The sequence below is a fragment of the Streptomyces sp. NPDC028368 genome, from assembly GCF_055565615.1.
Genome location: NZ_JBVHTY010000028.1, coordinates 1 through 57,671 on the forward strand (window position 1 = coordinate 1; position 57,671 = coordinate 57,671).

The window sequence follows — 57,671 nt, forward strand, 5'->3', positions numbered from 1 at the left end:
GCGGGGTTGGCGGAGTCGCTTCCGGAGTACATGATTCCTGCGGCGTTCGTGATGCTCGCTGTGTTGCCGTTGACGCCGAACGGCAAGGTTGATGCCGGTGCGTTGCCTGCGCCGGAGTTCAGTGCGGGTGTGGGTGGTCGGGGGCCGCGCACGGCGCGTGAGGAGATCTTGTGTGGGGTCTTCGCCGGGGTTTTGGGTGTTGACCGTGCTGGGGTCGACGACAATTTCTTCGATCTGGGTGGGCATTCGCTGCTGGCGATGCGTCTGATCAGCCGGGTTAGGGCCACGTTCGACGTGGAGCTGTCCGTGCGGGACCTGTTCGAGGCGCCGACGGTGGCGCAGCTCGCCGCGCGTCTGGACGCGGTGGCGGGAGCGCGGCCCGCGCTGACCCGGGCGGTCGAGCGGCCCGAGCGGGTGCCGCTGTCGTTCGCCCAGCGCCGCCTGTGGTTCCTGCACAAGCTCGAGGGGCCCAGCGCGACCTACAACGTGCCGATGGCGCTGCGGCTCTCCGGCGCGCTCGACATCGCGGCGCTGCGTACCGCAGTCGCTGACCTCACGGAGCGCCATGAGAGTCTGCGGACGATCTTCCCGGAGGCCGACGGCACGCCGTACCAGCAGGTGCTGGAGGGCGCCGCGGCCCACCCGGTGGTCGAGGTCGTCGATGCCGACGAGGACGGTCTGGACGCGGCGGTGCGGGAGGCGATGGGCCGGCCCTTCGACCTGACGGACGAAGTGCCCCTGCGGGCTCATGTGTTCACGCTGGCCGAGGACGACCACCTCCTGCTGCTGCTGGCCCATCACATCGCGAGCGACGGCGCGTCCATCGGCCCGCTCCTGCACGACCTTTCGGCGGCCTACCGGGCGCGCCGCGTCGGCCAGGCGCCTGTGTGGGCTCCGCTGCCGGTGCAGTACGCCGACTACACCCTGTGGCAGCGCGATGTCCTGGGTGACGAGAGCGCCCCGGAGTCGGTGATCGCCGGCCAGGTCGCCTACTGGAAGGACGCCCTGGCCGGCCTGCCCGACCAGCTCGAGCTGCCCACCGACCGGCCCCGGCCCGCCATCGCCGGCCACCAGGGCGACAGCGTCGCCTTCCAGTGGGACGCGGACCTCCACGAGGGGCTGGTGCGGCTGTCCCGGCAGCATCAGGCGAGCCTGTTCATGGTCGTGCAGGCGGGTATCGCCGCACTGCTGACCCGGCTGGGCGCGGGCACCGACATCCCCATCGGCTCGCCGATTGCCGGGCGCACCGACGACGCCATGGAGAACCTGGTCGGCTTCTTCGTCAACACGCTCGTGCTGCGCACCGACACCTCCGGCGACCCCACCTTCGCCGAACTCCTCGGCCGGGTACGGGAGACGGACCTGGCGGCCTACGCCCATCAGGACGTGCCCTTCGAACGGCTCGTGGAGATCGTCAACCCGGCCCGTTCGCTCTCCCACCATCCGCTGTTCCAGGTCATCCTGACCTTCCAGAACAGCGAGGACATCGAGGCCGGCCTTCCGGGCATCGAGGCCCGGGACCACAGCCTGGCCGCCGTGGCGGCGAAGTTCGACCTGTCCTTCGCGGTCGAGGAGCAACTGACCGACGAGGGGCTGCCCGCCGGGCTGTGCGGATCGGTGGAGTTCGCGACGGACCTCTTCGAACGGGACACCGCGCGGGCTGTCGCCGGGCGGCTGGAGCGGCTGCTGCGCGCGGTCGTGGCGGATGCGGCCCGGCCGATCGGGGAGCTGGACGTGCTCGGGGCCGAGGAGCGCGAGCGGCTGCTCACCGGCTGGAACGACACCGCGCACGACGTCCCGGTGGCGACGCTGCCGGAGCTGTTCCAGGCGCAGGTGGCACGGACACCGGACGCGGTGGCGGTCGCACACGACCGGGCACAGCTGTCGTACGCGGAGCTGAATGCGCGGGCGAACCGGCTGGCGCACCACCTGATCGGGCGCGGTGTCGGCCCGGAGCGGATCGTGGCGCTCGCCCTGCCCCGCTCCGTCGACCTGGTCGTCGCGATTCTCGCGGTCCTCAAGACGGGCGCCGCCTACCTGCCCGTCGACCCGGACTACCCCGCCGACCGCATCACGTACATGCTCGGCGACGCCCGGCCCGTGCTCGTCCTGAGCGACGCGGAGATCGCGCGGACGCTGCCGCGGACCGAGGTACCCGTGATGGACGTGCCGGGGACGGCCGGGGCTCTGGCCGCGCTGCCGGAGCGCGACCCGGTGGACGCGGACCGCCTGGCGCCGGCGGCCATGACGAACCCGGCGTTCGTGATCTACACCTCGGGCTCGACGGGCCGCCCCAAGGGCGTGGTCGTCGAACACCGGTCGCTGAACGTCTATCTGGCGTGGGCGCGCAGCGCCTACGGGGCGGTGGGTGGCCGGGCGCTGGTGCACTCGCCGGTGTCTTTCGACCTGACCGTGACCGGCCTGTTCGGGCCGCTGACGGCGGGCGGCTGCGTACAGCTCATCGAGCTGACCGAGGAGTCGGCCGATGAACTGCCCGAGCGCCCCACGTTCGTCAAGGCGACGCCCTCCCACCTGGGGCTGCTGATGGCCCTGCCCGAGCGGTTCTCACCCACCGGCCAGCTCGTCCTGGGAGGTGAGTCGCTCCTCGGCGAGATCCTGGACGAATGGCGGCAGCGGCACCCCGGTGTCACGGTCATCAACGAGTACGGGCCGACCGAAACCACCGTCGGCTGCACGGAGTTCCGGATCGCACCGGGTGCGAGCGCGCCGGCCGGCGTCGTCACCATCGGCCGGCCGATCTGGAACACCCAGATGTACGTCCTGGACGCCCGGCTGCGGCCGGTGCCCGCCGGGGTGACCGGTGAGCTCTACATCGCCGGTGAACTCCTCGCCCGCGGCTACCTGAACCGTCCCGGCCAGACCGCCGGCCGATTCGTCGCCAACCCGTTCGCGGCCTCCGGCACGCGGATGTACCGCACCGGCGACCTCGCCAAGTGGCGCACCGACGGCCGGCTGGAGTTCGTCAGCCGCGTCGACAACCAGGTCAAGGTCCGCGGCTACCGCATCGAGCTGGGGGAGATCGAAGCCGTGGTCGCCGCGCACCCCTCGGTCGGCCGGAGCGCGGTCATCGTCCGCGAGGACCGGCCGGGCGACAAGCGGATCACCGCCTACCTCACGGCCGCGGACGGCCGCCCGGCGCCGGACACCGCGCAGCTGCGGGTGCACGCCGAGGAGGCGCTGCCCGGCTACATGCTGCCTTCCGCGTTCGTAGTGCTGGACACGCTGCCGCTCACCCCGAACGGCAAGCTCGACCACGCCGCGCTCCCGGCCCCCGAGACCGCCGCGGCGCCGGACGGCAGGGGACCGCGCACGCCACAGGAGGAGGTGCTGTGCGGCATCTTCGCGGAGATCCTCGGCGTCGAACACGTCGGGATCGACGACAACTTCTTCGACCTCGGCGGGCACTCCCTGCTCGCCATGCGACTGATCAGCCGCATCCGCACCACCTTCGACATCGAACTGACCGTCCGGGACCTGTTCGAGGCGCCGACGGTCGCGGGGGTGTCCGACCGCCAGGCCGACGCCGCGCTGGGGCGCTCCGGCCCGGCCCCGATGGACCGGCCGGAGCGTATACCGCTGTCGTTCGCCCAGCGCCGCCTGTGGTTCCTGCACCAGCTGGAGGGCCCCAGTCCCACTTACAACGTGCCGCTCCTGCTGCGGCTGACCGGCACGCTCGACGTACCGGCGCTGCGTTCGGCGCTGGCCGACCTGACCGGACGGCACGAGAGCCTGCGCACCGTCTTCCCGCACGACGAAGGCACCCCCTACCAGCTCATCCGGTACGGCGCGGCGGGGCGGCCCACCGTCGAGTGCGCCCGCCTCACCCCGGACGAGCTGACGCCGGCTGTCGCCGAGGCGGCTCGCTACGCTTTCGATCTGACGCGCGAAATCCCGTTGCGGGCATGGCTGTTCGAGACGGCGCCGGACGAGCACACGCTGCTGGTGCTGATCCATCACATCGCCGGTGACGGAGCTTCGGTGAGCCCGCTGGCCCGCGATCTGTCCGTCGCGTACACGGCGCGCCGCGCGGGCCGGGCGCCTGTGTGGGCTCCGCTGCCGGTGCAGTACGCCGACTACACCCTGTGGCAGCGCGATGTCCTGGGTGACGAGAGCGACCCGGAGTCGGTGATCGCCGGCCAGGTCGCCTACTGGAAGGACGCCCTGGCCGGTCTGCCCGACCAGCTCGAGCTGCCCACCGACCGGCCCCGGCCCGCCATCGCCGGCCACCAGGGCGGGACCGTGGAGTTCGCCTGGGACGTCGCGCTGCACCATGACATCGCGCGGCTGGCACGCGAGCACCGGGTGAGCGTCTTCATGGTGCTCCAGGCCGCCCTGGCCACCCTGCTGACCCGCCTCGGCGCCGGCACCGACATCCCCCTGGGCACGGCCACCGCGGGCCGGACCGACGAAGCGCTCGACGACCTGGTCGGGTTCTTCGTCAACACGCTTGTGCTGCGCACCGATACCTCCGGCAATCCGACCTTCGCCGAACTGCTGGAGCGGGTACGGGAGGCGGTCCTGGCCGCCTACGCCCACCAGGACGTGCCCTTCGAACGGCTCGTGGAGCTCGCCAACCCGGTCCGCTCACTGGCCCATCACCCCGTTTTCCAGGTGGCGTTGGGGCTGGACGAGACGGCTGCCGGTGAGGTGGAGATGCCTGGGCTGACGGTCGAGGACCTGACCGTCGGCACGGGCGTGGCCAAGGTTGATCTGGCGTTCAATCTCGCCGAGCGGGTGGGCGATGACGGAAAGCCCGACGGGCTGCACGGCGTCGTGGAGTTCGCCACGGATCTCTTCGAGAGGCGGACGGCGCAGGAACTCGCCGGGCGGCTGGAGCGGCTGCTGCGCGCGGTCGTAGCGGATGCGGCCCGGCCGATCGGGGAGCTGGACGTGCTCGGCGCCGAGGAGCGCGAGCGACTGCTCACCGGCTGGAACGACACCGCGCACGACGTCCCGCCGGCGACGTTCCCGGAGCTGTTCCAGGCCCAGGTGGCGCGGGACCCCGGGGCTCCGGCGCTGGAGTTCGAGGACGACACGCTGTCCTACGGGGAGCTGAATGCGCGGGCGAACCGGCTGGCGCACCACCTGATCGGGCGCGGTGTCGGCCCGGAGCGGATCGTGGCGCTCGCCCTGCCCCGCTCCGTCGACCTGGTCGTCGCGATTCTCGCGGTCCTCAAGACGGGCGCCGCCTACCTGCCCGTCGACCCGGACTACCCCGCCGACCGCATCGCGCACATGCTGGACGACGCCCGGCCCGCCCTGGTACTGACCAGCGACCGGGCGGCGGGCAGGCTGCCCCGGACCGGCGCGCCGGTGCTCATGGTGGCGGACCTCGTACCCGGCCCCGGCCCCGACCACGATCCTTCGGACGGCGACCGCACCACTGGACTGCTGCCGGACCACCCGGCCTATACGATCTACACCTCCGGCTCCACCGGCCGGCCCAAGGGCGTCGTCGTCGCCCACCGGGGACTGGCCAACCTGTCGGCCCACCAGACCGAACGGCTGGGCGCCGGCCCGGGCTGCCGGGTCTCCCAGCTGGTGTCGCCGAGTTTCGATGTCTCCGTGGCGGAGCTGTCCATGGGCCTGCTGTCCGGCGCCTGTCTGGTCATGCCCGCCGAGCAGCCGGCCGGGGAGGAGCTGGCCGGCTTCCTGGCCGACCGGGCCATCACCCACGCCCATGTACCCCCGGCGCTGCTCACGGGCATGCCACGCCGGGACCTTCCGCAGCTCGCCTCGCTGATGGTCGGCGCAGAGGCGTGCCCGCCGGATGTCGTCGCGTACTGGTCGCAGGGGCGGCGGATGGTCAACGCGTACGGCCCGACCGAGGCGACCGTGGACAGCTGCTACGCGGTCTGCGACCCGCACGAGGGCTCGGGCCGGACGCCCATCGGCCGGCCGGTCTTCAACACCCGGTTGTACGTTCTCGACGACCTGCTGCAGCCCGTCCCGGCGGGCGTAACCGGTGAGCTGTACCTCGCCGGCCGGGGGCTGGCCCGCGGTTACCTGGGCCGCCCGACGCTGACCGCCGGCCGGTTCGTCGCCGATCCGTACAGCGCCACCGGCGAGCGGATGTACCGCACCGGTGACCTCGTGCGGCGCCGGCACGACGGCCAGTTGGAGTTCGTCGGCCGCGTCGACAACCAGGTCAAGGTGCGCGGTTTGCGCATCGAGCTGGGCGAGATCGAGAACGTCCTGCTCGCGCACCCGGCCGTCGGCCGGGCCGTGGTCATCGTGCGGGAGGACCGTCCCGGAGACAAGCGGATCACCGCCTACGTCGTGCCGGAGCCGGCGGGTACGGGCCATGCAGGCGGCCCGGATGCCGGTGAGGGCGGCCTGGACGTCGCCGAACTGAGGGAGCGGGCTGCCGAAGCGCTGCCGGAGTACATGCTGCCGTCCGCCTTCGTCGTCCTCGACGCCCTGCCGCTGACGCCCAACGCCAAGCTGGACCGGGCGAGACTGCCCGCACCGCGCGTCAGCGGCACCGAGGACGGCCGCGGTCCGCGTACCGCGCGGGAGGAGACGCTGTGTGCGCTCTTCGCGGAGGCCCTCGGCGTGGAGCGGATCGGGATCGATGACAACTTCTTCGATCTGGGCGGGCATTCGTTGCTGGCCGCGCAGCTCGCCGGCCGGGTGCGCACGGCGTTCGGCGCGGACTTCGGCGTCCGGGACCTGTTCGCCGCGCCCACCGTCGCCGCGCTCGCCGCGGGGATCGGCACCGGGGACGGCGGCAGCGGGCCCGACGGCCGTGGGGCCCGGGGCGACGGACTGGACGTACTGCTGCCGCTGCGGCCCGCCGGTGGCCGTACGCCGCTGTTCTGCGCGCACCCCACCGTTCCGCTGAGCTGGTGCTACACCGGCCTGCTCAAGGAGCTGGACCCCACCTACCCGCTCTACGGTCTGCAGAGCCCGGGGCTGAACGGTACGAGCGAACTGCCGGTCAGCTTCCCGCAGATGATCGAGGAGTACGCCACACGGATCCAGCAGGTACAGCCCGTCGGTCCCTACCGGCTGCTGGGCTACTCGCTGGGCGGCAACATCGCCCAGGCACTCGCCACCCTCCTCCAGGAGCGGGGCGAGGAGGTGGAGCTGGTGGCCGTGCTCGACGCCTACCCCGGTGGAGACGTCGACCCCGAACCGCTCACCGGCGGCCGGATCCTCGCCCGGTTCCACGCGGATCTGAGCGGGGGCAACGGCGGGCCGGCAGACACGGCGCGGATGCGCAGGGACGTGATCGACTCGCTCCGGCCCAGCCTGCCGGACGACATGACCGAGGAGCAGCTCTCCCGGCTGCTGGACGCGATGATCGTCGCGGTCGGGAACACCAGCCGGTACGAGCCGCAGGTGTTCAAGGGCGATCTGCTGCTGGTCACCACGACCGTCGGGCGCCCGGACCACGCCACGATGCCCGAGGCATGGCAGCGCCTCACGGACGGTGAGGTCATCTACCGCCCGGTCGCCGCCACACACGACGACCTGCTGGAGGGCGAGGCCCTGCACACGGTCGGTGCGGTGCTCGCCGAGCGGCTTCGGATGCTGGACGCCGCCCGCGGCAAGTAGCCCCGGTCCACTGTCCTACCGCCCGCCCCTCCGTAGGGCGGTAGGACAACCCGTGGCCCCGGCAGCCGACTTGGCCGCCGTTCGCCCGCCCGAGACGGGCGAACGGCCCGTGGGCGAGCAACCCGATAACGAAAGAAAACCGTGCCCTCATACGGTCCTGGCAACCTGCTGATACCCGATCCGGAGAGCGAGACCATGGACGGGACACCCCTTTCCGACACAGCCGACATGCGCCGCCGCAGGCTTCTCGGGCTTGGCGCAGCCGCGGCCGCCGCCCCCGCTCTGCTGAGTCTGTCCGCGCCCCGTACTCGGGCCGCCGACGCACCTGGTGGGCACCCGCCCGTCCGGCCCGCCGCCGCGACCGGCAAGCGCGGCGGTCTGAACGAGGCGAGCCTCACCGAGCTGCGGGACCGGTTGGCCGACGGGAAGCTCACCTCGGTGGAGCTGACACGGTTCTACCTGGACCGGATCGCCGAACTGAACCACCGGGGCCCGGCCCTGCACGCTGTCCTGGAGACCAACCCGGACGCCCTCGCACTCGCCGCCACCCTGGACGCCGAACGCCGCGCGGGCAAGATCCGCGGACCGCTGCACGGCATCCCGCTGTTGATCAAGGACAACATAGGCACCGCGGACAAGATGCACACCAGCAACGGCATGCGCGCACTGCTGGGCGTCCGGCCCGCGCAGGACGCCACGGTCGTCGCCCGGCTGCGTGCGGCCGGCGCCGTTCCGCTCGGCAAGGGCAACTTGACCTCGCTGGTCAGTTCGTCGAGCGGCTACAGCCCGCGGGGTGGCCAGACCCGCAACCCGTACAAGCTCGACCGCTCGCCGAACGGCTCCAGTTCGGGCCCCGCGGCGGCCACTGCGGCCGGCCTGTGCGCGGGAGCCATCGGGACCGAGACCATCGGCTCGATCCTGGGTCCCGCGGGCGCCAACGGCGTGGTCGGCATCCGGCCCACAACCGGGCTGGTCAGCCGCACCGGCATGTTCCCCGGTGCCCGTAGCTTCGACACGATCGGGCCGCTGTGCCGCACCGTGGCGGACGCGGCGCTGCTGCTGGGCGTACTCACGGGGACCGACCCCACCGATGCGGCCACCACAGCGAGCGAGGGCCACTTCCACCGGGACTACACCCCCTTCCTCAAGCCGGGCGGTCTGCGCGGCGCCCGAATCGGCGTCGTCAGGGAGGTCTTCGCCGGCTACAGCGCCCACGCGGACAAGGTGCTGGCACAGGCCATCGAGGTGCTCAAGGACGCCGGCGCGGTGGTCGTCGACCATGCCGACATCCCCACTGCCCAGCGGATGATGACGGACTTCCAGGAGGCGCTCACCCTCCAGATGACCGAGATGAAGAACGACAGCGAGCACTATCTGGCCCGGACACCGGGCACGCATCCGCGCAGCCTGGCGGAGCTCATCGCCTACAACAAGGCCCATGCGGACACCGAGTTGGAGTACTTCGGCCAGAGCATGCTGGAAACCCTGGCCGCCTTCCCGGGCAAGCCATCGGACGCCGCGTACAAGAAGGCGGTGACGACGGTCCGGCGGGTGGCCAGGGACGAGGGCATCGACGCGGCGCTGAAGAAGCACCGGGTGGATGCGCTGCTGATGCCGACCGGTGCGCCGACCTGGAAGATCGACCTGGTCAACGGCGATCCGCAGATCATGGGCAGCGCCCTTGCCGTGGGCTACGCCGGCTACCCGGCGATCAGTGTGCCCGCCGGTTTCGTCCACGGGCTGCCGGTGGGTATCACCTTCGCCGGCACGGCGTGGAGCGAACCCGATCTGATCCGCTTCGCGCACGCCTTCGAGACCGCCCACCCGGTCCGGCGTGCCCCGGGCTTCACACCGGCGAGCGTCGGACTGTGACGCCCACAGCGGTCGTCAGCGGAGGCACCCGCGGCATCGGACTGGCGCTGAGCCTTCGGCTCGGCGCGCTGGGCCACAGGGTGATCGCCCTCTACCGGAACGACCGGGAAGCGGCACGACAAGCGGAGGAAGCCGGCGCGGGCTCCATCGAAGCGGTGCGCCTCGACGTGGCGGACGCGGCGTCGGTACGCGAAGGCTGCCGCCGCATCCTGGACGAGCACGGAGCCCCCGAGGTGCTGGTGAACAACGCGGGCCGCAACAGGGACCGGCCCTTCGCCGAGCTCACCGACGAGGACTGGGACGAGGTACTGGCCACGAACCTGTCCGGCCCCTTCCGGCTGTGCCGCGCCCTCGCCCCTGCCATGGTGTCCGCCGGTCGCGGCACGATCGTCAACGTCGGCTCGACGACGGCGATCCGCCCCCGCCGCGACGGCGCCAACTACTGCGCCAGCAAGGCGGGCCTGCTGCAGCTGACCAAGTGCCTGGCGCTGGAACTCGCCCCGGCGGTACGGGTCAACGCCCTGATCCCCGGATTCACGGACACCCCGGAAGTGACCGAACGGTACGGCCTGGACGTGCCTGAGAAACGGGACGAGATCGTCCGCAGTATTCCGCGCGACCGGATCGGCACGACCGCAGACATCGCTCAGGCGCTGGAGTTCCTGGTCACCGCCGGCAGTTCCTACATCACCGGACAACAACTGATCGTGGACGGCGGCCACTTCATGGCGTGAACCCCGGTGAACCTGATGGCGTCCGGTCCGCAGAACCAGTAAGTGGAGGAACGACAAGAAATGCAACTGACTCAGACGCAGATCGATGAATACCGCGAAAACGGTTTCTTGTTCTTTGAGTCTCTACTGGACCAGAGGGAAATCACATGCCTGCGCGAGGCATTCCAACGGGACTGCGAAATACCCGGCCCTCAGCTCATACTGGAGGAGGGGCGCAACGAGGCCCGCGCCGTCTACGCCTCACACCACAGGCAGCCGGAGTTCGCCGCGCTCATGCGGGACCCGCGCATCCTGGCCCCGGCCAGGCAACTCCTGACGGACGACGTCTACGTCTACCAGTTCAAGATCAACGCCAAGCCTGCCTTCGGCGGCGAGAAGTGGTCCTGGCACCAGGACTACGCCGCCTGGCGGATCGCCGACCGCCTCCCGGCCCCGCGCCAGATCAATGTCGGCCTGTTCCTCGACGACGTCGACGAGTTCAACGGCCCCGTCATCTATCTCCCCGGCTCGCACCGCACCGGGCTCGTGCGCGACGACCGCGATGCGTCCGCCAAGTCGGCGCAGCACCTCGACCCCGACGACATCTCGCTCACCCCGCAGCAGCTGGCCGAACTCGCCCAGCACAGCGGCATGGTGAGCCCGAAGGGCCCGGCCGGCTCCGTGGTCCTCTTCTCGCCGGAGATCGTGCATGGCTCCGCGCCGAATATGTCGCCGTTCCCGCGCCGGCTCCTCATCGCCACCTACAACGACTGTGCGAACCTGCCCTCCTGGGAGGGCGAGCCGCGCCCTGAGTACGTCGTGTGCCGTGACGCCGATCCGCTGCGCACCCTCGATTCCCCCTTCCTCGACGAACTCGGGGCGGTGGCGGCATGAGCGAGACCCGTGATATCGCACAGAGCTGCGCGGTCGTACTGGAAGAGTTCGGCAAACCGCTGGTTCTGCGTGAGTTCGCGATCCCGTCACCTCCCGAGGGCGGCATGACCGTGAACTGCACCTACGGCGGGATCTGCGGCACCGACCTCCACCTCCGGCAAGGCCACCTGGCCATCCCCACGCCCCTGGTCCTCGGCCATGAGGGGCTGGGCACCGTACGGGAGCTCGCCGACGGGGTCACACATGACGCGAACGGCGCTGCACTGCGGCCCGGAGACACCGTGATGTGGGCCTCGTCCATCGCCTGCGGCCGATGCGTCCCCTGCACGCAGCACCGCGAGCCCACCCTGTGCCAGAACCGCCGCACGTATGGAGTCAACCGCTCACTGGACGACGGTCCAGGCCTGAACGGGGCCTGGGCACAGCACATCGCGCTGCGTCCGGGCACCACCGTCGTGCGTCTTGACGACGCCATCGACCCGCTCGCCGCCATGTCGCTGGCCTGCGCCGGCCCCACCGCCGTCCACGCGCTGTACGAGCGGCGCCCGGTCCGCCTCGGCGAGGTCGTCGTCGTACAGGGCAGCGGCCCGGTCGGGCTCGCGGCGGCGGCCCTGAGCCAGCTCGCGGGCGCGGCAAAGGTGATCATCGTCGGCGGGCCCGCAGGACGGCTGGAGGCAGCGGCGGCGGCGGGCATCGGCGATGTCCACCTGAACATCGCCGAAGCCGACGATCCGCACCAGGTCCTGGAGCAGGTACGCGAGGCTGCCGGCGGAGACGGGGCCGACCTCGTCATCGAGTGCGCCGGCGTGCCCGGCGCCGTCGCGCAGGGCCTGCGGCTCGCACGCAGGGGCGGCTCGTATCTCATCATCGGCCAGTACACCGACGCGGGTGACACCCCGCTCAACCCGCACCAGATCGTGTACCGCCAGCTCGATGTGGTCGGCTCCTGGGCCTTCACCGGAGCACACCTGGCCGAGTACGTGAAGCTGCTCCCGGCACTGACCGCGCGCTTCGGACTGCGTGACCTGGTGACGTCGTATCCGCTGAGCGAGCACGCCACAGCGCTGACGGCCGTCAGCGAAGCAGCGGTGATCAAGGCGGTCCTCGCGAGCTGACAGCTGACCCGCCGCAACACCCCGTACGTGGGCACCTTCCGGCTCCGCGCCGGAAGGCCACGCCCATCGCACCTGCCGGCCGCAGCTGACCTCCTCCGCCCTCCGCCCGAAGTTCCCGGACCCGGTGCAGGTGTTGACGGCTACGGCTGTCACGGCTGACCCGGAAATGCTGTCACCTCAGTTGCCCGCCGTCCCAGCCATGGCAGATGAACCCTCGGCCATCAACGGCCATGCGCCGGCCGCCACTCCGAGGACCTCCCGCAGGATGGCGCACTTCCGTGTCATGCGTGCGTGGGGATTCCCAAGCAAGAAGACCTTCGCTCTGCAGATCGAGCACAACCGCTCGGTGCGCGGGCTGCAGGGCCTGATATTCAGCCGCAACGACCGGGCCGGACGCGGCAAGTCCCCTCGCGCCTGGGCCTGGTCACCGAGGCCGTCGAGGCCGCGGACGGCATGGACTTCTCCACCCACATCGAGGTGTTGCAGGTCGAGGCGCTGTGCCGGGGCCATCACCGCCGTCGGCGGACCTCCGCCGCCCACGCGGCCGCGCTCTCACCGGAGTCCTGCCGGTCGACGCGCCCCGTTGGACTGCCCCCGGTGCGGTCCGTCAGCGCTTCTGGATGATCGTGAACGAAGCGCCTTCGGTGTCGGCGACCGTCGCCAGCCTGCCGTGCGGGGAATCCTGTGCCGGGCGCAGTACCCGCCCGCCCAGTTCGGTGACCCGGCGCACCGCGGCATCGGTGTCCGGGACCGCGAAATACGTCATCCAGTACGGGCCCCGGTCGCGCAGCGGGGCGTTGCCCACGCCGTGAATCCCGGCCACCGGACGCCCCTTGATGTGCAGCGTCAGATAGTCGAAGCCGGACGGGCCCACGGCTTCCGACTCGAAGCCGAAGACCCGTTCGTAAAACGGCTCGACGACGCCGGTCTCCTGGGTGACCAGTTCGTTCCACACCGGGGTGCCCGGCTCGCCGCTGACCGCGGTGCCCATCATCGACCTGCCCTGCCAGATGCCGAAGATCGCGCCTTGGGGGTCGGAGCCGATCGCCATCCGCCCCGCGTCGTCCGCGTCCAGCGGCCCGACGCCCACCGTGCCGCCGCAGCAACGGATCTGCTCGGCGGTGGCATCCGCGTCGTCGCTCGCCAGATAGGTGGTCCAGGCGACGGGTAGATGCCGACCGGGTGCCAGCTCGCCGATCCCGGCCACTTCCCGGCCGTCGAGGTAGGCGCGGGCGTACGGACCGAAGTGCTGCGGCCCCGGGCGGAACTCCCAGCCGAAGAGCGCGCCGTAGAACTCCTGCGTCGCGGAGAGGCTGTGTGCCAGGAGGCTCACCCAGCAGGGCGCGCCGGGCATCCGCCGAGTCGCTGCCTCGGTCGTCATCGTCACTTACTCCTCGGAGCATCGGGGTGCTGGCCATGGGGGTACGGGCGCGGGTCCCGAGCAAGATGCTCGCACCCTGTGACCTGCTGTGCGCCCCGGCCGCGCCGTCCTTGGCGCGTTCGCGAGGGAGAATGCCCGTTTTACTGGTTTGCAGCCGTTTTGACGACGGCGTCAACTCGCGTAACTCCGTCATACGGAGGGTGGGATCCCGCCTTCTCTGCGTAGCCATCGCTACGCAAGGATGAGTCCCATGAATGCCATCATCACCGCTACCGAACTCGCGAGCGAGTTGGCGGGGTCCGCCGCCCCGGTGCTTCTCGATGTCCGTTACCAGCTCGGCGGTCCGCCCGGTCGCCCGGAGTACGAGGCCGGGCATGTGCCCGGTGCGGTCTACGTCGACCTCGACGACGAGCTGGCCTCGGCCCCCGGCCCGGCCGGCCGCCACCCGCTTCCCGATCTCGGCCTCTTCGGCGACGCCATGCGGGCGGCCGGTGTCAGCGCGGACCGCACCGTGGTCGTCTACGACGGCGGGCAGGGCTGGGCCGCCGCACGCGCCTGGTGGCTGCTGCGCTGGTCGGGTCACCCCGATGTCCGCGTACTCGACGGCGGCCTCCCCGCATGGCGGGAGTCCGGCGGAGCCATGAGTGTCGACAAGCCGACTCCGCGAGTCGGTGACTTCGCCCCCGCCCCCGGGGCGCTGCCGCTGCTGACGGCGGACGACGCGGCCTCTCTGGCGCGCCGGGGCGTCCTCCTGGACGCGCGTGCCGCCGAGCGCTACCGGGGTGAGGTGGAGCCCATCGACCGCGTCGCAGGCCATATCCCGGGTGCCGTGTCCGCCCCGACGACCGAGAACGTCGCCGAAGGGGGCACCACCTTCCGCGACGCGTCGGAGCTGACCAAGCGGTTCGCGTCGCTGGGCGCCACGGAGGACGCCGAGGTCGGCGTCTACTGCGGCTCCGGTGTCTCCGCCGCCCACGAAGTGCTCGCCCTCGCGGTGGCGGGTATCCCCGCCGCGCTCTACGTCGGCTCCTGGAGCGAATGGTCCGGCGACCCGTCCCGCCCGGTGGCCACCGGCCCCGAGCCGGGCTGAGCCACCGGCCCGCTCCTCTACGGTGCTCTGACAGCGCGCCGCCCGCCCTCCGAGACTTCAGGGGGCGGGCGGCGCGCTTGTCGCGGGGCTACTCCGGCTTTTTGCGGCGGGTGCCGAAGACGATCTCGTCCCAGCTCGGCACCGCAGCCCGGCGGCCCGGTCGTACGCCGTCCGCCTCGGCCTGCCGGTCCGTCGTCCCGGTCAGCCGGTCGCGGTGCCCGGCCACCGCCCGCGGCATCAGCACATCGGCGTACGCGGAACCCGCGCCCGCGCTCGCCGCCGGGGCGGCCGGCTCCTCCAGCTCTTCCTCAGCCGGCTCCTCGCTCTGCGGCGCCTTGACGGCCTCCGGAACGACCATGTCACCGCGGAAGCTCGGCACCGCCTCGAGCAGGCTGGTCAAGGAGTCCCGCTCGCGTTCGCGCTCGGCGACGGCTTCCTCCGGGGCCCGCGGCCCGCTCTCCTCGCCGCCCGACTGCGCTGCCCGCTCGGCCCGCTCGCCGCGGTCCGGCATCTGACGGTCCAGGGCACGGTCCAGCGGCCGGTCGCGCGGCAGCCGCGCGATCCGGGGTACGAAGGGGAAGCTGGGCTCGGGGGTGTCGTCGTTCTCGCCGATCAGCGCCCGCGCCTCGTCGTCCACGGCCTGTACGAGTCGCCGTGGCGGGTCGTACGTCCAGCTCGCGGAGTGCGGCTCGGTTGCGACGCGGTAGACCAGCAGTACTTCCCAGGTGCCGTCGTCGCGGCGCCAGGAGTCCCACTGGATGCTGTCCTTGTCGGCGCCGCGCAGCAGCAGCCGCTCCGCGACCGCCTCGCCGAGCTGCGGCCCGGTGTTCTCGCCCGGACGCCGTACGGGAGTCTTGCGGGCCCGCTCGGCCATGAAGGCGCGCTCCGCCAGGACCGGCCCCTCGAAGCGGCGCACCCGGTCGACGGGGATGCCGGCGAGCTGGGCGACCTCTTCCGCGGAGGACCCGGCGCGTATCCGCGCCTGGATGTCCCGCGGACGCAGGTGGCTCTCGACCTCGATCTCGATCTGGCCCAGGCGTGCGCGGTCGTTGCGGACCGCGGCGCGCAGCCGCTCGTCGATCGGAAGCGTGTACTCGGTGCTGTCCGCAGCTTTGAGCACCAGCCGTGTGCCGTCGTTGGAGACGGCCACGACACGCAGTTCGGGCATGGGGACCTCCCGGGTGGTGCCTGCCGACGTCACGTGCGTCGCTGCTTCCGCTAGTCGAGTGTGGCCTGCCCGGGTGCAGCCTGCCACAACATTGCCGAGTTGCCCGGCGTATCGAGGCTTCGCCCTCAAACGCCGTTATGACACGGTTACCACTTCGCAACGCTTGGTGACCATGTCGCTTGCCCGGTGTCCGATCACCCGTGCCGAGCGACGGCGCCCCGGGTCGAGTGCCGTCTTCGGGGCCTCTCCCGTGGATCCGGGCAGCCGGACGGGATCCCGGGCCAGGGCTCGCCACAGTACTCCATTTGGGCCACTGAAGTGGACCGCCGCGCCGCTGAAGTTCTGATGCGGTAACGGAGTTGGGTCGCCTTGTCGATCTCTCTACCGCTGTCACGGGTGGGGAGATTCACAGAATCTCCAGAATTGGAACTATCTCCTTCGCCAAAAGGTCACTTCTCCATGCAAGCTGGATCGAACGGGCTATCAAAGGTTGGAGATGGACGAAGAAACCGAAAGCGACATCAAGAAGAGGGAGAAGCGGATCGACCTGAGCATCGCCCAGGTCGCGGGCAGTGCTCTCGCGGCGGCCGTCGCCGCCTACCTCGCGGGCCGGCTCGGCGTCTACGGAACCATCATCGGCGCGGGTGTGGTCAGTGTCGTGGCCACGACCGGCGGCTCGATATTCCAGCATCTGTTCCGGCGCACCGGCGAGCAGCTCAAGGAAGCATCGGTCACGACCAGGCCGAAGCCGCACCGCTCTCCTTCCACCCACCCTCGATCCACAACCGGAGCGGCAGCCCGTGCCCAGCGCACGATGGTGCTGCCGACCTTCGACAAGCAGGGCGCGCCGGACGACGTCACCGCCGTCGCGGCCAGGACCCCCGGTCCCGGCACGGACCGCACCCGCCTGCTTCCGCAGGCCGCCCAGGCATACCGCCGTGACCCCGCGGGCGCGCACCCCGCGCCGCGGTCCCACGAGGCGACGCGGATGCTGCGCCCGGCCGATGCCGCGGGCGCCGGACGGGCCACCGACAAGACGCAGCTGGTGCCGCGGCTGGACGACCGGACCATGGCGCCGGGCCGGCCGGCTCCGGGCACGGCCACCGCCGTACTGCCCGGAGCCGACAAGGCCGAGCACGACGGACAGCCCGAGGAAATCGGCACTGCGACGTACGGCACGCGGCTGCGCGGCTGGAAACGGCCGGCCCTCGGCGCGCTCGCCGTCTTTGTGCTCGCCATGGGCGCCCTCACTGGTACGGAGCTGATGGCCGGGCACACGCCGAGCGGCGAAAAGGGCACCACGTTGCAGCATCTCACCAGCATCGGCGGCTCGGGCGGCCATCGGCCCAGCGGTCCCCGGACGCCGGACCCGGGCCGCTCCACCGGCAACGGCACGCATGGCGGCAACAGCAGCGGGGAGCCGACCCCGGACCCCAGCGGCTCCGACAAGACCGGCAGTGGCAGCGAGTCCGGCAGCGGTTCGCCGTCCCCGACGCCGACCCCGTCCGACGGGGGCAAGACCTCCCCGGACCCCGAGACGTCCCCGTCCACCGGGCCGTCCCCGAGCCATTCCTCCGGGAGTGGCAGCGATACCGGCAGCGGCGACGGTTCGACCGGCGGCCAGGACCAGGGCGGGCAGTCGCCCCCGGCCGAGCAGCAGGCTCCGCAGCCGAACGCCTCCTGACGCGGCGCGCGCCTCGGACGAACGCGCCCGGCGCCCCATGCCGGGGTGCCGGCGCGCGTTCGTCGCCGTCGCCGTCAGTCGCCCAGTACGCGCCGCAGATAGCTGTTGGCGAACCGGCGCTCGGGGTCGAGCCGGTCGCGCAGCGCGGTGAACTCGCCGAACCGCGGATACGCATCCGCCAGATAGCCGGCGTCGCGGGTGTGCAGCTTCCCCCAGTGCGGGCGGCCGCCGTGTGCCGTCATGATCCGCTCGGCGGCCGCGAAGTACGCCTCGTGCGGCGTGCCGCGGTACATGTGGACGGCGACGTACACCGTGTCCCGGCCGGAGGCGGTGGACAGCGGGATGTCGTCGGCCGGGGCGGTACGCACCTCCACCGGGAAGCTCACCCTGAAGTCCGAGCGCTCCACCAGTGTCTTGAGTTCACCCAGCGCCTCGACGGCGACCGCCCGGGGCAGCGCGTACTCCATCTCCACGAACCGCACCCGCCGTGGCGAGGTGAACACCTTGTAGGGGATGTCGGTGTAGGTACGGGCCGACAGCGCCCGGCTGGAGATCTTGGCGATGCCCGGTATGGCGGCCGGAATCGCTCGTCCGACGGAACAGGCGACCTGGAAGACGCCGTTGGACAGCAGCTCGTCCTCAATCCAGCCGCTGACCTTTCCGGGCGGCGCGGCCGGGCCCTGGCTGCGGTTGTTGCGCTTGGTGTTGCAGCTGCCGGTGTGCGGGAACCAGTAGAACTCGAAGTGCTCGTTCTCGGCGACCAGCTCGTCGAACCGGCCTGTCACCTCGTCGAAGGGCATCGGCTCCTCGCGGGCGGTCAGCAAGAACTCCGGCTCCACGGCGAAGGTGAGCTCGGTGACCACGCCCAGTGCGCCCAGGCCCAGTCGCGCCGCCGCGAAGATCTCCGGGTTCTCCTTGGCGGAACAGGCCAGCACCGAACCGTCGGCGGTGACCAGTTCGAGCGCGGTGATCTGGGCGGCGATGGAGGCGGAGTCGCGGCCGGTGCCATGGGTGCCGGTGCTGGTGGCCCCGGAGACGGTCTGCTCCATGATGTCGCCCATGTTGGTCAGCGACAGTCCGTGCGCGGCCAGCGTCTCGTTGAGGTGCTTGAGGGGCGTACCGGCAGCCACCGTGACCGTCCCGGCCTCGCGGTCCACCTTGCGTATGCCGGTCAGCCGCTCGGGGCGGATCAGCAGCCCGTCGGTGGCGGCCGCCGCGGTGAACGAGTGGCCGGTGCCGGCCGCCTTCACCGTCAACTCGTCCGCGGCGGCGCCGCGTACGGCGGCCGCCACTTCCTCGGTACTCGCCGGGGCCACGGTCCGGGCGGGACGAGCGGTGACATTGCCCGCCCAGTTGCGCCACGGCCCACCCGGACCGCGCCCTCCCGAGCCGCCGACGGCGTTGCTGGCTGCCATGGTGACGTCCCCTCCCTCCGCGCGGGCAGGCCGAGTTCGGCCGCCGTTGGTGTCAGCGCATGATGCCAGTCACCGACGCGACTTCCAGGTGAGGTGACGGGAATCACATGATCAAGGAATCGGCCGGAATCGCCCGGCTCCGGGACATGTCGTACCGGCGGTAACAGTGGAGGCGGGTGCGGATGGAACCGGGGTGCCGGTTGTGCCGTTGGAGCGGAGTGGCGCGCCGGATTCGGTCATGGTCCAGAGGGGGGCGCTGGTTTCCTCGATGGTCCAGAGAGGTGCGCCGGTTTCGCTGATGGTCCAGAGGTGAGCACCGGCGTCGCCGGCGAAGCAGCGGGGGCTCCCCGTTTCCGTCCATGGGCCACAGGTGTGTGCCCGGCGCCCGTACGACCGCGGGCTACGCGACCTGCTCCTCGTCCAACTGCGCTGCGCCAGGGGCCGACCCGGCGACCGGGGCGCCCGGCTCCGGAGTCGTCGACAGCGGACGCAGCCTGCGGTAGCCCGCGAACGCCACCAGCGCGGCCAGTACGCCCGCCGCGCCCGGCACCACATAGCCGCGGGCGGCCCCGAGGGTGTCCACGGCCCAGCCGGCCGCCGCCGAGCCGAGCGCGACGCCCACCGCGAGCCCGGTGCTCGTCCAAGTCATGCCCTCGGTCAGCTTCGCCTGCGGCACATGTTCCTCGACCAGCGCCATGGTGGTCACCATCGTCGGCGCGATGGACAGCCCCGCCACGAACAGCGCGACGGCCAGCAGCGGCAGCGAGCCCACCAGTTGGAGCGGCACCATGCTCACGGCCATCGCGCAGACCCCCACCACCCAGCGGCGGGACGGGTGCCCCTTGAGGTGCAGCAGCCCGAAGACCGCGCCGGCCACACACGAGCCGAGCGCGTAGACCGCGAGCACCAGGCTGGCGGCCGACTTGTGGCCCACCTCCTCGGCGAACGCGACGGTCACCACATCGATCGCCCCGAAGATCGCCCCCGTCGCCACGAACGTCACCACCAGCACCTGCAGCCCCCGCGAGCGCAGCGCCGAGCCCTTGGCGTGCTGTTCACGGGGATGCGGCACCGGTTCCGTACGGCGCTGGGAGGTCAGCCAGAAGACACCGGCCGCCAGGAAGACCCCGGCCAACAGGGGCCCGGCCTCCGGGAACCACGCCGTGGACAACCCGATGGACAGAATCGGGCCGAAGATGAAGCACGTCTCATCGACGATGGACTCCCACGAGTACGCCGTGTGCAGCTCACGCGGCGAGCCCCGGTAGAGCTCCGCCCAGCGCGCCCGGACCATCGAGCCCACGCTCGGCACACAGCCCACGCACGCCGCGAAGGCGAACAGCGTCCAGTCCGCCCAGCGCTGTTGCGCACTCAGCAGCAGCCCGGCGACCGCGGCAAGGGAGACGAGGGTGGCCGGGCGCAGCACCCGGCGCTGGCCGTGCCGGTCCACCAACCGGGAGATCTGCGGGCCGATGGCCGCGGCCGACAGCGCGATCGTCGCCGACAGCACCCCGGCCAGACCGTAACGGCCGGTCAGCTGGGAAACCATCGTGACGATGCCGATGCCCATCATCGACAGCGGCATCCGGCCCAGCAGTCCGGCGGCGGAAAAGGGCTTGGTGCCGGGGCGGCCGAATATGGCGCGGTAGGGACTGGGCAACGGGGGTGCTCCGCCGGGTGAGGACCGAGATATCGGGGGATATCGGTGATGAATACAGTCGGTAAGGATTGACTAGGGCCGATACAGCTTACGGGCGGCGGGCGCACGGCCGCCTCCGAGTTTCCCCGCCGCCCGCCTCCGGGTGCGCAGGGGGTCTGACCGCCGCAGCAGGGGCAAGGGTGGCAGGATCGGTGACATGCCCGAACAGTGCGACCCCCGCCCTTATGACGCCCTGCTGCTGCTGTCCTTCGGAGGTCCCGAAGGCCCCGATGACGTCGTCCCGTTCCTGGAGAACGTCACCCGCGGCCGCGGCATCCCCCGTGAGCGCCTCAAGGAGGTGGGTCAGCACTACTTCCTGTTCGGCGGCGTCAGCCCCATCAACGCCCAGAACCGCGAACTGCTGGACATGCTGCGCAAGGACTTCGCCGAACACGGTCTGGACCTGCCGGTCTACTGGGGCAACCGCAACTGGGCGCCGTATCTGACCGACACCCTGCGCACGATGGTCAGCGACGGCCACCGCCGTATCGCCGTCCTGGCGACCAGCGCCTACGCCTCGTACTCCGGCTGCCGGCAGTACCGCGAGAACCTCGCCGACGCGCTCGCCGTCCTCCAGGAGGAGGGCCTGCCGGTGCTGCAGGTGGACAAGCTCCGGCACTACTTCAACCACCCCGGCTTCGTGCGCCCGATGATCGACGGCGTGCTGGCCTCGCTGGCCGCACTGCCCCAGGAGGCCCGCGAGGGCGCACACCTCGCCTTCACCACGCACTCCATCCCCACGTCCGCCGCCGACACCTCCGGCACGCCCGAGGAGCACACCGGGGACGGCGAGGGCGGTGCATACGTCGCCCAGCACCTGGACGTGGCGCGGGAGATCGCCGCCGCCGTGCACGCGGAGACCGGCGTGCAGCACCCCTGGCGGCTCGTCTACCAGTCCCGCAGCGGCGCCCCGCACATCCCGTGGCTGGAGCCGGACATCTGCGACCACCTGGAGGAGATGCACGCCGCGGGGGCCTGTGCCGTCGTCATGGCCCCCATCGGGTTCGTCTCGGACCACATGGAGGTCAAGTACGACCTCGACACCGAGGCAACCGCGAAGGCCGCCGAGCTGGGGCTGCCGGTCGCCAGGTCGGCCACCGTCGGCGCCGACCCGCGGTTCGCCGGGGCCGTCCGCGACCTCCTCCTGGAGCGCGCGGCCACCGAGCGGGGCCGCTCCCCGGAGCGCTGCGCCCTGGGTGCCCTGGGCGCCTCCCACGACCTGTGCCCGGTCGGCTGCTGCCCCGCCCGTACGCCGCGCCCGGCCGCCGCCGGCGCGGACTGGCAGGGACCGGTCGCGGAAGCCCCGGCCTGACCCGCACGCCCGCCAAGCGCCCGCGCCCTCCCGTACGCCCGCTGACCGCCCGCTCGCCCGAGCAAGGAGCAACGTGCCCGACCCGCTGCACTGCGACCCGACCCAGACCACTGCCCTGTACGACGAACTTCTCGAGCTGGCCCTGGAGGCCGCCCGCCGCGCCGGGGCGCTGCTGCGCGACGGCCGGCCCGCCGATCTGGGCGTCGCCGCCACCAAGTCCAGCCCCATCGACGTCGTCACCGAGATGGACATCGCCTCCGAGAAGCTGATCACCGGCTTCCTCGCCGAGCGCCGCCCCGACGACGGCTTCCTGGGGGAGGAGGGTGCCAGCGTCGAGGGCAGCAGCGGTGTCCGCTGGGTCATCGACCCCGTCGACGGCACCGTCAACTACCTCTACGACCTCCCGTCCTGGGCGGTGTCCATCGCGGCCGAGAAGGACGGCGAGACCGTCGTCGGCGTGGTCGCCGCCCCGATGCGCGGCGAGACCTACCAGGCCGTACGGGGCCGTGGCGCGTTCAGCAACGGCGGGCGCCTGCGCCACCGGCCCGCGCCGCCGCTCTCCCAGGCGCTGGTCGCCACCGGCTTCGGCTACCTCGCCGAGCGCCGGGCCGCCCAGGCGGAGGTGGTACGCACCTTGCTGCCGCAGGTCCGCGACATCCGGCGCGGCGGCTCGGCCGCGATCGACCTGTGCGATGTGGCCTGCGGCCGGCTCGATGCCTACTACGAGCGCGGCCTCAACCCCTGGGACCATGCGGCGGGCGTGCTGATCGCCGAGGAGGCCGGCGCGCTCACCGGCGGCCGCCCCGGATCGGCCGCTTCCGGCGAGCTGACCGTGGCCGCCTCCCCGGCCCTCTTCGAGGAGCTGCAGCCTCTCCTGGACGAACTCGGCGCCTGGCACGACTGAGCACCCCTCCGGTAGCCCCGCCGGAAGCCCCACAGGCGCACAGGAGCGCCCCGGCACCAGTCCTGCGGTGCCGGGGCGCTCCTGTGTGCGGGCGGCCGGGAGATCAGGCGTTGCTGACCGCGCCGACCTCCACGCCGTGCTCGGTGGCCAGTCGCTGCAGGTCCTCGAGCTCTGCCTGCTCGACCTCGGCGAGGAAGTCGTCGCCCGACGCGCGGGCCCGGTCCAGATCGGCTTCGGTGTTCTTTATGCGCTGCAGAATGCCTGCGGTGAACGCGTCCATGGTGCGCCCCCTCGTCGTGGGTCGGTGGCACGGGGGTGTGCCGACGGGTGGGTCGATCACGGCGTGATCCCTGTGGTGGATCGGTCGTGGCAAGACGCCAACAGGGCGTGATCGCGGGTGTGCAGACGTCCTCCCCACCCCTCACCTCACGGAAACCTCAACCCGCTCGAGAATCCGGCCATCTGGCGGCCAAAAGTCGCTCTCCACCCCTCCGCACCCCTCTTACCGCCGGTTTATGGCTCTTCGGGGCAGGATGGAGGAGCTCTGAAGACATTGTTGTGCCCTGCCCGAGAGGGCCCTGAGGAAGGACTAGCGACGTGCGTGTTCTCGTCGTCGAGGACGAGCAGCTGCTCGCCGATGCGGTGGCCACCGGACTACGCCGGGAGGCCATGGCTGTCGACGTGGTCTACGACGGCGCTGCCGCCCTGGAACGGATCGCGGTCAACGACTACGACGTCGTCGTCCTGGACCGCGACCTGCCGCTGGTGCACGGCGACGATGTCTGCCGCAAGATCGTCGAGCTGGGCATGCCGACCCGGGTCCTGATGCTCACCGCCTCCGGTGACGTCAGCGACCGCGTGGAGGGCCTGGAGATCGGCGCGGACGACTACCTTCCCAAGCCGTTCGCCTTCACCGAGCTGACCGCCCGGGTGCGCGCCCTGGGGCGCCGTACGACGGTCGCCCTGCCGCCCGTCCTGGAGCGGGCCGGCATCAAGCTGGACCCCAACCGCCGTGAGGTCTTCCGTGACGGCAAGGAGGTCCAGCTCGCGCCGAAGGAGTTCGCGGTGCTGGAGGTGCTGATGCGCAGCGAGGGCACGGTCGTCTCGGCCGAGCAGCTCCTGGAGAAGGCCTGGGACGAGAACACCGACCCGTTCACCAACGTCGTACGGGTCACGGTCATGACGCTGCGCCGCAAGCTCGGTGAGCCCGCCGTCATCGTCACGGTCCCCGGCTCGGGATACCGGATCTGACGGCGATGCCTTCCCTGCCCTCGTTCTCCAAGGCGCACACCCCGCCTCCTGCCGCCCCACCCAAGCCCACCTGGGACCCCAAGCCGGTCAACGTCCGGCCGTTCCCCTGGCTGCGCCCCACCATCCGGATACGGCTGACGCTGCTGTACGGCGGCATGTTCCTGATGGCCGGAATCGTGCTGCTGACGATCATCTACATGCTGGCGGCGAACACGCTCAGTGTGGGCAACCAGCTTCCGTTCCGGATCGAGGGCGCGACCGAGCTGCGCCTCACCAGCAGCACCTGCCCCGGGCTGTCCGCCGTCCGCGATGTCGATCAGCTCAACAGCGCGGTCGCCCAGTGCCTCCAGCACCAGCGGGCCTTCGCCCTCAACACGCTCCTCAACCGCTCCCTCCTGGCCCTCCTCGGCCTGACCGTGGTCGCCTTCGCCTTCGGTTACGCCATGGCCGGCCGGGTGCTGTCCCCGCTGGGGCGCATCACGCGTACCGCCCAGCGGGTGGCTGGCTCGGACCTGCACCGGCGGATCGAGCTGGGCGGGCCCGACGACGAGCTCAAGGAGCTCGCCGACACCTTCGACGAGATGCTCGACCGCCTGGACCGGGCCTTCGAGTCGCAGCGTCGCTTTGTCTCCAATGCCTCGCACGAGCTGCGGACACCGCTGGCGATCAACCGCACGCTGCTGGAGGTCCAGCTCGCCGACCCGGACGCGTCCCCCGAGCTCGCGCAGCTCGGCAAGACGCTGCTGGCGACGAACGAGCGCAGCGAGCAGCTGGTGGAGGGCCTGCTGCTGCTCGCCCGCAGCGAGAACAAGGTGGTCGACAAGAAGCCGGTCGATCTCTCCGAGGTCGCCGCGCAGGCCGTCGACCAGAACCGGGAGGAGGGGCAGGCCAAGGGAGTCGAGTTCCGCGGCGTCCGCCAACAGGTCTTCGTCCAGGGCAACGGCATCCTGCTGGAGCGCATCGCGCTCAACCTCGTCCAGAACGCCGTGCGCTACAACGTCCCCGAGGACGGCTGGGTCGAGGTCACCACCGAGCCGCAACCCGGCTGCGCGGTCATGATCGTCTCCAACACCGGCCCGGTCGTCCCCGCCTACGAGGTGGAAAACCTCTTCGAACCCTTCCGGCGGCTGCGCACCGAGCGCACCGGCAGCGACAAGGGCGTCGGCCTGGGACTGTCCATCGTGCGCTCGGTGGTGCGCGCCCATGACGGCACCATCACGGCCGAGCCACGCGAAGGCGGCGGACTGGTGATGAGGGTCGTGCTGCCGCTCTGAGGCGGTCCGCCGGACACCGCGTGAGCGCCGCGGCGTCCGGCGGGGCCGTGCGAGGGGCTGTGCGGCCGCTGGAGACGCCGCGCGGCCCTCCGTAGGGTTTCGGACATGCGTGCGTATGATCGCCCGCCGGGCGGCCACACACCGCCTCGCCTCCGGTTTGACGAGAGGGCCGGTGACCGAGGATCCTTCGCCCGAGTTCGCTTTGCGCGGAATTCAGCCGGTCCTCCCGCCGCTCTGAACGTGTGTGATCCCTCACAGGTGCGAATTTCCGGCCATCTACGCTGCGTGATCAAAACGCCTGGTGGAAAGCCGGGAAAATCCGGGTTTCCCGGGGGCCTGATCACGGGAAGTACACGTGATGGGCTGCGCGAGGTGCGACTTTCGGACCGTGTACGGTCCTGATCGCCATCCAAACCGATCACCTCTTCAGGGGTGCGGTTGGGTGTCGATTGAGTAACAGACCTTGATGTGAGGCAAAATCTCCGCCTCAGGTCGGGCACAAGTCCGGCCTCTCACGCGTTACGAGCGCTGAGACACCGCAGACACCCAGAGGGGGAGAGCGAAAAATGGCTACGGATTACGACACCCCACGCAAGACCGATGACGACCTCAACGAGGACAGCATCGAGGAACTGAAGTCGCGGCGGAACGACAAGTCCGCCTCGGCCGTCGACGTCGACGAGTTCGAGCAGGCCGAGGGCCTGGAACTGCCCGGCGCAGACCTGTCCAACGAAGAGCTCGCCGTGCGCGTGCTGCCCAAGCAGCAGGACGAGTTCACGTGCATGAGCTGCTTCCTGGTCCACCACCGCAGCCAGCTGGCTGCTGAGGACAAGAACGGCAACCCGATCTGCCGCGACTGCGCGGCCTGAGAACGGCAGGCGCCGTGCCAGGCGTGAACCCGTTCCGTAAGGGCCCCAGGGGCGAGAAAGGTCCGGCGGCCGGCGCACGATCACGCGAGGAAACCGCGCCCGTGCCCGCCGACCCGACCGCCCTACCCGCGGAGCGGACGACCGGCACACAGCAGGAGCGAGGCCGCATGGCCTCGCTCGCGGCCACGGCTGCCCGGGGAGGCAGAACCGGCGGCGTCAGCGTGCGGGCCAAACTCGCCGCCATCGCCGACCGGATCATCGACACCGCCCCGCGCATCCCGCTGCGCGACCTCGCCGCCCTGCGCGCACAGTTCCCCGGCCTGACCCCCGAGGAACTGGCCGACAAACTGGTAGCGGGCGCCTGCAAGGGCACCGCCACCGTCGGCGCAGGCGTGGGCGCGGCGGCCATGCTGCCCGTACCGCCCGCCATGCCGTACGAGCTGGCCGCCGAGGTCGTCGGCGTCGCCTCAGTCGAGATCAAGCTGATCGCGGAGCTGCACGAGGTCTACGGCCTGCGGCCCCCGGGGACCCTCAAACAGCGCGCGATGGCCACCCTGACCTCCTGGACGGAGGAACGGGGCATCGAGATCACCAACCCCGCCACACTGAACATCGCGCTCGGCGCGCAGATGCGGCGCGAACTGCGGCAGCAGGTCATGAAGCGCACGCTGCGCAACCTTCCCAACCTCACGCCGTTCCTGGTGGGCGCCGCCGTGGGGGCGTTCATGAACCGGCGGGACACCAGACGGCTCGCGGAAAAGATCCGCAGAGATCTCCGTACAAGACAGGTGCCGTGGGACGCCCTCCCGGACGCCGGGCGGGGCGGTACGGCCCCTGGAGGCTGACCCGCGGCCCCGTCAGGCCCCTGCGGCCGCCAGCGCCGCCACCAGGCGCTCCGGCTCCCGCGTCGAGAGATACGCGTACGGCGTCGGGTCCTCGGGGTCGGTGATCTCCACCCGCACCGCGGTGCGGATGTAGCCGCGCAGCAGCATGAAGGCCCGCGCATCGGCCTTGTGCGTACGCCAGGCCATCGCCTCATCGGCGTCCAGCGCCCGTGCCTCGCCCAGCGCCGACACCGGGATCTTCGCGTCTCCGGCGATCAGCGCGTCGCCCACCACTCGGATCCGCGCCGAGCCGTACGAGCTCACCGCCACCGCGGACAGCGCCGCGCCGCCGATCAGCCCGCCGAGCATCGGCAGCGTCCCCAGCGGAAGCAGCATCAGGGCGCAGGCGACGCCGACCAGCGCGGCGATCACCCACCAGGACCGGGGCGCGGTGAGGCGTTCTTCGTACGACTGCATGGCTCCAGCTTGGCACGGCGGCACGGGCCCCATACGTGCGCGGGTAGGGTCTGCACTCGTGAGTGGAACTGACGAACCCAGGACGCGGCTGACGCCACCGAGGGACGCCGTCGCTCCGGTGAGGCATCCGGAGGCGCCGGCCCCCGGAGAACTCCTCGGCGCGCACTATGACGGGTGCTTCGGCTGCGGTACGGGCCAGCAGCACGGCCTGCACCTGGAGGCGCGGGCCGGCGACGGCGTGAGCGTACGGGCCGAGTTCACCGTCAAGGAGGCCCACCAGGGCGCCCCGGGCCTGGCGCACGGCGGCGTGCTGGCCACCGCGCTGGACGAGACGCTCGGCTCGCTGAACTGGCTGCTGCGGGTGATCGCGGTGACCGGCCGGCTGGAGACCGACTTCCTGCGGCCGGTGCCGCTGGGCACCATCCTGCATCTGGACGCGCGGGTCACGGCGGTGGCCGGGCGGAAGATCTACTCGACGGCCGAGGGGCGGATAGGCGGACCGGACGGCCCGGTCGCGGTGCGCGCGGAGGCCGTCTTCATCGAGGTGAAGGTCGACCACTTCATCGACAACGGACGGCCCGAGGAGATCCAGGCGGCGATGGCCGACCCGGACCAGGTCAAGCGAACGCGTGCCTTCGAGGTGAACCCGTGAGCCAGGTACGGAATCCGGTGGATGTGCTGCTGCGCCGCCTTGACCCGGAGGTGCCCGTCCCGTCGTACGGGCATCCCGGTGATGCGGGCGTGGATCTGGTGACCACCGAGGCCGCCGAGCTGGCCCCGGGGGAGCGCGCCGTGCTCCCCACCGGGGTGTCGATCGCACTGCCTGACGGGTATGCGGCATTTGTGCACCCACGCTCGGGTCTCGCCGCCCGGTGCGGGCTGGCGTTGGTGAATGCCCCCGGGACGGTGGATGCCGGGTACCGTGGGGAGATCAAGGTGATCGTGGTCAATCTGGATCCGCGCGAGAGCGTGCGGTTCGAGAGGTTTGACCGGATCGCCCAACTGGTCGTCCAGCAGGTCGAGAAGGTGCGCTTCCACGAGGTGGCGGAACTTCCCGGCTCGGCGCGGGCCGAGGGGGGATTCGGTTCCACCGGCGGTCACGCGGCGGTGGGTGGCTCCACGGGCGGGAACGGATACGCGTCGGTCGGTGCCGACCGGGAAGGACAGTGACGTGTTCGGACGTCGCAAGAAAAACGAGGCTCCTGAGGAGTCGGCGCAGGACACCACGCGCGCCGAGGAGGCAGCGGTGAGCGACGCCGAGGAGGGCGAGGCGAGCGAGCGGCGGCTCAACCTCCCGCCCGCGCCGCGCCCCGACGGCCCCTGGGACGCGTCGGAGGTCAAGGAGCCGGGTGAGGGCCGGGTGGACCTCGGCGGCCTGTTCGTGCCCGGCGTCGAGGGCATGGAGCTGCGCGTGGAGGTCGCCGGGGACGCGATCGTCGCCGCGACCGTGGTGCTGCAGGACAGCGCCGTGCAGCTGCAGGCCTTCGCCGCCCCCAGGAACGAGGGCATCTGGGGCGAGGTCCGCGAGGAGATCGCCTCCGGCATCACCCAGCAGGGCGGTGTCATCGACGAGGTCGAGGGCCCGCTGGGCTGGGAACTGCGCGCCCAGGTCTCCGTACAGCTTCCGGACGGGACCAACGGCGTGCAGGTGGTGCGCTTCATCGGGGTCGACGGCCCCAGGTGGTTCCTGCGCGGTGTGATCTCCGGTCAGGGCGCGGTGCAGCCGCAGGCCGCCGGGGTGCTGGAGCACATCTTCCGGGACACCGTGATCATCCGCGGTGACGCCCCGATGGCGCCGCGCGACCCGATCGTCCTGAAGCTGCCGGACGACGCCCAGATGGTGCCGGACGGCGTGCAGCAGGAGCCGGCCGACGGATCGCGCTTCGGCGGCGGCGTGGAGCGCCTGGAGCGCGGGCCGGAGATCACCGAGATCCGCTGACCAGATCGCGCCGTCAAGCGGCGCGAAGACGTCCGCATCTCGGCCGGATCACGATGGTCGCGAGGGCCCGAGCCCCCTTGAGGGGGGCTCGGGCCCTTCTTGTTTGTGCAGGTCAGATCCAAACGCGTATGAAATTCGTCAACGGAGCGCTAATGGCCGTAAGGGAGGCGTCAACAACGTTCAAGCCGCGTCGGAAGGACGCTTTGCTTTGGGGGTCCTAATCTCCCCATTCATCTAGGAGCACACGATGGCCGACGTGGCCTTCGTCGTCGTCACAATCGCGGTCTTCGCGCTGGTGGCTCTCGTCGCCAAGGGGGTGACGAAGCTGTGACCATCGAAAACATCGTCGGCCTGATCGTTGCCGTCGCCCTGCTGGGATACCTGGTCCTCGCCCTCGTCTTCCCGGAGAGGTTCTGAGCACCGAATGAGCCCCTTTCTCGCAGGCGTGCTCCAGCTGATAGCGCTCATCGCGGCGCTGGCCCTGGCGTACCGCCCCCTAGGCGACTACATGGCCGCCGTCTACAGCTCCCCCAAGCACCTCCGTATCGAGAAGGTCATCTACCGCTGCATCGGCGCCAACGCGGACGCCCAGATGCGCTGGCCCGCCTATCTGCGCGGCGTCCTGGCCTTCTCCGCGGTGGGTGTGCTCTTCCTTTACCTGCTGCAGCGGATCCAGGGCGGCATGCCGCTGTCCCTCGGCTTCGCGTCGATCAGCCCGGACCAGGCGTTCAACACCGCGGCGTCCTTCGTCGCCAACACCAACTGGCAGTCCTACAGCGGCGAGCAGGCCATGGGCCACGTCGTGCAGACCGCCGGCCTCGCCGTGCAGAACTTCGTCTCGGCCGCCACCGGCATGGCCGTCGCCATCGCCCTGGTACGCGGCTTCGCCCGCTCCCGTACGGGCGACCTCGGCAACTTCTGGGCCGACCTGGTGCGCAGCACCGTGCGGGTGCTCGTTCCGATCGCCGTCCTTGGCGCCATCGTCCTGGTCGCCTGCGGCGCCATCCAGAACTTCTCCGGCATCCACTCGGTCGGTCAGTTCATGGGTGGTCACCAGCAGGCCAACGGCGGCGCGGTGGCCTCTCAGGAGGCCATCAAGGAGCTGGGCACCAACGGAGGCGGCTACTTCAACGCCAACTCCGCCCACCCCTTCGAGAACCCCAACGCCTTCACCAACCTCTTCGAGATCTTCCTGATCCTCGTCATCCCGTTCGCGCTGACCCGCACCTTCGGCAAGCTCGTCGGGAACGTGAAGCAGGGCTACGCGATCCTCGCCACGATGGGCATCATCTGGCTCGGCTTCACCGCCCTGATGATGTGGACCGAGTTCGCCCACGGCGGCCCGGCCCTGCAGGCCGCGGGCGCCGCCATGGAAGGCAAGGAGAACCGCTTCGGCGTCGGATCCTCGGCGATCTTCTCGGTGGCCACCACCCTCACCTCGACCGGCGCGGTGGACTCCTTCCACTCCTCCTTCACCGCATTCGGCGGCGGCATCCAGTTGCTCGGCATGATGCTCGGTGAGATCGCACCCGGTGGCACCGGATCCGGCCTCTACGGCATGCTCGTCATGGCGATCATCGCGGTGTTCATCGCCGGCCTGATGGTGGGCCGTACGCCCGAATACCTGGGCAAGAAGATCGGCACCCGCGAGATCAAGCTCGCCGCCTGCTACATCCTCATCACCCCGACCCTGGTGCTCGGCTTCACCGCCGTCTCGATGGTGCTGCCGGACGCGCTGGGCTCGATGCTCAACACCAAGGCGACGGGTGCCGGTTCGCACGGCTTCTCCGAGGTTCTGTACGCCTTCACCTCCGGCGCCAACAACAACGGCTCCGCGTTCGGCGGCCTGAACGCCAACACCCCCTGGTACAACACCACGATCGGTCTGGCGATACTGCTCGGCCGCTTCCTGCCGATGGTGTTCGTGCTCGCCCTGGCCGGCTCGCTCGCCGAGCAGAAGCCGATCCCGGAGACCGCGGGCACCCTCCGTACCGAAAAGCCGCTCTTCGCCGGGCTGCTCGTCGGCACGATCCTGATCATCACCGGTCTGACCTACTTCCCGGCGCTGGCCCTCGGGCCGCTGGCGGAGGGCCTGTCATGACCGCCCCCGTGAAACCAGAGGAGCCCGGCTCCATGCCCACCGCCACCGAGACTCGCGCTCCGCACCAGGACGTCCCCAGCGGGCACAAGCCCGGCGACGGCCGCGTGGGCGGCGGTCTCTTCGACCCCAAGCAGCTGGTCAAGTCCTTCCCGGACGCGATACGCAAGCTCGACCCGCGGGTGATGGCCAAATCCCCGGTGATGTTCGTGGTCGAGGTCGGCTCGGTGCTGACCACGATCTTCGCCGCCACGTCCCCGTCGGACTGGTTCGGCTGGGCGATCGCGGCCTGGCTGTGGCTGACCGTCATCTTCGCCAACCTCGCCGAAGCCGTCGCCGAAGGCCGCGGCAAGGCGCAGGCCGACACCCTGCGCAAGGCCAAGACCGACACCGTGGCGCGCCGGCTCAACGGCGAGGCGGAGGAGCAGGTCGCCGGCACCGAACTGCGCATCGGTGACCTGGTGGTCTGTGAGGCCGGCGACATCATCCCCGGTGACGGCGACGTCGTCGAAGGTGTCGCCTCCGTCGACGAGTCGGCCATCACGGGTGAGTCGGCGCCGGTTATCCGGGAGTCCGGCGGTGACCGCTCCGCGGTGACCGGCGGAACGAAGGTCCTCTCCGACCGCATCGTCATCAAGATCACGACGAAGCCGGGCGAGACCTTCATCGACCGGATGATCAACCTCGTCGAGGGTGCCGCACGGCAGAAGACCCCCAACGAGATCGCGCTGAACATCCTGCTCGCCTCGCTCACCATCGTCTTCCTGCTCGCGGTCGTCACCCTCCAGCCGTTCGCGATCTACGCGGGCGCCGAGCAGCCGATGATCGTGCTGCTGGCGCTGCTGGTCTGCCTGATCCCGACGACGATCGGCGCGCTGCTGTCGGCCATCGGCATCGCCGGCATGGACCGCCTCGTCCAGCGCAACGTCCTGGCCATGTCAGGGCGTGCCGTCGAAGCCGCAGGCGATGTATCGACATTGCTGCTCGACAAGACCGGCACCATCACCCTCGGCAACCGCCAGGCCGCCGAGTTCGTGCCCGTACGCGGCACGACCGAGGCGGAGGTCGCGGACGCCGCCCAGCTGTCCTCGCTGGCGGACGAGACTCCCGAGGGCCGCTCCATCGTGGTGCTCGCCAAGGAGAAGTACGGGCTGCGCGAGCGGCACCAGGGCGAGCTGGTGGACGCGGAGTGGGTGCCGTTCACCGCCCAGACCCGGATGTCGGGTGTGGACGTCGACGGCCGCAAGATCCGCAAGGGCGCGACCGGTTCGGTGATCGCCTGGGTCAAGGAACGGGGCGGCACCGTCGCCGACGACGCCCAGCGGCTCACCGACACCATCTCGCAGGCCGGCGGCACGCCACTGCTGGTCGCCCTGGAGGACGAACGCGGCCCGCGCGTCCTGGGGGTCATCCACCTCAAGGACGTCGTCAAGGACGGCATGCGCGAACGGTTCGTCGAACTGCGCAAGATGGGCATCAAGACCGTCATGATCACGGGTGACAACCCGCTGACGGCAAAGGCCATCGCCGATGAGGCGGGGGTGGACGACTTCCTGGCGGAGGCGACGCCCGAGGACAAGATGGCGCTCATCAAGCGGGAGCAGGCCGGCGGCAAGCTGGTGGCGATGACCGGTGACGGTACGAATGATGCGCCGGCGCTGGCTCAGGCGGACGTCGGTGTGGCCATGAACACCGGTACCTCGGCCGCCAAGGAGGCCGGGAACATGGTGGACCTGGACTCCAACCCGACCAAGCTCATCGAGATCGTCGAGATCGGCAAACAACTGCTGATCACCCGCGGCGCGCTGACCACCTTCTCGATCGCCAACGACGTCGCGAAATACTTCGCGATCATCCCGGCGATGTTCGCGGTGGCCTACCCGGGCCTGGACACCCTCAACATCATGCGGCTCTCCAGCCCCAACTCCGCGATCCTCTCGGCGATCATCTTCAACGCGCTGATCATCATCGCGCTGGTGCCGCTCGCCCTCAGGGGCGTGCAGTACCGCCCGGTCAGTGCCGACAAGATGCTGCGACGGAACCTTGCCGTCTACGGACTCGGCGGCCTCATCGCACCGTTCATCGGCATCAAAATCATCGACCTGCTCATCTCTCTCATCCCCGGAATCGGGTGACCGCCATGAACAACTCCGTAAGCAACACCGCCCGGTTGATCGGGGCGGGGCTGCGCGCCCTGCTCGTACTGACCGTGGTCTGCGGGGTCATCTACCCGCTGGTGGTCACCGGAGTGGCGCAGGCGGCGTTCACCGGCAAGGCCAACGGCTCCGAGGTCTCTTCCCAGGGCAAGGTCGTCGGCTCCTCGCTGATCGGCCAGCGCTATGACAAGGGCCAGGACAAGGCCGGAAACCCGATCCCGGACCTGAAGTTCTTCCAGCCGCGCCCGTCGGCGGGACTGGGGAGCAACAAGACCAACGGCGTCAACACGCAATACGACCTCCAGGTCTCCGGTGCCTCCAACCTGGGCGCCACCAACACCGACCTGATCAAGGCGGTCAACGAGCGCAAGAAGTGGGTTTCCACGACGTACGGGGTCCCGCAGTCGCAGGTCCCGGCGGATGCCGTCACGTCCTCCGGCTCGGGCCTGGACCCCGACATCTCCCCGGACTACGCCCAGCTGCAGACCTCCCGGGTCGCCAAGGAGAACCACCTCCCCGCCGGCAAGGTGGCACAGCTGGTCAAGGACCACACCGACGGGCGCACACTCGGCTTCATGGGCGAACCGCGGGTGAACGTCCTGGAGTTGAACATCGCGCTGAAGGCACTGGTGCAGAGCCAGGGCTGAGAGCCGGCGCAGCGAGCAGGCGGGCGGCCCCCGGGGAGACCTTCCCCGGGGGCCGCCCTGTGCGTATCCCGGGGCACGCCCTGTGCGTCAGGCGTGCTTTCGAGCTCTGAACCAGCTGTCCGGACAAGGTGAGTTATTTCGCCGGGTGTTGACGATGGGTCTTGACGGCGTGGTGGCTTGCCCATACGTTCGCCAGCCATCGCGGGCGTTCATGTCAACGCCTGTCGTTCATGTACGAGAACGGCTCCCGTCCATCGAGCATCTCGACAGGAAGGCCCACCCCCCATGCGCAGAAAGCTCACCCTCGCGGTCGGCGCCCTGCTCGGCGCCCTCACCGCCGGGCTCCTCATAGGCGCGCCGTCCTCCGCCGCGCCGTCCGCCTTCACCCACCCCGGTGTCCTCGTCGGCACCGGCCGGCTCGACCTCGTCCGCAACAAGGTCAACTCCGGCACCCAGCCCTGGAAAAGCGCCTACGACGCCATGATGGCCAGCAAATACGCCTCGCTGTCCCGCGCTCCCAAGCCCCGCGCCGTCGTCGAGTGCGGCCCGTACTCCGACCCCGACTACGGCTGTACCGACGAACGCGAGGACGCACTCGCCGCCTACACCCTCTCGCTGGCCTGGTACATCACCCGCGACAGCAAGTATGCCGACAAAGCGATACAGATCATGGACGCCTGGTCCGCCACCGTCAAGGACCACACCAACAGCAACGCCCCGCTGCAGACCGGCTGGGCCGGCTCCTCCTGGCCACGCGCCGCCGAGATCATCCGCTACACGTACAACGGCTGGCCCAAGGACCGCGTCGACCGCTTCGCCGACATGCTGCGCAACGTCTACCTCCCCAAGGTGATCAACGGTTCCCACAGCAACGGCAACTGGGAGCTGAGCATGATGGAGGCCGCTGTCGGCATCTCCGTCTTCATCGAGGACAAGGCCTCCTACGACAAGGCCATCGCCACGTTCCGCGCCCGGGTACCCGCGTACATCTATCTGAAGTCCGACGGCGACCTGCCCAAGACCGCACCGGGCAGTGGCCTGAACACCCGCGACAAGATCATCAAGTACTGGCAGGGCCAGTCCACCTTCGTCGACGGCCTCGCCCAGGAGACCTGCCGCGACTTCACCCACACCGGATACGGCCTCGCCGCCATCTCGCACATCGCCGAAACCAGCCGCCTCCAGGGACAGGACCTCTACCCGGAGGTCGCCGACCGGCTGCGCCACGCGCTCGGCTTCCAGGCCACCTACGAACTGGGCACCGCCCCGCCGTCATGGCTGTGCGGCGGCAGCATCAAGCGCGGCCTCGGCCCCGTCACCGAGGTCGGCTACAACGCGCTGCACAACCGGTTGGGCTACGAGATGGCCCACACCCAAAAGCTGACGGAGCAGCAGCGGCCGGCCGGCTCCAACAACCTCTTCGTCGGCTGGGAGACGCTCACGCACGCGGAAAACCCGAGCTGAGTTCGGGTCCGCGCGGCTTTGATGGGGGCCGATTCCGGGCTCCATGAGGGCTCCATCCGGGCTGATTCCGGGCTGATTCCGGGTCGGCCCGAGAGTTATCCACAGGCGTTGCCTGCCGAAGCGCGCGGTACGCATACTGACGCCGTCGGCAGGCAACGCGGTGGGGAACGACGGTTGTTGTGGCGACTGCGACGGATGTGTGAGCGGGGCAGTGGGGGAGTGGGGCAAATGAACGGCGGGGGAAGCGTGTACGGCGGCGAACGGGCCCGTGTCCGAGGCGCGGCGCGGGGTGAAGGACGGGACGAAGAACGACAGGGGGTGCGCGACGGGGCGATGGTCGTGGTCGAGGGCCTGCACCGTAGCTACGGCAGCGGTGCAGGGGCCGTGCACGCCCTGCGCGGAGTGTCATGCAGAGTTCCGCGCGGTGAACTCGTCGCCCTGCGTGGCCGCTCGGGATCCGGCAAGACCACACTCCTCAACCTCGTCGGCGGTCTGGACATTCCCGACTCCGGCCGGATCGCCGTTGACGGCATGCTCCTGGACGGTCTGCGCGAGAGCGCGCTGCTGGCGATGCGCCGCGACCGCATCGGGTTCGTCTTCCAGTCCTTCGGGCTGATACCGATACTCAGCGCCGCTGAGAACGTCGGGGTGCCGCTGCGGCTGAGAAAGGTGCCGCCGCGTGAGCGCGAGGAACGCGTCGCCCTGCTCTTGTCGTTGGTGGGCCTCGCCGATCATGCGGATCAGCGGCCCGGCGAGCTGTCGGGCGGCCAGCAACAGCGGGTCGCCATCGCCCGCGCCCTCGCCAATCGACCCTCCTTGATCATCGCGGACGAGCCCACCGGCCAATTGGACGCCGAGACCGGCATGGAGGTCATGGAACTGCTGCGCGCCGTCGTCCGCGGTGAAGGTGTCACGGCCCTGGTCGCCACACATGACGCGAACCTGCTTGGCCTGGCCGACCGCGTCCTGGAGCTGAGCGATGGGGTGATCACGGAGGCGGCGTGAGGGCGGACCTGGCGCTCCGCGCCTGGCCAGGATTGCGGGGCGGGGGGATCCCCCCCCGGGGAGAGGAGGGGTGGGCGCGGGGGCATGAGGCGGAGAGGGCGAGCCCAGAACCGGTGTTTCCGGGCTGCGAAGGGGAACAGTCGCCCCATGGTCGTTTCTGTCGCGCATATCAGTGATCCGCACATCACCACGGGGGCGCTGGCGGGAGAGCCGGCGGCTGGTCTGCAGCGGGCGCTCGGGCGGGTGTTGGCGTTGGATCCGCGGCCGGAGTGTGTGGTGATCACCGGGGACCTGGTGGATCGCGGACGCTTGGACGAGTACGAGGCGCTGCGGTCGGTGGTGGGCCGGTTTCCGTTGCCGGTGTACTTCGTGACGGGGAATCATGACGATCCCGAGGCGCTTGTCGCGGCGTTCGGCGGCAGCTCGTATCTGGGGGAGACCGACGGGACGGACTACGTGGTGGAGCGTCCCGGCCTCACCCTCGTGGCCCTGGATTCCTCTCTCCCCGGTACGCCGGCCGGGCGGCTCGGGCCCGAGCGGCTGGCGTGGCTGGACGAGGTGTTGTCCCGCGGCCCGGGTGTGCCCACGTTCGTGTGTCTGCATCATCCGCCGATGCCGGTCGGCATTCCGTTCCTTGATGAGATGCGGCTGCGTGACGGGGACGAGCTGCGCGCGGTGATCGCCCGTCATCCACAGGTCGTACGGGTGCTGGCCGGCCATGTTCACCGGCCGATCGTGGCGGCGTTCGGCGGCAGCACGCTGGCCATCGCGCCCAGCACGTACCGGCAGAGCGAACTCACCCTGCGCGCGGACCGGATGATCGGCTACGTCCACGAGCCGACCGGGTTCCTGCTGCATGTGCTCACCGAAGGGGACGGCGGCTGCGTGACGCATACCGTGCAGGTCAGTCACGCGGCCGCGTTGACCGGCGGGTATTAGCCGGCCGGCGGACTACCAGACGTCGCCGTCGCGCCAGTCGCAGGTGAGGTCCGCGTCGAGGTCGAGCGCTGTCGCCGTCGGCAGGACGTGGATGCAGCCGTCCTCGTCGGCGGTGCGGCGGATGCCGTCCGGAGTCAGGGCCCAGGAGGCGCCGCGCCAGAGTTGCCAGCCGCGTGCCGTGTAGAAGTCCGCGGCGGCGTCGGCGGCGCCCAGTGCGCCGAGGTCGTAGGCGGCGCGGATCACCCGTTCGAGGGCGTTCATCATGGCCGCGCCATGGCCCCGGCCGCGGCGGTCCGCGCGGACCCCGACGCCCTCCACGTAGCCGCAGCGCAGCGCCCGGCCGCGGTGCAGCAGCCGCCGCTGGACGACGGATGCGTGACCGATCAGTTCGCCGTTCTCGTGGACCAGCGCATGGATGCCGCCGAGCGAGTGTTCCCAGTCCTCCGCGGTCATGTCGTCGAAGACGTCGTACAGCAGGATGCGGGCCGCCTTCAGGGTGGCGGCGTCCAGATCGCAGGTATGGGCGGTACGTAACGCGGTCATGCGGCGCATCCTCGCAGTCCGTACGCGTCACGCGTCCGGGGCGAGGGTTCCCCGGCGTCCCCGGGCCTGCGTATCAGGCGGATGGGCCTGCGTATCGCCGTGGATCGGTCTGTCCATCGGAGCGGTCGGTCCGTGTGCCGGAGTGGTCGGTCCGTGTACCGGAACGGCCCGGCCCGTGTACCGGATTGCGCCGGGCCGGTGTATCAGAGTCGCGTCAAGACCAGGCGCAAAGCCGCCACCTGCGGCTTTTATCCCCCTGTGGGGTCTGTAGGGTCGCAGCAGGTTCAGCCCGGTGGGGGCGGCTTTCACGTAAGACAATGGGGCCATGGCACGCGGCAAGCTACGGATTTATCTCGGCGCGGCACCGGGCGTCGGCAAGACGTACTCGATGCTGTCCGAGGCGCACCGGCGCGTGGAGCGGGGTACGGACGTCGTGGTGGCGTTCGTCGAGCACCATGGCCGGCCCCGTACCGAGGTCATGCTGCACGGGCTGGAGCACATCGCGCGCCGGGAGCTGGAGTACCGCGGTGCGTCATTCACCGAAATGGACGTGGACGCGGTACTGCAGCGACGCCCGGCTGTCGCGCTGGTCGACGAGCTCGCGCACACCAACGTCCCCGGTTCGCGCAACGGCAAGCGCTGGCAGGACATCGAGGAGCTGCTGGAAGCCGGGATCGATGTGATCTCGACGGTCAACATCCAGCATCTGGAGTCGCTCGGCGACGTGGTCGAGTCGATAACGGGTGTGCGTCAGCAGGAGACCGTTCCGGACGAAGTCGTCCGCCGTGCCGACCAGCTCGAACTGGTCGACATGTCGCCACAGGCGCTCCGCCGCCGGATGGCGCACGGCAACATCTACATGTCCGACAAGGTGGACGCCGCCCTGTCCAATTACTTCCGGCCGGGCAACCTCACCGCGCTGCGTGAGCTGGCGCTGCTGTGGGTCGCCGACCGGGTGGATGAGTATCTGCAGGAGTACCGGGCCGAGCATTCGATCCGCTCCACCTGGCAGGCGCGTGAGCGCATCGTGGTCGGGCTGACCGGCGGTCCCGAGGGCCGTACGCTGATCCGCCGCGCGGCCCGGATGGCGGCCAAGGGCTCGGGCAGCGAGGTGCTCGCCGTCTATATAGCGCGCAGCGACGGCCTGACCTCGGCCTCGCCCAAGGAACTGGCCGTGCAGCGCACGCTGGTGGAGGACCTGGGCGGTACGTTCCATCACGTCATCGGCGACGACATCCCGCCGGCGCTGCTGGAGTTCGCGCGCGGGGTGAACGCCACCCAGATCGTGCTCGGGTCGAGCCGCCGGAAGGCCTGGCAGTACATCTTCGGGCCGGGGGTGGGGGCCACCGTCGCCCGCGAATCGGGGCCCGATCTCGATGTGCACATCGTGACGCACGAAGAGGTGGCCAAGGGCCGGGGGCTGCCGGTGGCGCGCGGGGCGCGGCTGGGGCGGGCCCGGATCGTGGCCGGCTGGCTGGTCGGCGTGGCCGGTCCGGCGCTGCTCTCACTGCTGCTCACCAGCGTCGTGAACGGCCCGGGGTTGGCCAATGACGTGCTGCTCTTTCTCTTTCTGACGGTCGTCGCGGCGCTGCTCGGCGGGCAGCTGCCGGCGCTGGCTTCGGCCGCGGTCGGTTCGCTGCTGCTCAACTTCTATTTCACGCCGCCCACCCACACCCTCACGATCAGCGATCCGAAGAACATCGTCGCCATCGTGATCTTCTTCGCGGTGGCGGTGTCGGTCGCCTCGGTGGTGGACCTCGCCGCCCGCCGCACCCACCAGGCGGCCCGGCTGCGCGCCGAGTCGGAGATCCTGTCGTTCCTCGCGGGCAGTGTGCTGCGGGGCGAGACGACGCTGGATGCCCTGCTGGAGCGGGTCCGGGAGACCTTCGCCATGGAGACGGTGGTGCTGCTGGAGCGCAACAGCGACGTCGACCCGTGGACGTGTGCGGGCCGCGCCGGTGACGCGAAGAGCGGCGACCCGCTGCTGAGGCCGGAGGACGCCGATGTCGATATGCCGGTGGGCGACCATATGGCGCTGGCGCTGACCGGGCGGGTGCTGCCCGCCGAGGACCGCCGGGTGCTGGCCGCGTTCGCCGCGCAGGCCGCCGTCGTACTGGACCGGCAGCGGCTGGTCGGCGAGGCGGAGCGGGCCCGTGAGCTGGCCGAGGGCAACCGGATCAGGACGGCGCTGCTGGCGGCGGTCAGCCACGATCTGCGGACCCCGCTGGCGAGCATCAAGGCATCCGTCACCTCCCTGCGCTCCGATGACGTCGCCTGGTCCGAGGCGGACGAGGCGGAGCTGCTGGCCGGCATCGAGGCGGGCGCCGACCGGCTCGACCACCTGGTCGGCAACCTTCTGGACATGTCGCGCCTGCAGACCGGCACGGTCACCCCGCTGATCCGCGAGATCGACCTCGATGAGGTGGTGCCGATGGCGCTCGGCGGTGTACCGGAGGGCAGCGTCACCCTCGACATCCCCGAGGAGCTGCCGATCGTCGCCGTGGATCCGGGGCTGCTGGAGCGTTCGGTCGCCAACCTCGTCGAGAACGCGGTGAAGTACAGCCCGGACGGGGAGGCGGTGCTGGTCTCGGCCAGCGCGCTCGGCGACCGGGTGGAGCTGCGGATCGCCGACCGCGGGCCGGGCGTCCCGGACAGCGCCAAGGACCGGATCTTTGAGCCTTTCCAGCGCTACGGGGACGCCCCGCGCGGCGCCGGAGTGGGGCTGGGTCTCGCGGTGGCCCGCGGTTTCGCGGAGGCGATGGGCGGCACGCTCGCCGCCGAGGACACCCCCGGAGGCGGCATGACCATGGTTCTCACGCTGCGGGCCGCGGCCGGCGGGGTCCCGGTCCGCCCCGATCTTCCGGCCCAGGCCATCACATGAGCCCGGCCGCCCCCACGACCCCTCCCGCGGGCCCGGCCCGGCGGGGACCGACAGACCGTAACCACGAGGGAGAACGCCAGTGAACCGGGTGCTTGTGGTTGATGACGAGCCGCAGATTGTCCGCGCCCTCGTAATCAACCTGAAGGCGCGCAAGTACGAGGTGGACGCCGCCCCCGACGGGGCCACCGCCCTTAAGCTCGCCGCCGCCCGCCACCCCGATGTCATCGTCCTGGACCTCGGCCTGCCCGACATGGACGGCGTCGAGGTGATCAAGGGGCTTCGGGGCTGGACGCGGGTGCCGATTCTGGTGCTCTCCGCCCGCCAGACCTCGGACGAGAAGGTCGAGGCGCTGGACGCGGGGGCGGATGACTACGTCACCAAGCCGTTCGGCATGGACGAGCTGCTGGCCCGGCTGCGGGCCGCGGTACGCCGGGCCGAGCCGACCGGACCGGCCGAGGACGAGGTGATCGTCGAGACGGACGGTTTCACCGTCGACCTCGCCGCGAAGAAGGTCAACCGCGGAGGCCGGGACATCCGCCTCACCCCCACCGAGTGGCACCTGCTGGAGGTCCTGGTCCGCAACCAGGGCCGCCTGGTCAGCCAGAAGCAGCTGCTCCAGGAGGTGTGGGGGCCCTCGTACGGCACCGAGACCAACTATCTGCGGGTCTATATGGCCCAGCTCCGCCGCAAGCTGGAGAGCGATCCCTCGCATCCCCGGCACTTCATCACGGAGCCGGGGATGGGGTATCGGTTCGAGGGGTGAGGGGGCGGGGGGTCCGGCCGGGGGTCCGGGGGTTGTCCCCCGGGCGGATGCAGTATCACGGAGCCGGGGATGGGGTATCGGTTCGAGGGGTGAGGGGGCGGGGGGCCGGCCGGGGGTCCGGGGGCTGTCTCCCGGGACCGGGGCTCTCGCGAGCGGTGACGCCGGTCATGAGGTTCGTGAGCGGCCCGTGATCTGCGGTACGGGGCACCGGTACGCTGGGGTTATGAGTGCTGGGACCCGATCCGAGAAGCCGGCCGGTCGCTTCCGCCGGATGCTCGACAGGCTGTCATCCTCCGAGGAGGAGCTGCAGAGCGCTGAGCTGCAGCAGGACACGCAGGCGACGGGGTGTACCCGTATCTGCGACTGCGACGACCGCCAGATAGTCAAGGTCACCGGCACCCTGCGGCATGTGACGCTGCGGCCGCGCGCCGGTGTGCCCGCGCTGGAGGCGGAGCTGTTCGACGGTTCCGCCGCTCTCGACGTGGTGTGGCTCGGCCGCCGCTCCATCGTCGGGATAGAGCCGGGCCGTAAGCTCATCGCCTCGGGCCGGGTCTCCATGAGTCACGGACGCCGGGTGCTCTTCAACCCGAAGTACGAACTCCGACCGCTCGGACAGGAGTAGCCGGTGACGTCTCACGACCGACCACCGACCGACCGACCGACCACTGACGACAGCGCATCCGCAGCAGATGCGCCACCGTCGTCCGGCCCCCAGGCCCCTCAGGACGCCGACGCCAGAGCGGTGACCGAGAAGGCGCTCTTCGAGGCCTTCGGCGGCATCCGCGGCACGGTGGAGACCGTCCTCCCCGGTTTGCTGTTCGTCGCGATCTTCACGATCAACAAGGACCTGCACATCTCGGCGATCGCCGCGCTGGCCGTCTCCCTGGTGCTGACTGCCGTACGCCTGGTCCGCCGGGACACCGTCAAGCACGCCTTCAGCGGTGTCTTCGGGGTGGCCTTCGGCGTGGTTTTCGCGATGATGACCGGCAACGCCAAGGACTTCTATCTGCCGGGCATGCTCTACACCCTCGGCCTGGCTCTCGCCTACATCATCACCACGCTCGCCGGTGTTCCGCTGATCGGGCTGATCCTGGGCCCGGTGTTCAAGGAGAACCTCTCCTGGCGCACCCGCAACCCGGGCCGTAAGAAGGCGTACGCCAAGGCCAGCTGGGCCTGGGGACTGATCCTGCTCGCCAAGTGCGCGATTCTCTTCCCGCTGTACTGGTGGGCGAACACCGCGCAGCTCGGCTGGGTGCTGGTGGCGCTGAAGATCCCGCCGTTCCTGCTCGCGGTCTGGCTCACCTGGGTCTTCCTGACGAAGGCGCCGGCGCCGATCGATGTCTTCGCCGAGATGGAGGCGGAGGAGGAGCGCGAGAAGGCCGAGCGGGCGGCCGCGAAGGAGCGCCAGATCCTGGGGGCCGTCGCCGACGACGTCTTCCAGGGCTTCGCGGACGAGGCCGCCGCGGAGGCCGCCGAGCGCCCGCAGGGGCCGCGCCACCGCCGCTGACGCACACCGCACACGCCGGGGCCCGGGAACCGCTTGGTTCCCGGGCCCCGGCGTCTGTGGGGGGAGGGCGGACGCTAGGCGTCGGTCCGCCGCACCGACAGCAGGTCCTCCAGCTGCTCCTCGCGCGATTGGGCGGCCACGAACAGCAGCTCGTCGCCCGCCTCCAGCGCGTCCTCCTTGTTGGGCGTGAGCACCCGCGTGCCGCGGATGATCGTCACCAGGGAGGTGTCCTCGGGCCAGTCCACATCGCCGACCCGGGTGCCGGCCAGTGCGGCCTCCGGGGGCAGCGTGAGCTCGACGAGGTTGGCGTCGCCGTGGCTGAAGCGCAGCAGCCGTACGAGGTCGCCGACGCTCACTGCCTCCTCGACCAGGGCCGACATCAGGCGCGGCGTGGAGACCGCGACATCGACGCCCCAGGCCTCGTTGAACAGCCACTCGTTCTTGGGGTTGTTGACCCGGGCGACCACCCGGGGCACGCCGTACTCGGTCTTGGCGAGCAGCGAGACGACGAGGTTGACCTTGTCGTCGCCGGTCGCCGCGATGACGACGTTGCAGCGCTGCAGTGCCGCCTCGTCGAGCGAGGTGATCTCGCAGGCGTCGGCCAGCAGCCATTCCGCCAGCGGCACCCGCTCGACCGAGATGGCGGTCGGCGCCTTGTCGATGAGCAGGATCTCGTGCCCGTTCTCCAGGAGCTCACCGGCGATGGACCGGCCCACCGCACCCGCACCCGCGATCGCGACTCTCATGCGTGTGCCTCCTCGGGGCCCGTGGCGAATGCCGCTTCGACCTTCTCGACCTCGTCGGTGCGCATCATGACGTGCACCAGATCGCCTTCCTGCAGCACCGTCTGCGAGGTCGGCAGCATGGCCTCGCCCAGCCGGGTGAGGAAGGCGACGCGGACGCCGGTCTCCTCCTGCAGCTTGCTGATCTTGTGGCCGACCCAGGCCGGGGAGGTGTGCACCTCGGCGAGCTGGACGCCGCCGCTGGGGTCGCGCCACATCGGCTCGGCGCCCGAGGGCAGCAGCCGGCGCAGCATCTGGTCGGCCGTCCAGCGGACGGTGGCGACGGTGGGGATGCCCAGGCGCTGGTAGACCTCGGCGCGGCGGGGGTCGTAGATGCGGGCGGCGACATTCTCGACGCCGAACATCTCGCGGGCCACCCGGGCGGCGATGATGTTGGAATTGTCGCCGCTGGAGACGGCGGCGAAAGCGCCCGCCTCCTCGATACCGGCCTCCCGCAGGGTGTCCTGGTCGAAACCGACGCCGGTCACCCGGCGGCCGCCGAAGGCGGAGCCCAGGCGACGGAACGCGGTCGGGTCCTGGTCGACCACCGCGATGGTGTGCCCCTGGCTCTCCAGGGTCTGCGCGAGCGCGGAGCCCACGCGACCGCACCCCATGATGACGATGTGCATGCTGGTTACCCCGTGCCCTGAATTAGCGCGCTGACCTGCCCAAACACCCTGCTCACTACCTTCTTCTCCGAGTGCCGGCGACACGCGGCCACTGCTCACGGTCGTGAGGCTACGGCCCGCGACCGGGACCTCGTGCGCGTCAACGGGCGCGTTGGGCGCGGCGCGGTCCGGTACAACCGTAGCTGTATTGCCGTCCCCGGTAAGGGGCGCGGTCGACCCTGGTCGGATGTGGGGCCGGACCGGCGGTGCGCCGGCATTTCGCGCCGGGCTGCGCCGCGTGGCGCCCGTAAGGCACGCTACGAGGTGTGCCCAACCTGCCTCAGCAGCCCCAACAGGGCTCCTACGCCCCGCACATGGTGGTCTGTGGTGACGATGCGCTCGCGCACCGGCTCGCCGCGGAGCTCAAGGACGTCTACCGCGAACGGGTGACGCTCGTCGTCCCCTCCGCCCGGGAGCCGCACCGGCCCCGTATTCCGCCGCCGGCCCGCGCGCTGGTCCGGGCCACGGCGCTGCGCATGGGGTCTCCCCTGCTCGAGCACGGTTCGCGCGCCTGGGAAAGGGTGTCTGCGGCGGTGACGCGGACGACGCTGCTGCCGAACGACCCGGTGCCGCCCGCCGGGGCGGACGCCGGTGACGAGACGCCCGAGGAGCCGGTCCGGATCCTGGAGGCGGTGGAGGCCGATGACGCCGTGCTGACGGCGGCGGGCATCGCCGAGGCGGGCGCGCTGGCCCTGGTCTACGACGACGATGAGCTCAACATCCATGCCGCGCTGCGCGCCCGCCGCCTCAACCCCCGGCTGCGGCTGGTGATCCGGCTCTACAACCGCAAACTCGGCCAGCATCTGGAAGCGCTGCTCGACCAGGCCGCGACGGTCGCGTCCCTGGGCAGCGAGGATGCCGGGCACGCCGACGCCTCCACGACCGTGCTGTCCGACGCGGACACGGTGGCCCCGGCGCTGGCGGCCACCGCGGTCGCCGGTACCAGCAAGGTCATCGAGGCGGACGGGCTGCTGCTGCGCGCCGTCGAGCGGATGCCGGTGCCGCCGGGACAGCCCGCCGGGCCCGGCCTGTGCACCCTGGCGGTGCTCACCGCCTCCGCCACCGACCCGGCCGCCGTCAACGGCACAAGCTCAGTCAACGGCACATCCGCCGGCAACGGACCGGCAGTGGCGCCGGGTTCGGCGGCCGGGGATGAGCGCCCGGTGCTGCTGCCGGACGACGAGACGGCCGCGGCGGCCGGCGGGCGCGGCACCGTCGTCCTGGAAGCCGTCTCCTATGCGGGGCGCACGGCGCGCCCGCGCCTGCTGCGCGGCCGGGGCGCGCCGCTCGCCTCGCTGTTCTCCCGGCGGCTGCGCTGGTCACTGGCCGGTGTCGTCGGCGCGGTCCTCGCCCTGGCCGTCGCCTCCGTCCTCACCACCGGCGAAACACCCCTGCGCGCCGTCTACCTCACGTTGCTGGACCTGTTCGCCATCGATGACCCGGCGATCGGCGAGGCGCTGCCCCGCAAGATCATCCAGCTGTTGTCCGGGCTCACCGGGATGCTGCTGCTGCCGGTGCTGGTCGCCGCGGCGTTCGAGGGCCTGGGCACCTTCCGCAGCGCCTCCGCGCTGCGCCGCCCGCCGCGGGGACTGTCCGGGCATGTGGTGCTGCTCGGACTCGGCAAGGTGGGCACGCGGGTGCTGACCCGGCTGCACGAGCTGGGCGTCCCGGTGGTGTGTATCGAGGCCGACCCGGAGGCGCGGGGCATCGCGCTGGCCCGCCGGCTGCGGGTGCCCACCGTCGTGGGGGACGTCACGCACGAGGGTGTCCTGGAGGCCGCGAAGGTCGACCGGGCGCACACCCTGCTGGCCCTGACCAGCGAGGACACCACCAACCTGGAGGCGGCCCTGTACGCCCGCTCGGTCAAGCCCCGGCTGCGGGTGACGCTGCGGCTGTTCGACGACCGGTTCGCCTCCGCCGTCTACCGCACCCTGCGTGCCGCGCACCCGTACGCGCTGACCCGGAGCCGCAGCGTGTCCTTCCTGGCGGCGCCCGCCTTCGCCGGCGCGATGATGGGCCGGCAGATTCTGGGCGCGATTCCCGTCGAGCGCCGGGTGCTGCTCGTGGCCCGCGTCGAGGTACGGGGCCATGCCGCCCTGGAGGGCCGCACGGTCGGTGAGGTGCTGCGGCCGGGGCGGCTGCGGGTGCTGGCGGTCGACGTCTCGGCGCCCGACGAGGCGGAGCGGGACGCCGCCGGAGGCGCGCCGCAGCCGGGAGCGGAACGCGAACCGGCGCGGCTGGTCCACGAGCTCGGTGACGGTTACGTCCTGCGGCCCCAGGACCGGGTCCTGCTGGCCGCCACCCGCCAGGGGCTGGGCGATCTGCTGGCCCGGCGCCCGCGCCCCGCCGATGCCCAGCGGGGCTGAGACCGGCCACCCTCCAGCGGCTGTGACGAACACCACGCTTCCCGCCCACACCGGGCGTCCCGCGGGCGATGTGTGGGCGTGACGTGCGGATTGTGTGCGGGTGCCGCGCTCGGCCGGGCAGCTGCGCAGGTCAGATGCGCCGCGGCGCACCCCGTCGCGCCCACCCGTGCGGGTGGCGGATGGCCGCGGGTCTTGACGAAGCCTTAGCATCCTCTGCGTGTCCAAACTGACCGACGTGCCCAAACGGATCCTGATCGGGCGCGCACTGCGCAGCGACAAGCTCGGGGAGACCCTGCTTTCCAAGCGCATCGCACTCCCCGTCTTCGCCTCCGACCCGCTCTCCTCCGTGGCGTACGCGCCGGGCGAGGTGCTGCTCGTCCTGTCCGTCGCGGGTGCGAGCGCGTACAGCTTCAGCCCGTGGATCGCGGTCGCGGTCGTGGTGCTGATGTTCACCGTCGTGGCGTCGTACCGGCAGAACGTGCACGCCTACCCGAGCGGCGGCGGCGACTACGAGGTCGCCACCACCAACCTCGGCCCCAAGGCGGGCCTGACCGTCGCCAGCGCACTGCTGGTCGACTACGTCCTGACCGTCGCCGTCTCCATCTCCTCAGGGGTGGAGAACCTGGGCTCCGCGATCCCCTTCGTCGTCGAGCACAAAACACTCTGCGCGATCGCGATCATCGTTCTCCTGACCCTGATGAACCTGCGCGGGGTCAAGGAGTCGGGCAAGCTCTTCGCGATCCCGACCTACATCTTCGTGGCCGGCGTCTTCATCATGATCGCCTGGGGCGCCGTCCGTGGCCTGGTCATGGGCGACACCATGAAGGCCCCCACCGCCGACTACACCATCCACGCCGAACAGGGCGGGCTGGCCGGCTTCGCCCTGATCTTCCTCCTCCTGCGTGCCTTCTCCTCCGGCTGCGCGGCGCTCACCGGCGTCGAGGCGATCTCCAACGGCGTGCCCGCCTTCCGTAAGCCGAAGTCCAAGAACGCCGCCACCACGCTGGCCCTCATGGGCGGCCTGGCCGTCACCATGTTCTGCGGCATCATCGCGCTGGCCATGACCACCCACGTCAAGATGGCGGAGATCCCGGCCAAGGACCTCCTCGACCACGGCAAGCCGCTCGGCTCCGGCTACACCCAGAACCCGGTCATCTCCCAGGTCGCCGAGGCGGTCTTCGGCAAGGGCTCGTTCCTCTTCGTCGTCCTCGCCGCCGCCACCGCGCTGGTCCTCTTCCTGGCCGCGAACACCGCGTACAACGGCTTCCCGCTGCTCGGCTCGATCCTCGCCCAGGACCGCTATCTGCCGCGCCAGCTGCACACCCGCGGCGACCGCCTGGCCTTCTCCAACGGCATCGTCCTGCTGGCCGGCGCCGCCGCCGTCCTGACCTACCTCTACGGCGCGGACTCCACCCGCCTCATCCAGCTCTACATCGTCGGCGTCTTCGTCTCCTTCACGCTCAGCCAGATCGGCATGGTCCGCCACTGGAACCGCCATCTGCTGACCGAGAAGGAACCGGCCAAACGCCACCGGATGCACCGCTCCCGCGCCATCAACGCCTTCGGCGCCTTCTTCACCGGTCTCGTCCTCGTCGTCGTCCTGCTGACGAAGTTCACCCACGGAGCCTGGGTGGCCCTGCTGGGCATGGTCATCTTCTTCGTCACCATGAGCGCGATCCGCCGCCACTACGACCGGGTCGCCGACGAGATCGCCGCCGAGGACACCCCGGACGACGACGTCGTACGCCCCTCCCGGGTGCACTCCATCGTCCTGGTGTCCAAGGTCCACAAGCCCACGCTGCGCGCCCTGAACTACGCCAAGCTGATGCGCTCGGACACCCTCGAAGCGGTCAGCGTCGACGTCGACCAGGCCGACACCAAGGCGCTCAGGGAGGAGTGGGAGCAGCGCGGCATAGAGGTCTCCCTCAAGGTCCTCGCCTCCCCCTACCGCGAGATCACCCGCCCGATCATCGACTACGTCAAGTCGCTGCGCCGCGAAAGCCCGCGCGACGCGGTCTCGGTCTTCATCCCCGAGTACGTCGTCGGCCACTGGTACGAGCACCTGCTCCACAACCAGTCCGCCCTGCGCCTCAAGGGCCGCCTCCTCTTCACCCCCGGCGTCATGGTCACCTCCGTTCCCTGGCAGCTGGACTCCTCCGAGGCCGCCAAGCTGCGGGCCCGCAAGCGCGCCGAGTGGAACGCTCCCGGTGCGGTACGGCGCGGCCCCGTCGCCGCCCAGCCGAAGAAGGAGAAAGCGGCCACGAAGAAGTAGGGGGCCGCTGTGCGGCACGGGTGCGCCAAGAAGTAGGGGGCACCCGGCGACGGGACGTAAACTTGACGGTCGGCCTCCAGCCCGGAGGCCGGCCGTCACCCGCTCGCCGCCCCCCACCCCAGGAGCCCTCCCCGCCATGCAGACAGAACCGAAGAAGTCGCTGGTCGGCGAGGAGCACGAGGTCGAGATCGGCCCGGTCGCCCACGGCGGCCACTGCATCGCCCGTACGGAAGAGGGCCAGGTCCTCTTCGTACGCCACGCCCTCCCCGGCGAGCGCGTGATCGCCCGCGTCACCCACGGCGAAGAGGGCGCCCGTTTCCTGCGCGCCGACGCCGTCTCGGTCCTGGTCGCCTCCAAGGACCGCGTCGAGGCCCCCTGCCCCTTCTCCGGCCCCGGCAAATGCGGCGGCTGCGACTGGCAGCACGCCGCACCCGGCGCCCAGCGCCGCCTCAAGGGCGCGGTCATCGCCGAGCAGCTGGAGCGGCTGGCGGGCCTCTCCCCGGCGGACGCCCACTGGGACGGCACCGTCGAGCCCGCCCCCGGCGACAAGGTGGCCAAGGGCGAGGTCCCGGCCTGGCGCACCCGCGTGCAGTACGCGGTCGACGCCGACGGCCACGCGGGCCTGCGCAAGCACCGCTCCCACGACATCGAGCCGGTCACCCACTGCATGATCGCCGCCCCGGGCGTCTCCGAACTCGGCATCGAAAAGCGCGAGTGGCCCCAGATCGCCACCGTCGAAGCGATCGCCGCCACCGGCTCCCACGACCGCCAGGTGATCCTCACCCCCAAGCCCGGCGGCCGCCTGCCCATCGTCGAGCTCGACAAGCCCGTCTCCGTCCTGCGCATCGGCGAGAAGGACGAACAGGTCCACCGCGTCCACGGCCGCCCCTTCGTCCGCGAACGCGCCGCCGGCCGCACCTGGCGGGTCGGCCACGGCGGCTTCTGGCAGATCCACCCCAAGGCCGCCGACCTCCTCGTCGAGGCCGTCATGCAGGGCCTGATGCCCAAGAAGGGCGATATGGCCCTCGACCTGTACTGCGGCGTCGGCCTCTTCGCGGGTGCCCTCGCCGAACGCGTCGGCGACAAGGGCGCCGTCCTCGGCATCGAATCCGGCAAGCGCTCCGTCGAGGACGCCCGCCACAACCTCGAGGACCTCGAGCGCGTACGCATCGAACACGGCAAGGTCGAGGCGATCCTCCCCCGCACCGGCATCACCGACGTCGACCTCGTCGTCCTCGACCCGCCCCGAGCCGGCGCCGGCAAAAAGACCGTCGACCACCTCGCCGCCCTCACCCCCCGCCGCATCGCCTACGTCGCCTGCGACCCGGCCGCCCTCGCCCGCGACCTCAAGTACTTCGCCGAGGCGGGGTATGTGCCGCGGCGGATGCGGGCGTTTGATTTGTTTCCGATGACGCATCATGTGGAGTGTGTGGCGATTCTGGAGCGCGCCGCAAAGGGCGTCTGACCTGTAGGTTCGGGTGGTGTGCGTTATGCGCGGTGTGGGCGTTACGGGCGATATCTTGACGCTGGAACGACGCTCGTGACGCTCAAATGACGCTCGTTCTGACGGGGTGCCAGTCTGCTGATTGCGCAGGTCAATGCGGGCGGAAGGCATGGTTCCGGAGGTCTGGCGTTGCGGAATCTTGACGAAAATCTGCCTGGTTTCGCCGTCGCTGATGGCGGTGGCGGGCGCGCTGCCAGATGTGGCTTATTAGCGGGCCGGGAGTCTGGCGGAGTGGGCGTTCGGTAGGCGGGTCCGTAGGGGCTCAAGCCCTTTGAGGTCCTCGGCGTGCGGCTCAGGGATTTCCGGTAGCAATGGTGAACCGTTGAGAGGGTTCAGGCGTTGCACGTGGGTCTCGGCCCATGCGATCCATGCCTCGACTTCGTCCTTGGCCGGCCCGGGCGGCAGACTCTCCGCGTGGAGGCGGAGCGCGCTGAGGTACTCGGCCAAGCCCGCTGCGCGCCGCCACGCCGCGTGTTGAGCCTCGAGGTGCTGGACTCGGTATGCCTCTGCGTATTCGGTCTTTGCCTGCCGCTTCGCGGCCTCCCACCGCAGGCGCTTCTGTTGTGCTGCCTCCAGGTCGGCCAGACGCTTGCGTTCGGCTGCCTCTCCGCGGAGACCGACCTCCTGCACGATCTCGGCGAGCTGGTCCTCAAGAGGGCGCCCCGGTGATGGACCGGACAGACATTCTCGGCCACCACCTCCACCCAGTCCTCCCGGGCCGGGCCAATCGCGCACCGGCACGGTTCAGAGATTGAGTTGAGCTTTGATCGGCAAACGCCCGCCACGGGCCGTCCGGGACGGCGGGGCCATCAGGCCGGGGGCTGTCCGGCGGATCGTGCCGGGGATGCACTGGATGCGCTCCATCGGAGGTCGTACACGTAGGAGCGGTCGTTCTTGAAACTGCGCCAGGCGGTGGCAGGGGGTTCGGTCTCGTCACTCCCCACCCCCGGCCGGCCAGGGGGTGGGCAGTGACGAGGCCGTCGGCGATCTCGCAGTGCCAGCCGTCGTTCGGCGACCAGACGCACCACACCTCCCCGTCCGTACGGCGGTAGGCGGGCCGGCCGTGGCGCTCGCCGACCTCTTCGAAATGGTAGTGGAGCCCGTCGGAACGGCGGACGAAGGTGAAGGAGGCAAAGGCCGTCATGGCATCGGGACTATAGGGGACACGGTCCCCGGCCGAGCACATGGATGATCAAGGGTCTCCACGGCCCGTGGGCCGCGGACCCGCCGGAACCGCGCCCGCGGTTCCGGCGGATGTGTCCTACGACTCGGCCAGAGCGACCTCGAAGCGCAGCCCGTCTTCGGCCGGTGCGAGGTCGAGTCCGTCGATGTTGCCCGCCGCCATCAGGTCCGCCGCGATGGCGGAGACCGTGTCCAGCTCGTCGGCGCTGCCGTGGACGCGGAGCTCGGCGACCGGCGAGCGCATGGGGCGCTTGGCGTCGCTCTTGGCCTTGCGGACCGCGCTGATGGCCTTCCCCGCCAGGGAGATCAGCGCGTCACCGCCGGCCGCACGCTCGCCGGCGGGCCGCGGCCAGTCGCTGGTGTGCACGGAGTCCGTGTGCCACCACGACCACGCCTCCTCGGTGGAGTACGGCATGAAGGGGGCGAAAAGCCGCAGCAGGGTCGACAGCGCCTGCCGCAGGGCGAGCCTGGCGGACTGCGTGGCGGCGCCACCGTCCTCGTCGTAGGCGCGCCGCTTGACCAGTTCTAGGTAGTCATCGCAGAAGAACCAGAAGAACCGCTCGACGCGCTCCAGTGCCGTGGTGTACTCGAAGTCGACCAGCGCGTCGGTCGCCTGCCGGATCACGTCGTCCAGGGCCGCCAGCATCGCCCGGTCCAGCGGCTCCGTGACCATGGCCCCGGCTTCCGGCTCGGGGAAGGACAGGACGAACTTGCCGGCGTTGAGCAGCTTGGTCGCAAGGCGGCGGCCGACCTTCATCTGGCCCTGGTCGAACGCCGTGTCGGTGCCGGGTCGGCCGCTGGCCGCCCAATAGCGGACCCCGTCCGGGCTGAACTGCTCCAGCAGCCCCATGGGCGTGACGACATTGCCCTTGGACTTGCTCATCTTCTTGCGGTCGGGGTCGAGGATCCAGCCCGAGAGCGCGGCGTGCCGCCAGGGCAGGGTGTGCGCGTCCAGCTCGGCCCGCAGCACGGTCGCGAACAGCCAGGTGCGGATGATGTCGTGGCCCTGGGGGCGCAGGTCCATCGGGTACACCTGGGCGTACAGCTCGGTGTCCGCCTCCCAGCCGCAGGCGATCTGCGGGGTCAGCGACGACGTGGCTCAGGTGTCCATGACGTCCGGGTCGCCGATGAAGCCACCGGGAGCGCCGCGCTGGCTCTCGGTGTAGCCGGGAGGCACGTCCGACGACGGGTCCACGGGAAGCGCGTCCTCGCTCGCCACGATCGGCGCGTCGTGCCGCGGCTGCCCCACGTCGTCGAGCGGGTACCACACCGGGAAGGGCACGCCGAAGAACCGCTGACGGCTGATCAGCCAGTCACTGTTCAGTCCGCGCACCCAGTCGTCGTAGCGCCCCTTCATGTAGGCGGGATGCCACTGCAGCTCCTCGCCGCGGCGGAGCAGCACGTCCTGGTGGGGCAGGGAGCGGATGAACCACTGCCGACTGGAGACGATTTCCAGCGGCTTGTCGCCCTTTTCATAGAACTTGACCGGGCGGACGGTCTTGCCCGGCTCGCCCTGGAGGTCGCCGGATTCCCGCAGCATGGCCACGACGCGCTCGCGCGCGGTGTGGACCGTCGCCCCCACCAGTTCGGCATGGGCCTTGCGCCCGTCGGGACCGTCCAGTCCGGTGGGCGGGTCCGGCAGGATGCGGCCGTCCCGGCCGATGACGGTACGGGTCGGCAGCCGGAGCTCGCGCCACCACTGGACGTCCGTGAGGTCACCGAAGGTGCAGCACATGACGATGCCCGTGCCGCGCCCGGGCTCCGCGGCCGGGTGCGCGAGCACCGGGACGTCCACGCCGAAGACCGGCGAGGTGACCGTGGTGCCGAACAACGGCTGGTAACGCTCGTCAGCCCTTGAGCCGGTGACGTGCGGCTGGTCCGAGTGGCTGTGATGCTGGCGTTCGCTGGGCAGCGGCTCCGGCGCGCCGCGCCAGGCTCCGCGCCCGAACCAGTCCGCCACCTCCTGCGCCGTGGGTCGGCTCTCGGGCTCCTTGGCCAGCAGACCGAGCAAATAGCTTTCGAAGGCGGGCGGTAGATCGGCGCCGAGTTGCCGGGGTGGGACGGGGGCGGCATCGAGGTGCTGATGAAGCACCGCGAGCGCAGTGTCCGCCTGGAACGGCGGTCGGCCGGTGAGGAGTTGGTAGAGCAGGCAGCCCAGGGAGTACACGTCGGATGCCGGGCCGGCGGTGCGGCCCAGGGCCCGCTCGGGCGCGAGGTAAAGGCTGGTGCCGACGATCTGACCGGTGGCGGTGAGCGCGGCACCGGGGTCGTCGAGGAAGCGGGCGATGCCGAAGTCGCCGATCTTCAGGGTGTCGTCGGCGCCCAGCAGGAGGTTGGCCGGCTTGATGTCCCGGTGCACGATGCCCTGCCGGTGCGCGGCGGCCAGCCCAAGGGCGGCCTGTGCGGCGATCTGGGCCACGTGCTCGGCGGGCAGCGGTCCGGAGACGGTGAGCCGGTCGGCGAGGCTGTCCCCATCGACGAGCTCCATCACCAGGAACGGACGGTCTTCGTGCTCACCGAAGTCGAGAACGGCGACCACATGCGGGTGGCTGAGGCGTCCGGCGGTCTGGGCCTCCAGCCGGAAGCGGGAGGGCGCGGTGGGGTCGGAGTCGTGGGGGAGCAGGAGTTTCACGGCAACCGGTCTGCCGAGCGTCTCGTCGAAGGCCCGCCAGACCTCCCCCATCGCGCCCCGCCCGATGGTGTCTCGCAGCCGGTATCGGCCCGCTATCAGCACTTGCTCTTCATCCTCATGCCCAAAGACGTCTTGATCGCCGTAAGCCATGACTCACCGTGGGGCGCGGATCAAGGTGCGGAGTGCCGCAGCGGCCTCAGCGTACCGGCCCTGCAACCTTGACTTTCCGGGCGGCGTAGAGCCCGGCTGCTACGGGCAGTCCCGCCAGAGGGCAAGGATGCGCGCATGGTTGGCGGCTGAGGCGTGACGGCTTTAAGTTGCTCTGTTCACAAGAGCGCTGGATTGGTGACCATCTCTCGCCACCAGTGACATTCCAGGGGCACAGCACGCTGGAAGGAGTGACCCGATCATGAGGGTCGAGGCGCTCGCTCTCCTGCGGAGGTACGCGGGCGCCGACCGCAGGAGCGGGCTGGTTCCCCCCGTGCCGGCCCGCTCCTGCGCGCATACGGCAGCCCGGGCGTCCCACGTGGCAATGCCCCGCGGGCTGCCGTCATCAGTTGACGGCTTGCCCGGCATTCACGTCGGCGACGAGCGACTGTCAGTTCTCCATCCGGAGGATCATCGCGCCAAGGCATTCTTTGGTGCAGCGGGCCCGCAGAAAGTGGATGGGGTCATCAGGCGAAGCACGTGCTGTCATGCAGAGCGCCGATGACGTTCGTCACGAGACGCGGGTGTTGGTGCCGGCTCCGCGCTCGGTGCCACTTGGCAGCACCCCGGAGTTCTGAAATCCGCATTCTCATGGCCCAATAACCAACACCCTGCACTCAAGGGACCCAAAGCGAGCGCACTCGGATCACTATCTCATGCCGGTCTTTTCACCCAATCGATGAGCCGAGCCCAGAAGTCGCCCCTCGATCGGCCCGGCCGACTCCCCGGGTACCCAGGAGCGTGTGTGCGTCGCGACGCCCCGCTCTGTCGGGTCGGCACAGATTCCGATCGAGTCGTCGCCTCGACTGAGCGTTCACGCTTGCGTTCCGCAAGCTCACACATGCACCGCTGAGCCGTTGGCACACCCTTGAGAACTTGGTCCACATGCCTTCCGCAGCCCTCATGGGTCAACTTCCGGCACGACCGACAGACAGCACGTTGACACATGATTACTCTCCCTTAGCCCTTCGTTTGACATATGCGACATTCGCGCCATCGCCGCAAGGAACTCCAGAATTTACACCCTCTCCATAAACGGCTGACTTGCGCCGGCGCGGGCAGCAAACACGAAGTCGAATCACGATCCAAGCGGCCTCGCCGGCGGTCGCAAATATCCGGACACGAGAGACAGACGCCGCAAATCCGTCGCGGGAGTATCTCACTAAGTAGTGCCAAGTGACCTGTTTGGAAAAATTCCCCGAGTTGCTCGGCACACCGAAACAATGATTGCATCGCGCCCGGTCGAGGAATTGAGGCACACCGCCTTCTGTCGCTGCCCGCCACCGCATTGCTTTTCAGACCGTCGACCGGGCCGGCGGGGGCAGGAATCGAGAACAGCAACCGCTCTCCCCCAACGGGTGGTACACCAGTCAGGAGGGAGCAACGTGGGTTGCTCACACGCCGCAGGATGCCCCCTTTTCCCCCTACTCAAGGCGAGCTTGCAAGGTTGGCGCGAGTACTACTGCGACAGCGCGGATCGATGGCTCGGCTGTGCGCGCTACCAGATGTCACTCACCGGCGAGCGCGTGCCGATCAGTCTGCTGCCCAACGGAGCCCAGGCGCGGCACCTCGAAGCCCCGGCCGAGGTGGACCAATCCAGCGCCACCCGGACGACCCGGCCACATGAGCAGTCAGGACCTGGAACCGCGACACCGGAGGCCATGGCCCAGTTCGGGGCAACACCTACGCGAGCAGGTGTCCGGCATCAGCAACCGTCACCACAGGTTGCCCGACCTTCGGACCGCCTCGCTGCGCCCGACTCAAAGCGCGGCTGGTGGGCTCGATTTGCCGATTGGATGAGAGGACCCGCATGAGTGCCTACTGGCCCTGGTGGGCGGGCGCTATCGGGCTCGCTCTGATCACCATCAACCACACCCTCATCACCGATCGGTCGCTCGGGGTGTCGGCCGCGTGGGATCGCGTGCTGCACTGGCGTCGCGAACGCCAGCTCGAGCGGATGGACGAGGAGTTCGCCGACGACCAAGCTCTGGCTGAGGCGCTTGCCGCAGCCACAGCGGAGCACTTCGGCACCGGCACCGGCGCGTCTACCGTGCCGCAGGAACCGTACGAGAAGTCGCAGCCGCTCGAAGCCGACGCCGAATCGGCAGCGAGTGAGCGCCCGGCAGCCACGAGCCTGCGCCCGGCCCCGCTGGTCACTCAGGCTGCCCTGCTGATGTCGATCTTCCTCGGTGGGTTCATCGCCGCGGTCGCCTCCGGGCGCTTCCACCTCCGCTACGACATGGGCCCGGGTTTTCGGGACCTGGTCACCGCCGATTCGACCACCATGATCGCCATGCTGTTCGTGGGAGGTGTGCTGGTCGGCTTCGGCACTCGGCTGGCCGGTGGGTGCAGCTCCGGCCACGGACTCAGCGGCTGCGGCCGGCTGCGGCCGGTCAGCATCGTCGCGACCGCCGTGTTCTTCGGCACCGCCGTCGCGGTGTCGTTCCTCCTGTGGAAGGTGATCTGATGCGCACCCGGGGCGCGATTCTGCTGGCCAACATCATCACCGGACTGGCCCTCGGTTATACCGTCACCAACATCGGTTTCGGCGACTACGCCGAGCTGAACCGCATGTTCACCTTCCAGGACCTGC

At 70.5% G+C, this 57,671-nt stretch carries 43 protein-coding genes and 1 pseudogene (1 of these 44 running past the window's edge); 33 read left to right on the top strand and 11 right to left on the bottom strand.

Annotated features, from left to right (window positions below; translation table 11 throughout):
• The 6 genes and pseudogenes from ACZ4S3_RS38390 to ACZ4S3_RS38415 all read left to right on the top strand — a co-directional run.
• The coding region (locus ACZ4S3_RS38390) for an amino acid adenylation domain-containing protein (protein WP_467943211.1) at positions 1 to 7,581 on the top strand (7,581 nt) is incomplete at its 5' end.
• A gap of 195 nt (positions 7,582 to 7,776) precedes the next feature.
• Positions 7,777 to 9,453, top strand: a complete 1,677-nt coding sequence (locus ACZ4S3_RS38395) for an amidase (protein WP_467943213.1) — start codon at positions 7,777 to 7,779, stop codon at positions 9,451 to 9,453.
• Positions 9,450 to 10,187 carry an SDR family NAD(P)-dependent oxidoreductase gene (locus ACZ4S3_RS38400; protein ID WP_467943214.1) on the top strand — a complete coding sequence of 246 codons (738 nt, stop codon included), beginning with the start codon at positions 9,450 to 9,452 and terminating at the stop codon, positions 10,185 to 10,187. Before ACZ4S3_RS38395 ends, ACZ4S3_RS38400 begins: the two co-directional genes overlap by 4 nt.
• Positions 10,188 to 10,247: 60 nt before the next feature.
• Complete coding sequence (locus ACZ4S3_RS38405) at positions 10,248 to 11,060, top strand: phytanoyl-CoA dioxygenase family protein (protein WP_467943216.1); 813 nt, start codon at positions 10,248 to 10,250, stop codon at positions 11,058 to 11,060.
• Positions 11,057 to 12,175 carry a zinc-binding dehydrogenase gene (locus ACZ4S3_RS38410; protein WP_467943217.1) on the top strand — a complete coding sequence of 373 codons (1,119 nt, stop codon included), beginning with the start codon at positions 11,057 to 11,059 and terminating at the stop codon, positions 12,173 to 12,175. Before ACZ4S3_RS38405 ends, ACZ4S3_RS38410 begins: the two co-directional genes overlap by 4 nt.
• 265 nt (positions 12,176 to 12,440) lie before the next feature.
• Positions 12,441 to 12,649 (top strand): annotated as a pseudogene (locus ACZ4S3_RS38415) (hypothetical protein); the annotation flags it as partial.
• Positions 12,650 to 12,782: 133 nt separating this feature from the next.
• On the opposite strand, the gene ACZ4S3_RS38420 reads toward ACZ4S3_RS38415, so the two are convergent.
• The gene (locus ACZ4S3_RS38420; RefSeq protein WP_467943218.1) at positions 12,783 to 13,556 is read right to left on the bottom strand and encodes a VOC family protein; all 774 of its coding nucleotides are present in this window, start codon (positions 13,554 to 13,556) and stop codon (positions 12,783 to 12,785) included.
• Positions 13,557 to 13,806: 250 nt separating this feature from the next.
• Between ACZ4S3_RS38420 and ACZ4S3_RS38425 the strand changes: the two genes are divergently transcribed.
• The gene (locus ACZ4S3_RS38425; protein WP_467943220.1) at positions 13,807 to 14,646 is read left to right on the top strand and encodes a sulfurtransferase; all 840 of its coding nucleotides are present in this window, start codon (positions 13,807 to 13,809) and stop codon (positions 14,644 to 14,646) included.
• Positions 14,647 to 14,734: 88 nt separating this feature from the next.
• On the opposite strand, the gene sepH is transcribed toward ACZ4S3_RS38425, so the two are convergent.
• Entirely contained in the window at positions 14,735 to 15,814 is a 1,080-nt protein-coding gene (gene sepH, locus ACZ4S3_RS38430; protein WP_467943221.1) for a septation protein SepH, read from the bottom strand.
• Positions 15,815 to 16,310: 496 nt separating this feature from the next.
• On the opposite strand from sepH, the gene ACZ4S3_RS38435 reads away from it, so the two are divergent.
• Entirely contained in the window at positions 16,311 to 17,498 is a 1,188-nt protein-coding gene (locus tag ACZ4S3_RS38435; protein WP_467943222.1) for a hypothetical protein, read from the top strand.
• 74 nt (positions 17,499 to 17,572) lie between these two features.
• Here ACZ4S3_RS38435 and ACZ4S3_RS38440 read toward each other — a convergent pair whose 3' ends face one another.
• Complete coding sequence (locus tag ACZ4S3_RS38440) at positions 17,573 to 18,913, bottom strand: D-arabinono-1,4-lactone oxidase (RefSeq protein ID WP_467943224.1); 1,341 nt, start codon at positions 18,911 to 18,913, stop codon at positions 17,573 to 17,575.
• A 400-nt stretch (positions 18,914 to 19,313) separates the two neighbouring features.
• Positions 19,314 to 20,573 (bottom strand): MFS transporter, encoded by a 1,260-nt coding sequence (locus ACZ4S3_RS38445; RefSeq protein ID WP_467943226.1) that lies wholly within the window; start codon positions 20,571 to 20,573, stop codon positions 19,314 to 19,316.
• 196 nt (positions 20,574 to 20,769) lie between these two features.
• On the opposite strand from ACZ4S3_RS38445, the gene ACZ4S3_RS38450 reads away from it, so the two are divergent.
• Positions 20,770 to 21,924, top strand: coding sequence for a ferrochelatase (locus tag ACZ4S3_RS38450; RefSeq protein WP_467943228.1), 1,155 nt, complete (start codon positions 20,770 to 20,772; stop codon positions 21,922 to 21,924).
• 73 nt (positions 21,925 to 21,997) lie between these two features.
• Entirely contained in the window at positions 21,998 to 22,828 is an 831-nt protein-coding gene (locus tag ACZ4S3_RS38455; RefSeq protein WP_467943229.1) for an inositol monophosphatase family protein, read from the top strand.
• A gap of 103 nt (positions 22,829 to 22,931) precedes the next feature.
• On the opposite strand, the gene ACZ4S3_RS38460 is transcribed toward ACZ4S3_RS38455, so the two are convergent.
• Positions 22,932 to 23,108 carry a hypothetical protein gene (locus tag ACZ4S3_RS38460; RefSeq protein ID WP_400071878.1) on the bottom strand — a complete coding sequence of 59 codons (177 nt, stop codon included), beginning with the start codon at positions 23,106 to 23,108 and terminating at the stop codon, positions 22,932 to 22,934.
• A gap of 317 nt (positions 23,109 to 23,425) precedes the next feature.
• Between ACZ4S3_RS38460 and ACZ4S3_RS38465 the strand changes: the two genes are divergently transcribed.
• The 4 genes from ACZ4S3_RS38465 (at position 23,426) to ACZ4S3_RS38480 (ending at position 27,067) form a co-directional block, all read left to right on the top strand.
• Positions 23,426 to 24,079 (top strand): response regulator transcription factor, encoded by a 654-nt coding sequence (locus ACZ4S3_RS38465; protein ID WP_030062975.1) that lies wholly within the window; start codon positions 23,426 to 23,428, stop codon positions 24,077 to 24,079.
• Positions 24,080 to 24,084: 5 nt separating this feature from the next.
• Positions 24,085 to 25,353, top strand: coding sequence for a sensor histidine kinase (locus ACZ4S3_RS38470; protein WP_467943231.1), 1,269 nt, complete (start codon positions 24,085 to 24,087; stop codon positions 25,351 to 25,353).
• Positions 25,354 to 25,919: 566 nt separating this feature from the next.
• The gene (locus tag ACZ4S3_RS38475; protein WP_016575747.1) at positions 25,920 to 26,222 is read left to right on the top strand and encodes a DUF4193 domain-containing protein; all 303 of its coding nucleotides are present in this window, start codon (positions 25,920 to 25,922) and stop codon (positions 26,220 to 26,222) included.
• Between the two features lie 14 nt (positions 26,223 to 26,236).
• Positions 26,237 to 27,067, top strand: coding sequence for a hypothetical protein (locus tag ACZ4S3_RS38480; RefSeq protein WP_467943233.1), 831 nt, complete (start codon positions 26,237 to 26,239; stop codon positions 27,065 to 27,067).
• Between the two features lie 12 nt (positions 27,068 to 27,079).
• Here ACZ4S3_RS38480 and ACZ4S3_RS38485 read toward each other — a convergent pair whose 3' ends face one another.
• A complete protein-coding gene (locus tag ACZ4S3_RS38485) occupies positions 27,080 to 27,523 on the bottom strand; it encodes a DUF3093 domain-containing protein (protein ID WP_467943234.1) in 444 nt (147 codons plus the stop codon).
• 58 nt (positions 27,524 to 27,581) lie between these two features.
• On the opposite strand from ACZ4S3_RS38485, the gene ACZ4S3_RS38490 reads away from it, so the two are divergent.
• From ACZ4S3_RS38490 to ACZ4S3_RS38535, 10 genes are all read left to right on the top strand, one after another.
• Complete coding sequence (locus ACZ4S3_RS38490; RefSeq protein ID WP_467943236.1) at positions 27,582 to 28,175, top strand: PaaI family thioesterase; 594 nt, start codon at positions 27,582 to 27,584, stop codon at positions 28,173 to 28,175.
• Positions 28,172 to 28,693 (top strand): dUTP diphosphatase, encoded by a 522-nt coding sequence (gene dut, locus ACZ4S3_RS38495; protein WP_467943237.1) that lies wholly within the window; start codon positions 28,172 to 28,174, stop codon positions 28,691 to 28,693. The genes ACZ4S3_RS38490 and dut overlap by 4 nt, the downstream gene beginning before the upstream one ends.
• 1 nt (position 28,694) lies before the next feature.
• Entirely contained in the window at positions 28,695 to 29,462 is a 768-nt protein-coding gene (locus ACZ4S3_RS38500) for a DUF3710 domain-containing protein (protein WP_467943238.1), read from the top strand.
• A 327-nt stretch (positions 29,463 to 29,789) separates the two neighbouring features.
• Positions 29,790 to 29,879, top strand: coding sequence for a K(+)-transporting ATPase subunit F (gene kdpF / locus ACZ4S3_RS38505; protein WP_016575741.1), 90 nt, complete (start codon positions 29,790 to 29,792; stop codon positions 29,877 to 29,879).
• A 7-nt stretch (positions 29,880 to 29,886) separates the two neighbouring features.
• The gene (kdpA, locus tag ACZ4S3_RS38510; protein ID WP_467943240.1) at positions 29,887 to 31,563 is read left to right on the top strand and encodes a potassium-transporting ATPase subunit KdpA; all 1,677 of its coding nucleotides are present in this window, start codon (positions 29,887 to 29,889) and stop codon (positions 31,561 to 31,563) included.
• Positions 31,564 to 31,595: 32 nt separating this feature from the next.
• Positions 31,596 to 33,695, top strand: a complete 2,100-nt coding sequence (gene kdpB, locus ACZ4S3_RS38515; RefSeq protein WP_467943241.1) for a potassium-transporting ATPase subunit KdpB — start codon at positions 31,596 to 31,598, stop codon at positions 33,693 to 33,695.
• A 5-nt stretch (positions 33,696 to 33,700) separates the two neighbouring features.
• Positions 33,701 to 34,363, top strand: a complete 663-nt coding sequence (gene kdpC / locus ACZ4S3_RS38520; protein WP_467943242.1) for a potassium-transporting ATPase subunit KdpC — start codon at positions 33,701 to 33,703, stop codon at positions 34,361 to 34,363.
• A gap of 285 nt (positions 34,364 to 34,648) precedes the next feature.
• Entirely contained in the window at positions 34,649 to 35,827 is a 1,179-nt protein-coding gene (locus ACZ4S3_RS38525) for an alginate lyase family protein (protein ID WP_467943244.1), read from the top strand.
• 333 nt (positions 35,828 to 36,160) lie between these two features.
• Positions 36,161 to 36,832, top strand: a complete 672-nt coding sequence (locus ACZ4S3_RS38530; RefSeq protein ID WP_467943262.1) for an ABC transporter ATP-binding protein — start codon at positions 36,161 to 36,163, stop codon at positions 36,830 to 36,832.
• 147 nt (positions 36,833 to 36,979) lie between these two features.
• Positions 36,980 to 37,771: a phosphodiesterase gene (locus tag ACZ4S3_RS38535; protein WP_467943246.1), complete on the top strand. Its 792-nt coding sequence runs from the start codon at positions 36,980 to 36,982 to the stop codon at positions 37,769 to 37,771.
• 12 nt (positions 37,772 to 37,783) lie between these two features.
• On the opposite strand, the gene ACZ4S3_RS38540 is transcribed toward ACZ4S3_RS38535, so the two are convergent.
• On the bottom strand, positions 37,784 to 38,323 hold the full coding sequence (locus ACZ4S3_RS38540; RefSeq protein ID WP_467943248.1) for a GNAT family N-acetyltransferase: 540 nt from the start codon (positions 38,321 to 38,323) through the stop codon (positions 37,784 to 37,786).
• A gap of 316 nt (positions 38,324 to 38,639) precedes the next feature.
• On the opposite strand from ACZ4S3_RS38540, the gene ACZ4S3_RS38545 reads away from it, so the two are divergent.
• The 4 genes from ACZ4S3_RS38545 to ACZ4S3_RS38560 all read left to right on the top strand — a co-directional run bounded on the left by ACZ4S3_RS38545 (position 38,640) and on the right by ACZ4S3_RS38560 (position 43,465).
• Positions 38,640 to 41,195, top strand: coding sequence for a DUF4118 domain-containing protein (locus ACZ4S3_RS38545; RefSeq protein ID WP_467943249.1), 2,556 nt, complete (start codon positions 38,640 to 38,642; stop codon positions 41,193 to 41,195).
• Positions 41,196 to 41,274: 79 nt separating this feature from the next.
• Positions 41,275 to 41,958, top strand: coding sequence for a response regulator (locus ACZ4S3_RS38550; RefSeq protein WP_467943251.1), 684 nt, complete (start codon positions 41,275 to 41,277; stop codon positions 41,956 to 41,958).
• A 223-nt stretch (positions 41,959 to 42,181) separates the two neighbouring features.
• A complete protein-coding gene (locus ACZ4S3_RS38555) occupies positions 42,182 to 42,580 on the top strand; it encodes an OB-fold nucleic acid binding domain-containing protein (RefSeq protein WP_362711830.1) in 399 nt (132 codons plus the stop codon).
• A 3-nt stretch (positions 42,581 to 42,583) separates the two neighbouring features.
• Positions 42,584 to 43,465: a DUF3159 domain-containing protein gene (locus tag ACZ4S3_RS38560; RefSeq protein WP_467943252.1), complete on the top strand. Its 882-nt coding sequence runs from the start codon at positions 42,584 to 42,586 to the stop codon at positions 43,463 to 43,465.
• Between the two features lie 74 nt (positions 43,466 to 43,539).
• Here ACZ4S3_RS38560 and ACZ4S3_RS38565 read toward each other — a convergent pair whose 3' ends face one another.
• Both ACZ4S3_RS38565 and ACZ4S3_RS38570 read right to left on the bottom strand, forming a co-directional pair.
• Positions 43,540 to 44,211, bottom strand: coding sequence for a potassium channel family protein (locus tag ACZ4S3_RS38565; RefSeq protein ID WP_467943253.1), 672 nt, complete (start codon positions 44,209 to 44,211; stop codon positions 43,540 to 43,542).
• Positions 44,208 to 44,876, bottom strand: coding sequence for a potassium channel family protein (locus tag ACZ4S3_RS38570; protein WP_467943254.1), 669 nt, complete (start codon positions 44,874 to 44,876; stop codon positions 44,208 to 44,210). The genes ACZ4S3_RS38565 and ACZ4S3_RS38570 overlap by 4 nt, the downstream gene beginning before the upstream one ends.
• 353 nt (positions 44,877 to 45,229) lie before the next feature.
• Between ACZ4S3_RS38570 and ACZ4S3_RS38575 the strand changes: the two genes are divergently transcribed.
• The 3 genes from ACZ4S3_RS38575 (at position 45,230) to ACZ4S3_RS38585 (ending at position 51,018) form a co-directional block, all read left to right on the top strand.
• Entirely contained in the window at positions 45,230 to 47,281 is a 2,052-nt protein-coding gene (locus ACZ4S3_RS38575; protein WP_467943263.1) for an NAD-binding protein, read from the top strand.
• A gap of 217 nt (positions 47,282 to 47,498) precedes the next feature.
• Positions 47,499 to 49,553 carry an APC family permease gene (locus tag ACZ4S3_RS38580; protein WP_467943255.1) on the top strand — a complete coding sequence of 685 codons (2,055 nt, stop codon included), beginning with the start codon at positions 47,499 to 47,501 and terminating at the stop codon, positions 49,551 to 49,553.
• Between the two features lie 136 nt (positions 49,554 to 49,689).
• Positions 49,690 to 51,018, top strand: coding sequence for a class I SAM-dependent RNA methyltransferase (locus ACZ4S3_RS38585; RefSeq protein ID WP_467943257.1), 1,329 nt, complete (start codon positions 49,690 to 49,692; stop codon positions 51,016 to 51,018).
• A 1,300-nt stretch (positions 51,019 to 52,318) separates the two neighbouring features.
• On the opposite strand, the gene ACZ4S3_RS38590 is transcribed toward ACZ4S3_RS38585, so the two are convergent.
• Together ACZ4S3_RS38590 and ACZ4S3_RS38595 are read right to left on the bottom strand one after the other, a co-directional pair.
• Complete coding sequence (locus ACZ4S3_RS38590) at positions 52,319 to 53,326, bottom strand: class I tRNA ligase family protein (RefSeq protein ID WP_467943265.1); 1,008 nt, start codon at positions 53,324 to 53,326, stop codon at positions 52,319 to 52,321.
• Between the two features lie 12 nt (positions 53,327 to 53,338).
• Positions 53,339 to 54,973 carry a serine/threonine-protein kinase gene (locus ACZ4S3_RS38595; RefSeq protein ID WP_467943258.1) on the bottom strand — a complete coding sequence of 545 codons (1,635 nt, stop codon included), beginning with the start codon at positions 54,971 to 54,973 and terminating at the stop codon, positions 53,339 to 53,341.
• 1,915 nt (positions 54,974 to 56,888) lie between these two features.
• Between ACZ4S3_RS38595 and ACZ4S3_RS38600 the strand changes: the two genes are divergently transcribed.
• Complete coding sequence (locus ACZ4S3_RS38600) at positions 56,889 to 57,545, top strand: YeeE/YedE family protein (RefSeq protein ID WP_467943259.1); 657 nt, start codon at positions 56,889 to 56,891, stop codon at positions 57,543 to 57,545.
• Positions 57,545 to 57,671: the start of a YeeE/YedE thiosulfate transporter family protein gene (locus ACZ4S3_RS38605; protein WP_467943261.1), read on the top strand. Its footprint extends 290 nt past the window's final position; the window shows 127 of its 417 coding nt (coding positions 1-127); its start codon is at positions 57,545 to 57,547; its stop codon lies off the right edge, out of view. The genes ACZ4S3_RS38600 and ACZ4S3_RS38605 overlap by 1 nt, the downstream gene beginning before the upstream one ends.

Coding starts and splice junctions, on each gene's coding strand:
- ACZ4S3_RS38525 (WP_467943244.1), top strand. CDS start 34,649: ATGCGCAGAAAGCTCACCCTCGCGGTCGGCGCCCTGCTCGGCGCCCTC.
- ACZ4S3_RS38425 (WP_467943220.1), top strand. CDS start 13,807: ATGAATGCCATCATCACCGCTACCGAACTCGCGAGCGAGTTGGCGGGG.
- ACZ4S3_RS38535 (WP_467943246.1), top strand. CDS start 36,980: ATGGTCGTTTCTGTCGCGCATATCAGTGATCCGCACATCACCACGGGG.
- ACZ4S3_RS38435 (WP_467943222.1), top strand. CDS start 16,311: ATGGACGAAGAAACCGAAAGCGACATCAAGAAGAGGGAGAAGCGGATC.
- ACZ4S3_RS38565 (WP_467943253.1), bottom strand. CDS start 44,211: ATGAGAGTCGCGATCGCGGGTGCGGGTGCGGTGGGCCGGTCCATCGCC.
- ACZ4S3_RS38555 (WP_362711830.1), top strand. CDS start 42,182: ATGAGTGCTGGGACCCGATCCGAGAAGCCGGCCGGTCGCTTCCGCCGG.
- ACZ4S3_RS38485 (WP_467943234.1), bottom strand. CDS start 27,523: ATGCAGTCGTACGAAGAACGCCTCACCGCGCCCCGGTCCTGGTGGGTG.
- ACZ4S3_RS38475 (WP_016575747.1), top strand. CDS start 25,920: ATGGCTACGGATTACGACACCCCACGCAAGACCGATGACGACCTCAAC.
- kdpA (WP_467943240.1), top strand. CDS start 29,887: ATGAGCCCCTTTCTCGCAGGCGTGCTCCAGCTGATAGCGCTCATCGCG.
- ACZ4S3_RS38450 (WP_467943228.1), top strand. CDS start 20,770: ATGCCCGAACAGTGCGACCCCCGCCCTTATGACGCCCTGCTGCTGCTG.
- ACZ4S3_RS38575 (WP_467943263.1), top strand. CDS start 45,230: ATGGTGGTCTGTGGTGACGATGCGCTCGCGCACCGGCTCGCCGCGGAG.
- ACZ4S3_RS38530 (WP_467943262.1), top strand. CDS start 36,161: ATGGTCGTGGTCGAGGGCCTGCACCGTAGCTACGGCAGCGGTGCAGGG.
- ACZ4S3_RS38600 (WP_467943259.1), top strand. CDS start 56,889: ATGAGTGCCTACTGGCCCTGGTGGGCGGGCGCTATCGGGCTCGCTCTG.
- sepH (WP_467943221.1), bottom strand. CDS start 15,814: ATGCCCGAACTGCGTGTCGTGGCCGTCTCCAACGACGGCACACGGCTG.
- ACZ4S3_RS38470 (WP_467943231.1), top strand. CDS start 24,085: ATGCCTTCCCTGCCCTCGTTCTCCAAGGCGCACACCCCGCCTCCTGCC.
- ACZ4S3_RS38420 (WP_467943218.1), bottom strand. CDS start 13,556: ATGACGACCGAGGCAGCGACTCGGCGGATGCCCGGCGCGCCCTGCTGG.
- ACZ4S3_RS38585 (WP_467943257.1), top strand. CDS start 49,690: ATGCAGACAGAACCGAAGAAGTCGCTGGTCGGCGAGGAGCACGAGGTC.
- ACZ4S3_RS38440 (WP_467943224.1), bottom strand. CDS start 18,913: ATGGCAGCCAGCAACGCCGTCGGCGGCTCGGGAGGGCGCGGTCCGGGT.
- ACZ4S3_RS38545 (WP_467943249.1), top strand. CDS start 38,640: ATGGCACGCGGCAAGCTACGGATTTATCTCGGCGCGGCACCGGGCGTC.
- ACZ4S3_RS38395 (WP_467943213.1), top strand. CDS start 7,777: ATGGACGGGACACCCCTTTCCGACACAGCCGACATGCGCCGCCGCAGG.
- kdpC (WP_467943242.1), top strand. CDS start 33,701: ATGAACAACTCCGTAAGCAACACCGCCCGGTTGATCGGGGCGGGGCTG.
- kdpB (WP_467943241.1), top strand. CDS start 31,596: ATGCCCACCGCCACCGAGACTCGCGCTCCGCACCAGGACGTCCCCAGC.
- ACZ4S3_RS38570 (WP_467943254.1), bottom strand. CDS start 44,876: ATGCACATCGTCATCATGGGGTGCGGTCGCGTGGGCTCCGCGCTCGCG.
- ACZ4S3_RS38460 (WP_400071878.1), bottom strand. CDS start 23,108: ATGGACGCGTTCACCGCAGGCATTCTGCAGCGCATAAAGAACACCGAA.
- ACZ4S3_RS38410 (WP_467943217.1), top strand. CDS start 11,057: ATGAGCGAGACCCGTGATATCGCACAGAGCTGCGCGGTCGTACTGGAA.
- ACZ4S3_RS38405 (WP_467943216.1), top strand. CDS start 10,248: ATGCAACTGACTCAGACGCAGATCGATGAATACCGCGAAAACGGTTTC.
- ACZ4S3_RS38540 (WP_467943248.1), bottom strand. CDS start 38,323: ATGCGCCGCATGACCGCGTTACGTACCGCCCATACCTGCGATCTGGAC.